This is a genomic window from Streptomyces sp. SAI-135 (genome assembly GCF_029893805.1).
Taxonomy (GTDB): domain Bacteria; phylum Actinomycetota; class Actinomycetes; order Streptomycetales; family Streptomycetaceae; genus Streptomyces.
The window spans coordinates 922747-979269 of the sequence record NZ_JARXYP010000001.1 but is presented as its reverse complement, the minus strand read 5'-3'; the positions used below and the strand labels follow the sequence as shown (position 1 = coordinate 979269).

The window sequence follows — 56523 nt, the reverse complement described above, 5'->3', positions numbered from 1 at the left end:
ACAGCGGGGGAGGCGTTGTGCCTGGCCGGTGGCATGATCCCGTCTGTGGTGATCATGGTCAATCGGGCAGTGCTGGCGCATCGGCTGTTCACCGGGATCTCGGGGCGTCATCTCGCGCTCCTGGTGGAGGAGTTGGCGGAGCCCTGGCAGGCCGGGGTTGAGGGTCGTCGCCATGCTGCACGCGGCGGGGTCCGGAAGCGGGCCGCGGGAGCTGGCGCCCGTCACCGGCTGGTCTTCGTCGACTGGCTGGTGGCCACGCGGATCCATCTGCGGCACGACCTGCCGCACTCGGTGCTGGGCCTGCTGTTCGGCGTCGACCGCTCCACTGTCACCCGTGCGATCGGTGAGGTACGCACGCTCCTGGCCGAGCGGGGGTGCGCGGTCCCCGACCGCCCCGGCCGGCGATTACGAACGCTGGCTGACGTGTTCGCCCATGCCCAGGCCGAGCGCATCGAACTGCGGCTGGGCGCCACCGAGATCCAGGTCCGCCGGCCACCGGCCGGCCGCGGCGGACGGCGCGCATTCGTCTCCGGGAAGAAGACAGAACACCATGAAGGCCACCGTCATCGCCGACTGGCGGGCTCGCACGTTATGGACCGACACCCTGCGGCCTGGTCGTATGCACTGACGCCACAGCCGCCCGCACCGAGGGCATCGCCATCTGCTTCCAGTACTTCCCCGACGTCGAGGTCCTCCTGGACGACGGCTACCTCGGCCTGAGCCGTGACCACCGCGGGCAAGCCATCACCCCGCCGAGAAAACCGCGGCCTGGAGCACCGCCCGACAGGGTCGAACAGTGGGAACGCGACCGCCACGGGCACTCCTCAGATCGCATCTGATGGAGTGGACGAAGGAGTGCATGGCCGCCCACGGCTGGTAACTGCAGGACGCCCCGCCTGACCAGCCCTGAGCCGGGCGGAGTGCCGCCGCGTCGTATGGGCAGCGCGGTCTCCGGGTCGAACCGCTGTTGGGGCCGTGGCGACCACGTACGACTTCCCCGGCCACCACATCGCAGCACGGCAGGAACTCAACCAGGTGCGGGCCGGCCTCACCGCCCTGTACAAGCGGCTGCCGTACTCCGTCGAACCGATGGAGGCCTGGCAGCGTTCCGAGGGCTACTGGCTTGCCACCTCCCGTGCCTACCCGGACCCGCTGGGCTGGTCGGAGCAGGAGCGCCAGCAGGTCCCGGGCGCCTGGCTGTACAAGGCGGCCGTCCCGGCCCGGCAGAACACGCCCTGGCCAGGTGGAGCCCGTCTTCCCGTACCCGGAGTCTCGTACGACGACGTCCCCGCGACCGGACTGCCGCAGCCGGCGACCGAGCAGCAGATGCTCGCGGAGCGCCGGCCGTCGGGCTGGGTCCTGCAGAAGCTGGACGGCGGCCGCGGTCCCGGCCGGGCGTCATCCACGCCGTCGACTTCGAGGAAGCACCCGCCGGCCGCGCCGCCGGATGACGCGCCGGAGGATCCGGAGAACGTCCTCGTCGCCTTCTCGGCGGCCAGGCACCGGCCCCACCACTTGGCCTCCGCGGCCCTGCCCTTCATGTCACCTCATGGGCAGAACGCTACCGGGCTTTGGGGCGCCGCCTGTCGGCCGGCAGCGATGATCTCGGCGGTCGCAGTACGCGTTTGCCCATGCCTGCGACGCATGAGTGGCGAGGGAGTCCCGGGAGCATCGCGAAGACTCGGACGGGTGAGCAGCATGGTGGGCGGTGAGGCGGCGCCGATGCCGCCCACCACGCCGGATCCCCGGGATCAGGCCGCGGCCTCCTCGAAGCGTGCGGCGATCTCCTTGGCGTGGGCCGCGGCGTCCTGGCGGCCCTTGGCGCGGAACTCCTTGGCCTGCGGGATCAGATCGACCAAACCCATGCGTTCGACGCCGGTGAGCTGGACCACGACGAAACGCACGTCAAGACCGAGGGCCTTGACCAGCAGTGTCTCCAGGTACGGCTGTACGTGGTCCCAACCCTCGTTCGGGGCGCCGGGGAAGTAGCCACCGCCATAGGTCAGCACCGCGGTCGCGGGGCGGCCGACGAGCGGCAGCGGGTCAAGGCCGAAGGTCTTGCCGGTCACCAGGACCTGGTCGACCCAGTCCTTGAATGACCCTGGCACCCCCCAGTTGTACATCGGCACCGCGAAAAGGAAGGCGTCCGCCTCGAGCACCTCGTTCATCAGCTCGTAGCGCTTCTCTGCCGCTTCCTTCTGCTCCGGGGTGCGGTTGTCGGCGGGTGTGAACTCGGCCAGCACCGCAGACCGGCTCACCGGAAGGACCGGGTTGGAGCCCAGGTCGCGGTGGACGACCTCGCCCCCCGGGTGCTCCTGGGTCCAGACATCGAGGAAGTTCTTGGCGATCTCCTTCGACACGGATTCCTCCGTGAACACCGAGGAATCGACGTACAGCAGACGCGCCATTGGTTGCTCCTTAGACAATCTGACTTACAACTCGTTGTGGATCAAGAATGTCTGCGAGTCAGACTATTGTCAAGCTCTCGTGTTGCGATAGGCTGAGGTCATGCCGGAATCAACAGCTCAAGGTGCGCCTGAGGACTTCGACGAACCCCTGACCTGGCTACTGGGCGAGAGCTTTCGGATCCATCTGAGCGTGATGCGCGAGGCCGTGGGCGATCTACCGCACGGGCCGCGCGGCTTCCAGGCGTTGTGTGAAGCGGCCGACCCGACGCCGCGCAATCAAGCGGAGTTGGCCAGGTGTCTTGGTCTCGACCGGACCGTGATGGTCTACCTGATCGACGACCTTGAGACTGCCGGTCTGGTCGAGCGGGTGCCGGATCCCAGCGACCGTCGCAGCAAGCTCATCCGAGCGACGCCTGCCGGTACTGCCCGGCTGCGCGAGTTGCGCAAAGCGACCGTGATCGCCGAAGCCGAACTATTGGCCGACTTTTCCCTCGCCGAGATGAAGTCGCTGCGCTCGCTACTGCAGCGGATCGCCGCGCGGGGCTCCCGGTACCAACAAGTAACATTGTGCGCTGACAACGGTTCATGACAGGCCGTCGCCGCTGCAGTCGGTATTACCTGGCGCACGGCATAAGCGGACGACCGGTGTCTGGTGGTGTCGGGCACCAAGGTCGACGCGGAGGTGCTCGAGGAAGAGGTCGCCCAGGTTCTCTCCTCGATGGGTCTGCGCCTGTCACCAGAGAAGATGTCGGTCACCTACATTGACGAGGGCCTTGTTTTCCTCGGCCGGCACACCCGGCGCCACCGCGAGCGAGGCGCCCGCAAGCACTGTGTCTGCATCTTCCCGTCACGCGAGGACCTCGCGGCTGTGATGGCCGAGGCGCAGTGCCGCAAGAGAGGCACTGCCACGTGCGTTGATATCCTCCTCATCCGTCTGAACTGGACGCTGCGAGGCCGGTACGCCTACGTCCGGCCAGGGTGTCCGGCGCCGCCCCCCGGCCGGGCTCGCGGGGCCGGCGAGGGCGCGGATGCGGTTCGTGTTGCGAGTGGATTCTCGACCAGGCGATTCCGGACCGGGTCTCGAAGGTCTCGTCTGCCGTCCGCAACGACCGTCGAGAGCACTTCGGCAGGAAGGTCCAAGGAAGGGGCCATGCGGCGGCAGCCGGGCACCGTTGTCCGTGGCCCGCAAACTCCTCCGGCGGACCACACCTTGTGTACGTTGGGTGACTAGGTGCTCGTCCCGGCCTGACGTACGCGACACCCGATGTGCTGCCTTCCCAGAGACTTCCTTGATGCTGCACGGCTCCCCAGCCGTGCAGCATCCGTGAGCCGACTGGGTCGTGCGAATACTGCGTTACGGGCGGACGCGAGCGAGGAACACGGCGAGGTCACCGGCTGCTTCGGGTTCGGCGGTGGCGAGCCGGGCCGTGAACGCCAGCTGCTCGACGTCGACGCCGGGGAGCAGGCGGCGAGTTCGGTGAGCAGCGCGGCGTGCGCGAGGACCGGCAGGGTGAGAAGGCCGGCGGCTTCCTCGCGGGCGGCCGGGTCGCGGTAGTGCCCGAGGTGCGCGGCGAGGGCGTGGCGAGCCAGGCGTCGACGTCGGCCTGGACGTACCCGCCGGCTCGCCGGGTGAGTTCGTCACGGACGGCTCCGTCCCCGTCGCGGCGCTCGGACTGCTCCAGGGTGCCGAGCTCGCGCAGCGCTTGGAGCTCATCGGCGCGGGCCGCGACCCGCGCGGCTTCACGGAGGCGATCTGCAGCACCGCTTCCAGCCCTCTGATGACATAGACCTTAAAGCTTCTATAACGGCCCAAATAGGCATTCGACGTCCGGACGGGCTACACGCTTCCTTCACAGAACCGGGGCCGGATCAGGTTGCTTATATAAGCAACCTGATCTAGGTTCCTTACATAAGCCTCAAGCCTTGGAGAAGAGGGAAGCGATGAGCAAACCGATCGCAGCCGGCAGCCTGCGCCCCACCCGCACCGAAACCGCCACCGTCCACGTGAGTTCCCTCGGCCCGGTGGACGTGACCGTCCAAGACCGCGACCGCACCCGCCCGTACCTGCTGCTCCACGGCGGGGGCGGCCCGGCGACCATGGCAGGATTCGCCGACCTGCTGGCCGAGCGCACTCATTCCCGCGTCTTCCTGCCCACGCACCCCGGCTTCGACGGCACCCCGAGGAACACCGCACTCACCAGCGTCACCGACCTCGCGAAGGCATACATCGCGATGCTCGACACACTCGACGTCAGCGACGTCACCGTGATCGGCAACTCCTTCGGCGGATGGCTGGCCGCGGAGATCGCCCTCCAGGGCAGCCCCCGCGTCAGCGGCGGAGTGATCATCAACGGAATCGGCATCGAAGTCGACGGCAGCCCGATGGCGGACCTCAGGGGCCTGACCCCCACCGAACTGCACACCCGCTCCTTCCACGACCCCCGCAGGGCACCCACCCCGACACACACCGGCGGCAAGGGACCAGGACCAGACGTCGCCGCGCTCGTCAGCTACACCGGCCTCACCATGTCCGACCCGACACTCGCCAAACGACTCGCCGACATACACATCCCCTTCCATGTCGTGTGGGGAGAAAGCGACCGAATCGTCACCACCGAATACGGCAGGGCATACGCGCGAGCACTCCCGATCGCGGCATTCACCCCACTGCCCCGCGCAGGCCACATGCCGCAAATCGAGACACCCGAAGAACTGCTCGGCGCACTGCTCGACATCGGCGACCGGTAACAACCACCCCCGCACACCCCTATGGGTTGTCCCGTAGCGCCTGGTCACAGGCGGGATGATCTTGGTTTGGCTGGTGTGATCACGGCCTCGGAGCCGTCCTGGACAGCCCCGTTCCCCGGGCCGAGCCCGCGCCGCTTCGGGAAGTTGATGACCGTGGTGCGGCGTGAGATCACGGACGAGCTGCGGCGCTGACGGCCGTGGAGCCTGCCGTTGGAGGACCGGGTACTGCTGGTCGCGGCGTACTGGCGCACGAACCTGACGCTGCGCCAGCTCGCCCCGCTCTTCGGCGTCTCGAAGTCGGCCGCCGACCGGATCATCGACCATCTCGGGCCGAAGCTCGCACTCCAGCCGCGCCAGCGGTTCGCGCAGGACACCGTGCTGATCGTGGACGGCACCCTGTTTCCCACCCGCGACCACGCGGTCGCCGAGCGGTCAAAGAACTACCGCTACTCCACGAACCACCAGGTCGGCACCGATGCCGACACCCGGCTCGTCGTGGTCGTCGGCCGGCCGCCGCCCGGTAACCGCAACGACTGCAAGGCGTGGGAGGAATCCGGCGCGAAGGATGCCGTCGGCAAGACGATGACCACCGCGGACGGCGGCTGTCCGGCACCGGCCTGCTGATGCCGCACCGACGCCGCAAAAGCGAAGAACTGACCGACTGGCAGGAGGCCCACAACACCTCCCACAAACAGGTCCGCGCCCGCGTCGAGCACGTCTTCGCCCGTATGAAGTGCTGGAAGACCCTGCGGGATTGCCGCCTCAAGGGCAACAGCGTCCATCACGCGATGCTCGGCATCGCCCGTCTGCACAACCTCAACCTCGCCGAATAGACGCCAGGCCCTCGCATCGGCCGGCCGCACCCTGACCACGCTGAAGATCATTCACGGACAACACTTAGGCAAGGAGACTCACATGAAGACCCCACTGAAGGTGACCCGCATCGATCACGCCTGCCAGCTGATCGAGTTCGGTGAGATCCGTGTACTGACCGACCCTTGGTTCACCCAGACCGCGACCTACTATCCCGGCGAACCGACCCATCTGGCCGTCGAGGAACTCGGCCGCATCGATGCCGTCGCCATCAGCCATGAGCACTACGACCACTGCGACCTGGACGCCCTCGTCGCCGGAGGCTTCGATCTCGACACACCTCTGATCGGGCCCGGTACGGTGACATCCATCGCACACAGTAAGGGCTTTCGCGACGTCCGGACCATCGAGGCGTGGGAATCAACCACCGTCAAGGACCTCTCCGTGACCGCAACGCCAGGCCAGCACGGCGTCCACGAGGTCACCTTCATCCTCCAGGCCGGCGGACGTACGGTCTTCTTCGGAGGCGACTCGCTCCGGGTACCGGAACTCGACACCATTCCGGAACGATTCGGCCACATCGACCTGGCCCTCCTGCCGATCAACGGCCTGTGCGTCAGGCCGCTGAACCACCAGCAAATGGTCATGAACGCCGAACAGGCCGCCAACCTGACGGCCGTTCTCAAGCCGACACTCGCCGTCCCCCAGCACTACGCCTTCCACAGCGGCCGACTCGGTGACCAGATCATCACCAAGACCGACCACGATCCCCGCCACTACGCCGACACCGTCGCCCGCATCGCACCGGAACTCGACGTGCGCATAGTCCTGCCCGGGATCGAAGTCACAGTTCCGTGAGACCCACGGGCGCAGCGGCACCCCTGCCAATACGCCCGCACCAGCAGACACGCCACAAAACGGTGACAACCCAGGACAGATAGCTGATCGACACCAACTGGCCATCGGCCAACGAATCAGCGGTCACACCGCCCACATCCGCCCACTCAATATGCCCGCCCGTCAACCACGCCCGTCAAAGCGAAGACATACCCACTGCCGCAGACCACGGGCAGCAAGTCGCCACCCCCACTGCCATCGGCGGTGACCGCAGCTCACAGAGGTGCCAAGTCACCGCTCCTCACAGGATGAGGACGTGTAGCTAAGGATACTGAGATTGAAGGGCATCACCATGACTGCCGTGACATTGCAGGACGTCGGACTGGCGGTCAAACGACTGCAATGGCACCACCATCGCGCGGCCAACACCGGTTTGGGCGAGCTCGGCCTGTCCCTGCCACAGCGGGATGTGCTGAGGCATCTGCACGCCCAACCGGACGCGTCCCTGCATGCGCTCGCGGTGCTGACGTTCCAGACGGACCAGTCGATCGGCACGCTGGCGGGCCGGATGATCGGCCGAGGGCTCATCGAGCGGGTCTCCGCGCCGGGCCGCGCCGTCCGACACCGCCTCACCGAGGAAGGAGAACGGCTACGACTCGAAGGGAGCAAGGTCGTCGAACGCGTCATGCAGCACACTCTCGGCGCACTGACGCCGGACGAACTGGCGACCTTGCACAGGCTGCTGCTCAAGGCGGACCCCGGGGACCCGGCATAAGCGGTTCGGTGGGATCGGAAGACAGGTGCCGGCGGTCGTTCCCGGTGACAGTCCGGGGCATCAGACCCCGGCACCTTCCACCGCATACGACCTGCGCCATCCGCTCAATGAGTGGGATCCGGTTCGAATGGGGACTCAATTGCGTGTAAGGATCAGGGGCATGGCACGTCCGCGCGGAGGTGCCATGCCCCTGGGGAGCTGCAGGGGTGTCGGACGCCGAAGAGTCCGTCTAACGGCATCTGATGGCCGTCAGCCAAGCCTCGGCCGCAGAGGTGGCCTCGCACACCGGCCTGAGCCCAGCCGAGGCCGCGGCGGCCCTGGCCGGGCTGAGCCCCAAGGGAATGGCGAGCCACACCGACATGCTGCCGCGGCACTTCCGCGCCACTCCCCCCGATGTGGCCCTGCTGCCCATTCCGCGGTCGGGTCGCCCCACGCGTCAGCCCGACCGCACGGGGCCTATCGGGGCAACTCCGCCCAGAACTCCTGCAGAGTCTTCGCCGCTCGCTCGGGTTCTTGCAGCATCCAATAGTGGCTCAGCCCGTCAAGCCGCGCCAGCTGAGCGCCGAACCTTCGCGCCAACTCCACGTTTTGGGCGACTACCAACTCCGCGTCCTGGGTGACGCCCTCCAGGTCGTCGCCCGTTGGCATCAAGACAAGTCCCGGCGTGTCGATCGGTCCGGTCACCGCCGTGCCCCAGTCAATGTGAAAATTCGGCCAGGCCGAGCGGTACAGCGCGAGTATGGCGGCGCTCATCGTCTCATCGTGTGCGGCGTCGACTTCGGCAGCGAAATCCGCCGTCATACCGCGCGTGCGCAGCACATCGCCGAAAGTGCCACCGCTACCCGGCACCGCCGCGCGGATCGCCGATAGAGATTCCTCGCCTTCCGGGCTCTTGTTCCACAATGTCGCTGCCGCGTGCCACTGGTAGTCGGGATGCCAGCCATACACGACGTCAGACACCCAACTGCGGACCGGCACGTCCGCGTAGGCCGACACGACACGCATGGCCAGGTGGCCTCCCCAGTCGTGGCCGACAAGATCAACCGGCTCTCCGATCGCCAGCAGTTCGCCGGCCAACCAGTCGGCGTAGCCGTCCTTGTCAGTCAGATGCGGCGGCCGGGCAGAGCCAAACCCCGGCAGGCGCAGTGCCACACTCTCCTGCGGAATAAGGCGGCGGACACTGTCCCAGAGGGCCGGCGTCTCCGGGACGCCATGAACGAACACCACAGTCATGGCAGGTAATCCTGCACGGGCCGTGTCTGTCGAGGTATCCAAATCCGGGCATGGGCCGCGATGCCGGATCGGCATGGCACACTGACGACATGGCAGAGGTCGACATACGCCAGCTGCACTATCTTGTGGCCGTCGCCGACGAAGGCGGCATCACTCGCGCCGCCGAACGCCTCACGATGACGCAGCCTGCGCTGTCGCGCGCCATCGCCACGCTGGAACGAGCCGTCGGGGTTGCCTTGCTCGTACGGCTGCCCCGTGGGAGCGCCCTGACCCCGGCGGGCGCAGTGCTGGCCGACCACGCTCGGGCCATCACCAGACACGTGTCGGACGCGGTAAGGCAGGCCCGCGAGGTCGGCGGTGACACACCCCCGCTGCGTATCAGCGCTCGCGGCTGCGACCTGGATGCCCTGGACCAAATGATCCGCGGCTACCACGCCGCAGACCCTCGGCTGCGTACGGAGGTGGTGATGGCGGACTGGCGGACCCAGCTGGAGAACCTGCGCTCCGGGGTGACCGACCTCGCCCTCGTCAGCGGCGACTTCGACGACCGCGGCCTGGACAGCGAGGTGCTTGCTGTCGACGAACGCGTCGCCCTGCTCCCCGCTGCGCACCGGCTCGCGGGCCGCGAGGTCGTCGACCGTGCCGATTTGCTGCCCGACGCCGTGATCAGCTTCTCCAGCAGCAGCGACACCGAACGCGCCTACTGGCTGGACGGCGCACCGATCGCCGCGCCCGAGGTCACCGATGTCCTGCAACTCCTCATTCAGGTACGCCTGGGCAACGGCATCGCGTTCCTGCCTCGGGAGATGCTGCGGTTCGGCCCGTTGCCGTCCGGGATCAGGGTGGTCCAGGTCAACGGGGTGACCCCGGCCCGTCTCCGGCTGGTTTGGGCCGAACAGCAAACCTCACCAGGGGTCGCTCGCTTCGTTCGGCACGCCACGGCAACATACACAAACAGGGCTTTGGCGCGTCTCCCGCTTGCGGACAGTGGAGCTGCTGCGGTTGGACTCGGGTTGTCGTAGGTGCTGACTGAGGTTCCCCCGCTGAACTGGACAGCCTGATACTGGGACGGTTGAGTCCCGGAGGAAGCAGCCCAGATAGTGAGGGGCAGGAGCAACATGAGTAAAAAAGCTCCTGTGACCGGCCTGACCGGGGGCGGTCCCGGCCTCGGGCGGGTTCAGAAGCCGGGCGGAGAACTGATGAACAGGAACCTGGCCGGGGCGTCGCTGTCGTTGAACCACTGGTGGGACTCCGTGGCGGCGTAATAGGCGGTGTCACCCGCATGCAGCAGGTGCGAGGTGCCGCCGATGACCAGGCGTATCGTCCCGTCGATGACGTAGACGAACTCCTCTCCTGCGTGAGTGGTGGCGGACTCTGCAGCGCTGCCAGGACTCGCCGTGACCTCGTTGCAGTCCATGAGGCGGTTGCCGCCGACGCAGAAGCGGACCATGGCACCGCGCCCGAGGGGGTACGAGCGCCCTTCGCCAGCGCGCACGACTCTCGCGGGAGCGCGGGTTCCCTCTTCGAGCAACTGGTGGGCCGTGGTACCCAGGACCTGCGCGATCCGGTGCAGGTTGATGATGCTGGGCGTCACGTTGCCGTTCTCGGCCTGGCTGAGGAAGGGCTGGGACACCCCGGCCTGCCCGGCCAGTTGCGTCAGCGTGAGCCCGGCCGCTTTGCGGGCCGCGCGGATGGATGCTCCGAGCGATCTCGCAAGGTCCTGCTGCTCATCGTCCATGGCCGGACGCTATCAAGGCGGACGGCCAGCCGAGTAACCCCGTAACCGCACGGACACACCATAACTGAGAAGAAGAAATAATTACTCTCAAGAATATTTGGCGATAGGGTTAGACGCTCCCCGCCTCCGCCCCGACCTGTCCCGTCCCTCCTCTTATCCGACCAGTTGGAGACACTCATGACAGAGCACACCGCCGAGACCCGCGCATTCTCAGTCCCGGTCGTCGACATCAGCGCCTACACCGCCGATGGCACCCGGGAGGAGAAGGCCGAGGTCGCCCGGCAGCTTGACGATGCCTGCACCACTGTCGGTTTCGTACAGATCCTCGGCCACCGGATCCCGCACGAGATCCTCGACGGCCTGACCCACGCCGTCGACTCCTTCTTCGCCCTGCCACTGGAAACGAAGAAGGAGTACCAGGTGCAAAGGGCCAACCGGGGCTACAGCCCGCCCAAGAGCGAGTCGCTCAGCCTGAGCCTGGGCGTCGAGCCGGCCACCCGCATGAACGACTTCTTCGAGGCGTTCAACATCGGCACAGAGGCCCGCTCCTTCCCGCACCTCGACCTCTCGGAGGAAGACTACGGCCTCAACCTCTGGCCCGACGCCGAAGCCTTTCGCCCCAAGGTCGAGGCGTACTTCACCGAGGCTGCCCGCGTCGCCCGCACCCTCACCACGGCCTTCGCAGACGCACTCGGGGTGCCCGGCGACTTCTTCGTCCGCCTCACCGACCACTCCGTGGACGTGCTGCGGCTGAACAACTACGCCCTGCCGGAAGGCCCCGTCTCCCTCGCCGGCGACCTGATCGGCATGGGCGAGCACACCGACTTCGGCATTGTGACCGTCCTGTGGGCGGACCAGGTCGCCGGACTGCAGGTCCTCGACAGCGACGGCCTGTGGCACGACGTCTCCCCCGCCGACGGGGCCCTCTTGGTCAACCTCGGCGACCTGACCGCCCGGCTGACCAACGACCGCTGGATGTCCACCCTGCACCGCGTGAAGCCCCCGGTCATCGACGGCACCATCCAGCGCCGCCGCTCCGTCGCGTTCTTCCACGACGGCAACATCGACGCCGTCATCTCCACCCTGCCCAGCCACCTCGACGCGGCCGACGGACTCGCCTACGAGCCCATCGTCGTCCGCGACCACATCAAGGCCAAACTCGCCGGCTCCCGCCAAGGCAAGATCAACACCAGCGCCGTACGCGAAGCCGCGCGTGTACTGTCCGCCGCAAAGAGCATCCAGCCGTAAGCAGCGTCCAGACGGTGCCCGACCGAGCATGCGGGCTGACCGTCAAAGCTTGAGAAAATCGGCCACGGCCAGGACGTGCCGACCCTCGCCGAACGGCACCGGTGCGACGCACGCCTTGCCCGCTTCGGCGTTAGGAGCGTTTTCAGCAGAACGACCGTGTCACCTGCCGCTTTTACGCCGGTCCTGTACACGACGAAGGCCTCAGCCTCCTTCAACACCACTTTGTTCAGGCCGTCTTGACGTTCTCCTCGTAGGAGACCTGAGTGAGCTTGAGGTCCGCGGCGTCCAACGCCTTCTCCGTGGCAACGTCGACGGCATCCCTTCTCGCACAGCACGGCCTTCAGGTCGGCGACTTCGGTCCCCCTCGAAGGCCCTGAACACTACGTTCGGGAGCTGCAGAAGTTCCTCGGCACCGGCCGCTGAGCAGGCGACAGGGCCCCGCCGAGCACCGTTCGCGACAGGAAGACACCGCGCCATGGTGCGCGATGTCCCAGTCGTGGATCATCTCGGCGAGCGTGATGCCGGGCGCGATGCCTTTGGCACGGATGCCTTCCGGCCGCCGGCCGCCGGCCACCGTCGCCGCCACCCGCTACACCTACGACCACGACGCCAGCGGAAACCAGGTCGCCACCATCCAGGCCGGAACGGTCACCAACCGCACCCAGTGGGGCCCCAACGCCCCGCTGCCGATCCTGGCCACCGAATAGGACGGCGACTGGGCGATCAAGCAGTCCTACCGCTACGACCCTCTCGGCCAACCGTCAAGCACCAAAACCGGCTCAGGCGCATCCATCCACTACCACCACGACACCCAGGGCTCCCCAGTCGACGTCACCAACAACACCGGCATCCTTTACCAGCGCTGGGCCTACGACCCCTTCGGCACTCGAACCTTGGACACGGTCACCGCTGGCGCCCCCGAGAGCACCCCGTCCTACATCGGCGCCCGCTACGAAACCACCACAGGCCGGCCGAGCAGTGCATTGCCGTACCGGCCCCCTGTTCTGATGTGGACTCACATCCGTATAAGTGCTGCGGCGATGGTCGGGACCACCTCCGCCGCTTCCGGCGCACGCCGACGGCGGACCGGTCATCACCGAGGTCGTGGTCAACAAGGGCAAGAACATCCTGGTCGGCCCCACCGCCGTCACCAAGTTCAGCGCCCAGGTCACGGCCACCGATCCGTCCGGCGTCACCGTGGCAGACGCCATGCTGTGGTTCGGCCCCTCCTACGACCACCGCACCGGCGGTCCGTCTTCGCGCCACCTGCGCGAGGGTTACGACGGTGCCGTGGGTAACCGCGGAGAGCAGATGCCGGCGCGTCGCGGGGAGACGGGCTGATCCCCTGAGTGCTTAGCCGTCGACAGCGATCGCGCGGGGCCGCCCGGACGCGGAGGGCGACGGCGACGGGGCGGGCTCGGTGGCGGTGCGGTGCCGGTCGGCCAGGTAGGGGCCCACCACCCGGTCCAGAGCGTCACCGTCAACAGCCCTCAGCACACGGCCGATCGTGGCAGGCGACAGAGTGCGCCGCCTTCTGAGCAGGTGGCGGCGGATCCCGATCACCGTCAGGAGTGTGTTCGAGGAACGCTGGCCCCACTCGGCGAGTTCGTCGATGCTCCTCGCTCCCGAGACGGCCCCGCAGGCACACACCAGCAGGATCGCGGTCAGCGAGTACCACCGGCCCCGCCGAGAGCGCGGGTCGGGCACCGAGTCGAAGGAGGGGCGCAGGTCAGCGACCCCGCATCCAGCGGGCCCAGCTTCACCAACACGGCGGGAATGGGAGAAGATACAGCGGCAGGCCCGGGCTACCTCGTGATCATCGGGCTTAGACACCACAATGATCACGAAGCCCGTGCCCGCCCTGTTATGCACCCCAACCGGTCACAACCCGACCAGCCGCACGCCCCCCGGAACTTGCAACCACCCTGCAGCGCACTCCGCGTGATGGCCACCTTCCGCAACCTCGCGATCGGCCTCGCCCACCTCGTCGGCCAGCGCAACCAGGCCGCCGCAGTCGATCACTACAGGTCACACCCCGACCACGCGTTCGACCTCATCACGCCCAACGGCTGAGAACGCCCACGCCTTGCATCTTTGGCGGCGAAGGCTCATTGCTTCGACTTCTTCGCCGCGAGGGCCGACGTTATTCTCGCTCCGCCTCGATGAGGTAGAGCACGTCCTTGAAGCACCGCGCGTCGCGCGCAGGCGTGAGGCTCTTTTCACCTCGCACCTGCACTTTCTGGCGGAGGGTCAGACGGTTTGTGCCAGGTAATGTCCCAGGTTTCGCTCGACTTCCTCGACGCCGATCTCGGCGAAGATGTTGGCGAAGACGGCGCCTCGGGCTCGGAAGCCGGGCCAGGTAGCAGAGGTGGTGAACGCGGCCCAGGAGTCGCGAATGTTGCCCTGCGGGGGGAGGCTGGCGCGGTTCACGATCGATTTGACGCCACGTACGGCATCGGCGTCGAACGCCGCGACGCGTGCGGCAGTCGATTCGACGAACCGATCGAGATCGGCATCCGGCAGAGCTCGGGTGACCCAGCCGAAACGCTCAGCGGTAGCCGCGTCGTAGTCGGCGCTGGTGAGCAGAATTTCGAGGGCGCGGTCGCGGCCGACAAGCGATGGCAACCGGTCGCCCGCGCCTCCGCCAGGGAGAAGACCGGTGCCGACCTCAGGCTGGGAGAAGATCGCTTGCTCGCGGCTGGCGTAGCGCAAGTCGAAAGCGAGGGTGAGGTCGTCACCTCCGCCGCGAGTACGGCCGCGAATCGAGGCGATGCTGACGAACGGCGCGGATGCCAGCCGTGTCGCTACGTCGATGAACAACGGGGTGCCGTCGGTCGTGTGCTGGGAGAGCAACTCGTCGAACTGGCTGAGGTCGGCGTGGTTGTAGAAGTACCCGGGGGTTGCGCTGTCAAAAATGACAACTTGGACCTGAGTATCGGTGCTGAGGACGTCGATGACGTCGGAAAGTTCGGCGATAGTGTCGGCGCCAACGACGTTCACGGGCCCGTTCGCAAAGGTGACTCGCCGGATCTTCGGGGATATGACTTGGATGTTGAACTGCATGGTTTGCTTCTTTCGGAATTGACGGGGCGCCCACCCAACTGTCGCGCGGTCGAGCCGGGCGACGAACGCGCACAGATGTCGGGGGTCCCCATTTCCATATGCCTGGGATCTGCCCTGCTGAAGCCGGGTCCGTTGGACGCGGCCCGGGTCGCTGACCTGCGTCCCTATTTCGGTTCGGTGCCCGATCCGCGTTCGCGGCGGGGCCGGCTGGAGGCCTCCGCGGATGGCGTCGATGGCGTCCTGCCCGACGGCGTATCGCAGCGGAGGACGGCGGGGACGGGGGAAGATAATGCGGCAGGCACGGGCCGCCTCATGATCAACGGGCTTGGGCACCACGATGATTACGAAGCCCGTGCCTGCTCTGCTATCCGCCCCAACCGGTCCTCCCCGACCGACCGCACGCCTCCGGAACTTGCATCAGCCCTGCACGACCGGTGGGAAACGAGATCGGTCCGGTCGTCCACGGCCTGCTGATCGCGCAGGATTCCGTCGTCCCCAAGGTGACCCCCACCCCGGCCTCGCCCCTGAAGTGACCGGGACCGCGAATCCGCCACCAGCGGCTGGTGGGGACTGCGGCCGTCCGCACCAGCGGCTGGGGGGACTGCGGCCGTCCGATGCGTGACGCGCGCGGTCAGGGCTTGATCAGGACCTTGAGAGCGGAGCGCTCGGCCATGTCGCGGTAACCGTCGGCGACACCGTCGAGGCCGACGGTCCGGTCGAAGACCTTGCCGGGCTGGATGACCCCGTCGAGGATGTCCGGCAGGAGTTCCTCCATGTACGCGCGAACGGGCGCGGCACCGCCGGTCAGACGGATGTTCCGGATGAAGAGGCTGCCCAGTCCGATGGGCGCCTCCTCGTACTGCGGGAGGCCGACGCGGCTGATGACGCCGCCCCCACGCACCACACCCACGGCCTGCTCATAGGCCGGCTTGTGGCCGACCGCTTCGATGACGACGTGGGTGCCCTGGCCGCCGGTGAGTTCACGTACCTCGGCGATTCCCTCCTCACCGCGCCCTGCCACGACGTCCGTGGCGCCGAATTCCCGGCCGAGGTCGGTACGCGCCTTGTGGCGGCCCATGAGGATGATCTGCTCGGCGCCGAGCCGCTTGGCGGCGAGGACGGCCATGAGACCGACCGCGCCGTCACCGATGACGGTGACCCGGGTGCGGGCGTCGACGCCGCCGGACACCGCCGCGTGATGCCCCGTGCCCAGGACGTCGGCGAGGGTCAGCAGGGACGGGATGAGCGCGGAGTCGGCGGCGACGGGCAGTTTGACGAGCATGCCGTCGGCGAAGGGCACGCGGATGGCCTCGGCCTGCGCGCCCTCGTCCGGCACCATGTCCCAGTAGGAAGCGTGCGCACAGGCGAGGTGCATGCCCTCCTGGCAGAACGCGCAGGTTCCGTCGGCGATGACCCAGGGCGAGACGACCAGGTCGCCCGCCTTCACGGAGGTCACCTCGGAGCCGGTGGCCTCGACGACACCGATGAATTCGTGGCCCATCCGGGCCGGACCGTACGCGGCGGGCATCCCGCCGTAGGCATGCAGGTCGCTCCCGCAGACGCCGGAAGCGGTGATACGGACCAGCGCGTCAGTGGGTTCCTTGATCCGGGAGTCCGGGACGTCCTCGATGCGGATGTCGCCGGCCGCATGCATGACGGTTGCTCGCACGATGTCTCCTGAAGTGGTGCGTGAGTCGGTCGGTTGGTGCCGCCCGGTGGGCACGGCGGGTGGCGGTGAATAAGGCCGCCCGCCGTGCCCACCCCGGACAGGGCAGGGCAGGTCCCGGTGAGAGGGTCGGACCGGCTCGTTCGAGCCGTGTCCCCTGCCGTGCGGGCTCCAGCACAACGCACTTGGCCGCGGACGGGGGAGACTGCGTTCATGGGGGGTATCAGCTCGACCCCCTACGATCGCGACCACGGCGTTAACGTGAGAGGCATGACCCACAGCCCCGACAATCGCGGCGACATCCGTGACTTCCTCATCAGCCGTCGCGCCCGGCTCACCCCAGAGCAGGTCGGACTGCCGGGCAGCGGCCGGCGCCGGGTCCCGGGCCTGCGTCGGGGCGAGGTCGCGGTGCTGGCCGGAGTGAGCACCGAGTGGTACACGCGCCTGGAGAAGGGCAACATCAGCGGTGTCTCCGAGGAGGTCCTCGACGCGGTCGCCCGCACCCTGCGGCTGACCGAGGACGAACGCACCTACCTCTTCGACCTGGCGGCCGCGGCGCGCCCCTCCAGGGGCACCCGTCGGCGCAGGGTCACCGAGGTGCCGCCCTCACTCCAGTGGTTGCTCGACACCATCACCCTGTCCGCGGCGGTAGCGACGGACGGCTGCCAGAACGTCGTCGCCACCAACGCGCTCAGCCGCGTCCTCTTCGCACCCATGCTCCGGAGCCACACCGTCACGGCGGACAACCGCCTGAACATCGCCCGCTACACCTTCCTCGACGAGGCGTCACAACGGTTCTACGCCGACTGGGACGCGGCGGCCACCACCACCGTCGCCCTGCTACGCGCCGAAGCCGCCCGCTCCCCCCACGACAGCGGGTTGCGTGCTCTGGTGGGTGAACTGTGTACCGTCAGCGCCGAGTTCCGCACTTTCTGGGCCGCCCATCACGTGCGGACCCATCACCACGGCGTCAAGAGCTTCCACCACCCGGACGTCGGCACCGTGGAACTCGTCCACCAGCACCTCGAACTGCCCGTGTCGACCCGGACCGGCCATGCGCTGACCGTCTACACCGCCCAACCGGGAACACCCTCCGAGGAGAAGATCAGACGCCTCGCGAACTGGGCGGCGCATCAGACCCGGACTCCGGCACGGACCACCGACGAGTGATCCAGGTAGCGACCACCCGCCCACTACCGCCCCTACCGCAGGGACATTCGAGAGGCCCTGTCCGGGGCCGGAGTCACGCTCGACGTAAGAGCTTCTTGGCAGCAGGCGCTGGCCGACCTCGGGTCGACAGGCAAGCTCACCCGCGCCCACCGGCCGCAGACCAACGGCAAGGTCGAACGCTGCAACCGCACCCTGCTCGACGAGTGGGCCTACCTGCGGCCCTACACCAGCAACACCGAACGCACCGAAGCGCCGGCGGACGTTCTGCACACCTACAACCACCACCGCTGCCACACAGCACTCGGCGGCCAGCCACCCATCAGCCGCGTGAACAACGTTGCGGCTCAATACAACCAGCGTGTGGGCGACAACTCTATATTCCGGCCTGTTTTCCACGTGCCCCGAGGAGCAGTCCCGGAACAGCTATGTGCGTCCGCCGAAGGGCGCGCGGCTTTCAAGGCTTCCCTCGATCATCCGGAAGATCCCGTCGAGTGTAGTCACCGGTTTGACCATTGCCGGCGATTCACGTTGGACTGCAGCGTTCGGGAGAGGGAGCGGTGGGCTCAACGTGGACCATTACGATTACCGCTTCACTGACGCAATTCTTTCTTGTAAAGAATAAAATCACAGGGCACCGCAAGGAGTGGAGCAAGATGCGGATACTTGTCCTCGAGGGAACCCCGACCGACAATTTTGTATCCGTCCCGCTCATTCCATGACGCCATGAAGTCCTTGGATTCGACCCTCAAATCCCTGGGAGTCAGCAACTCGATCTGGAGTGAAGAAATTCCATGCGATTTGAGGAAATCAAAAACAAACTGCCGAATCCGTCGGCCGATGCCTTGATTGCGCATCTCCGGGTGGGACACCAGCATGCCAGTCTCGGCCGTGTCCGCATCCAGGATGGCAAGATGTATGGACCCGACCACTCGCCCATCACACCGCGCTACGACAATCTGTCCCTTCCCGGTGTACTTGGCGATTTCCTCCACGGTCGTGCGCGGGGTACCGGGTAGCCAGATGCCGGCCTCCGCGCTGGCGTACACCCGGTTGACCAAGTCGGTGATCTCGGTCATCAAGGTTTCGTCTGAGTTCGCTTCGGGCGGAAGTACCTGAATGTCGAGAGGCGTCATACTCATGAATATGCTCCAAGACTCGGCCGTCGCACTGTGAAAGCAGCGTACCGATCACTCTGAGTCGACAGGTCAAGCAGCGGTAAGAAAACTTACCGTTTTCTTCGTGATTTGAAGCACGCTTCTACTGCCGCCGAGACGGACGGCGCCAGACCCCGACGGCCCTACGGCGAGTCGGCCCACCGCCCGGCTGCCAACCAGCCAAGTGCCCGGCCCGCAGCCGGGCGGACATCACATCCATCCGTCTGCCGGAGCCCGTCACCGCACCACGGTGGCGGGCTCCTCGCATCACCAGCCTCCGGAAACAACCCCGGACAGCCGCCTCTCCATGCTTTGCGGTGACCGCGGCGCATCCGGCACAGGCGCTGCTGCGAACGCCTTGCCGCCGACAGCGTCGTCTTGAGCGGGGTGCAGCCGCCGGGGATCACGGTGATCTGGGCGTGTGAAGGTCCGGATCGTTCAAGCCGGGGTGGCCCAGGATGCCCGTGTAGCGCTGAGCGGTGTCGATGGTCAGGCCGAACATCTCGCTGATGCGTTTGGCATCGCCGACGGCGAGGGCTTCTTGCAGGAGTCGGTCGGTGGCAGGTCGCGGGTGTGGAGGTGGGGGCCCAGGCGTGCGTAGACGAGGCGGGTCCGACCGGGTCGGTGCCGTTGGCGTAGAGCGGGTGGGTGAACAGGCAGGGGTTCGCGGTCGCCGGCCGGCGGGCGGTGCGGTGGTTGAGGTAGGCGGTCAGGCGTTCGCGGACCGGGGCGACGAACACGATGACGCGGTCGCCGACAATGAGGCGGGCGCCGTCGATGTCGGTCAGTTTCAGCAGGCGCAGTTGTCCTGAGCGCAGGCCGTGGAGGGCGCTCAGTGCGCACCGCAGGTCCTGCACGGGATCGGTGGAGTTCAGGGCCCGGCGCATGTCGTTCACGTTCAGCGGCATCGGAAGGATGGCGCCGGGTGCTTCGGCGAGGATCCGCGCGGCGGGGTTGGTGAAGATCGCCTTGCGGGCCCTGAGGAGGCCGAAGATGGACTTCAGGCCCCGGAGCATGCGGCAGCGGTTGGCACCCGAGGGCGGGAGCGCGGCGCGGACATCGTCGGGGACGATCGCGCTCAAGGTGGTTTTGCAACCAACTCCCCCACCAACTCACCACCCGCAGCATCCGGATGCGGACCCGACCCCACCACCCGCAACACCACACCCATCCCCGACAGCCGGCCACCACCACCCCTACCTGGATACCGGCCCACCCTCACAAAACCTGAAGATCTCTGCTCAACCCCACTGACCGAGCGAACCCCACATACCCCCAGCCCACAAGCTGCCCAGCACACTCACACCCCGCATGCGAACCCAACCCCCTTCGCACGGTTCTCCGCGAATGTGCAGGTCGTCATAGCGCGAGCACGCGGCTGTTGAGCGCGCCGGCAGGTCGGCGGCTACACGGCGATGCCAAAGGTCAGTGATTCTCCGGGCCGTGCCGGAGGCCGGTGATCAGCAGTGCGACCATGCGGCGGGTGTACTCGGTGTCCGAGGGGCCGGGCGTGCACAGGTGCGCGACCGCGCGAAGGATGTCCATCGCGCTTGCCCTGTCTCCTATGGCTCCCGCGTCCAGGGCCGCCCGCATGAGCGCGTCGAGCGCCGGCTCCAACTGTATGAGCAGTCGGTGGCCGAGTCCCGCGAAGGTTCCGTCGTCCGAGTGCAGCGCTGCCGCGAGTCCGTGCTTGGTGAGGACGAACGCGCAGTAGCGGTCGAGCCACAAGGTGAGGGCTTCGTCCGGGGCGTGCGCCGAGGCAAGCGCCCCGGCCGTCTCCACGCACTCGTCGACTTCGTGCTGCAGCACCGCGAGCACGAGATCCGTTCGCTTCGGAAAGTGCCGGTACAGGGTGGCGACCCCGACTCCGGCCTCCCGCGCTATGTCCTTGATGTGCGCGTCGATTCCGTCGCGGGCGAACACGGTGCGAGCACCCGCGACGAGCGCCTCGACGTTGCGGCGGGCGTCTGCCCGAAGGGGCGTCCGCGGTTCGCTTGCCGGGTTGTTGCTGTTCATAGGGCGTCTCTTGCCTAAGTGGAATCGGATTCCATATAGTAGCGAAGACATAAGTGGAATCCGATTCCACTTAGGCGATGAACGGACCTTCAGATGACTGACACCAACACGCGCGACGATCTCTGGGACGGCGCCGACGCGCTCCTCGGCCGCGCGAGGACCATCCCGGTCAACACCTCCACGCCCTTCCAGTCGGTGCGCCCGGTCGTGCTCCCGGCGCCCGGACGCCCGGTCCCGTTGGAGATCCGCGTTTCCGCACCCACCACGGGCGAGCGACTGCCGGTCGTCCTGCTCTCCCACGGTGGGGGGTACACGAACTACGTCTCCTCCAACCGAGGATTCGCTCCGCTGACGGACTTCTGGGCAGCCCACGGATTCGTGGTCGTGCAGCCCACCCACCTCAGCTCCAAGTCGCTGGGACTGCCGCGCACCGCACCGGACGCACGCGCGTTCTGGGAGTCGCGCGTCCAGGACCTCACCGCGGTCCTGGACCACTTCGACCTCATCGAGGCCGCCGTACCGGGACTCGCCGGCCGCGTCGACCGCGACCGGGTCGCCGTCGCCGGGCACTCGATGGGCGGCCAGACCGCGAGCATGCTCCTCGGCGCCAGCGTGGAGGAGGACGGCAAGACCGTCCGCGGGTTCGACGAACGGGTCAAGGCAGGCATCCTCCTGGCCGCAACGGGCGCTGGCGACGATCATCTCTCGGAGATGGCCAAGCAGTTCACCGCTCTGCGCACCGCCCGGTTCGACGAGATGACGACGCCCACGCTCGTCATCGTCGGCGACAAGGACGATTCCCCCGAACTGACCGACCGTGGACCGGACTACCACGCCGACGGCTACCACCAGGCGCCCGGCCCGAAGTCACTGCTCACCCTCTACGGGGCCGAGCACATGCTCGGCGGCATCACCGGCTACGACACCGTCGAGACCACCGACGAGGACCCCGAGCGCGTAGCCATCATCCAGCGGATGACCTGGGCTTTCTTGCACGACGCCGTCACCTCCGACGGCTCGGCCTGGGCGGCGGCGACGGCCGCGTTCGCCAAGCTCTCCACCATCGGCCAGCTGGAAAGCAAATGAGTCCCACGCCCGTCCCCGACTGGTTCACCGCGGCGCTGGACGCGCTGCGGCGCGCGGACACCGCCGCCTTCGTCGAGATGTACGCGGACGACGCCACCCACGAAATCGTGCTCGCACCCGAGGGGCGTCCCAGCGAACTGGTCGGCAAAGCGGCGATCGCCGAGTACACGGCGCAGTTGCCCAAGGTGGCTGAGTTCATCGCCTTCGATGACCTTCGCGCACATGTCAGCGGTGACGTGCTGATTGCCGAATTCACCGGGACCGGCACCCGTGTTGGCACCGGTGAACCGCTCCGGCTCGCGTACGTGTGGTTCATTACTCATGAGTGTGGCCGGGTCTCACGGATTCGTGACTACGCGATGTCCCGCCCGTAAAGGCGCTGACCCACACAGCGGCGTATCGGGCCGACGCCGATGTCGTCGGCCCGTGACGGACGCCAACTCCCATGTCATCCACAGCCGGTAGGGCACATGTGTCATCGCGTCATTTGGGCGGCTCCTTCGGGATGGGCCCGGATGAGGTGACGTAGTGCATGGCGGTCTGCTCGGTGATGCCGAACAAGTGCCGGCTTCCACACCGACGCCTGGGCGGGCACCCCCGAGCGCCGAGGAGCTGGAGGCCGTCGTGACACCGCTCATGGCCGCCGGCGTCGACGCCTTCCACACCTCCACCCGCCGCTACTGGCTCCCAGAAGTGACGGCTCCGAACTGAACCTCGCGGGCTGGACGAAGAAGCTGACCGGCATGCCCGCCGTCACCGTCGGGGCTCGGTCGACCTGGACGGTGATTTCGTGGCCGCTCTCGCTGGAGAGGACTTTGGGGTCCAGGGAATCGACGACGTCCTGGACCGGGGTTGGTGGAGAGCTGGGGAGACGGGGCCCCGCTCGCTCTGGCTGCTCCTTGTCGAGCTGAGACATCCACGGGGCGTCGACCGGTGAACTCGCACGATCGGGGAGTCGACGGATACGGCCCAGGCCAGGTCCTCATCGGCGTCGGCCTGTGCCATGAGCGTGTCACTCCTCGTCGTCGGGGTGGCAGGTTGCGCGCCAGGAAAGCCGCAGGCAGAAGAGCCGACCAGCCCATCCTTGCCAAGTTTGTTGAAGACTTCGATGATATGTTGAAGAATCTCGGACGCAACCCTCGGATCGGCAAGCACAGGAATTTGTCACGGTGAGGACTCCCATGGACCGCAGTGATCTCTTCATCAGCGGTGACTTCGTCACCGCCTACAGCGAGGACCGCACGCTGGAGAACCCGGCTGAGCTGAATTGCGATCGCGCACGGTGACTGGCCGGATGCGAGCCCTTCCCTCGCTGACTGAGATCCAGGCTGTGGGTCGGCTCATCGCAGGCCACGTACCCGAGTCGCCGCTCGTCGAGTGGCCTTCCTCTGCGGGGCAAGTCCGGCTGAAGCTCGAAAACCTGTTGCCCACTGGCTCGTTCAAGATCCGTGGCGCAACCGCAGTGCTGCTGTCGCTCACCGCCGAAGAGCGCGCCGCCGGACTCGTCACCCCCAGCGCCGGGAACATGGCTCGCGCCGTCGCACGGCTTGCCCACGAACACGGCATCCCCTGCACAGCGGTCGTCCCCGACCATGTCCCTGCGGCCAAGGTCGAAGCACTGGCGACCTGGGGCGCGAAGGTCGTCCGCCTTCCCGTCGCCGAGTGGTGGACGATCATGGAGAGCGGAACGACAGAGGCGTTTCCCGGTACGCTCGTGCATCCGTTCGCCGACCCACGGGTGGTGGCCGGCAACGGCACGATCGGACTGGAGTTGGCCAGAGATTTCCCCGACGTCGAGACGGTCCTCGTCCCGTTCGGCGGGGGCGGTCTGAGCCTCGGTATCGCGGCATCGGTCAAGGCGCTTATGCCAGGAGTCAGTGTGCTCGCGGTGGAGGTCTCAACCTCAGCACCACTCTCTGCCGCGTGGTCGGCAGGACATCCGGTCGACGCGCCCTACGCGGCGACCTGGGTCGACGGCATCGGCAGCCCACGCATTGCGAACGACATGTGGGACCTCGTACACATTCATCTGGACGGCGTGGTCACCGTCGAACCGGAAGAGGCAGCCGAGGCGGTACGCGAACTCGCCCTCACTGCCAAAGTCGTTGCGGAAGGTGCGGGCGCTGCCGCCGTCGCCGCCCTCCGCACCGGCAAGGCTGGCGATGGCAAAGTGGCGTGCGTGGTCTCGGGTGGGAACCTCGATGCCTCGTTGCTCGCTTCCACCCTCAGCGATGGCGGCAAGTAGCCTCAACCTTCGTCCGAAGCCCCTCGCCGCCATCCATAACGCCGTTGGAATCCCGCGAATCAGGATCACCGATCATGAAGGGAAAGCCACAATTCGTGGCAGCCGCACAGAAGTCAACGGTCTCCTTCACCGACGAGGAGACGGAATATGCACGGCTCGTCACCCGGGTCGTCTCCCAAATCGTCCCGGGCCTGGCCAGGGCACTCGCCCCGCGTACGGAGGTGGTGCTGCACGATCTGACGAAGTTCCCCAACTCCATTGTCGCGATCGAGAATACGATCACGGGCCGTTCTCTCGGCGGACCACCAACCGATCTCGGCATGAAAACACTCGGCAGTGAACCTCCGGACGACTTGATCGGCTACCGCACAGAACTGCCCTCAGGCCAAGTGCTGAAGTCGTCAAGTCTGTTCTTCCGCGCTCCGGTCACGGGGCGCACCGTCGCAGCGCTGTGCATCAACGCCGACATCGACCACATCATGCGTGCCCAGGAGGTCCTTGCGACACTCGGGTTCCCGCTGCACCAGCAGGGCGTTGGAGAACCAGAAGATGCGCCGCGGGAGACATTTCCCGAGTCCGTCGACGTTCTGGCGCGAAGTATCCTGCGGGACGCCATCGCAGCGAGCGGCGTCAGCGTCGATCTCATGAAGAAGTCCCACAAGATGAATGTTGTGCGCGAACTTGACGAGCGCGGCTTCTTCACTCTGCGGGAGTCGATCGATCTTGCCGCCAAGGGGCTCCGAGTGAGCCGTTACAGCATCTACAACTATCTTCGAGAGTTTCAGGAGTCCAAGTCCGGATCCTGACCGCGTCCGGCCCCCGCACCCGATGCACACGCGAGCTGGGACGACTGCGTTGACCGGCTACAGCACGCCGCGAACCGCCCTCTGAGGCCGATCAATCGGCCCTGCGGGCCGCTTGCATCAGCGGGACGATATTGGTGAGCGTGTGGTGGCGGTTCTCCGGGCTGGTCGCCGCGACGAGGTCCACCCGTGGGTCCCATGGGTGCTCGAGCATGCCGGCCACTGCCCGGGCCATGTCGGTGTTCTCCAGCCGGTCGATCAGGTGCAGTGCCATGTCGATGCCGGCGGTGATGCCCGCGCTGGTCACCACCGGGCCGGCGTCCACCCAGCGCCGGTCGCGGACGACCTCGACCTTCGGGTGCTGCCCGGCCAACTCGTCAAGCACGAGCCAGTGGGAGGTGGCGGCCCGGCCGTCGAGCAGCCCGGCGGCGGCGTAGACCGTCGCGCCGTTGCAGACCGAGGTCATGATCGTGCCGTGCTCGGCGAGGGCTCGCATTCGGGCCAGATGGGGCTGGTCGGCGTAGAGCGTGTCGATGCCCGCGCCGCCGGGGTGCACGATGAGGTCGGGCCGCGGCTCGTCGTCGATCCCGCCGTCCGGGGTGACCGTCAACCCCAGCGCGCAGCGTACGGGCGCCCCGTCAAGGCTGGCCGTACGCACGCTCACCGGACGGGTCGTCACCGTCTGCCAGATCCGGAGCGTCTCCCACGGGCCAGTGAAGTCCAGTTCCTCGACGCCGTCGAAAAGGAGCACGGTGATGCGGTAGGGCTGTGTGTCTGTCATGCCCTCAGTCTTCGCGCCCCGCCCCGCCGCGACGAGTAGCAGGAATGCCCCTGATCGATAAGATTCCGCCGTGACCAGTTCGTCTCAGCGGCGCCACCGCGTCGCGGTGCTCGCCCTCGACGGTGTGCAGCCGATGGAGGTCGGCATGCCGTTCCAGACCTTCGGCCTCCACGACCGCCGCTACGACGTCATCCTGTGCGGGCAGTCCGCCGGGCCGGTCGAGACCCTCAACGGCTGGTCGCTCACCGCGCCGTACGGCCTCGACGAGGTGATCACGGCGGACACGGTGATCGTGCCGGCCTATCGGGGCTCGGAGCGGGACACCCCACCGGATGCCACCCCGGACGTGCGGGACGCGCTCCGCGAGGCGCACTCCCGGGGCGCGCGGATCGCCACCATCTGCACGGGCGCGTTCGCCCTGGCCTCCACCGGCCTGCTCGACGGCAAGCGCGCGACCACCCACTGGCTGCTCACCGATGAGCTGGCCCGCCGGCATCCGCGCATCGAGGTGGACCCCAGCGTGCTCTACGTCGACAACGGCTCCCTGATCACCTCGGCCGGGGTGGCCAGCGGCATCGACCTCTGCCTGCACCTTCTGCGACGGGACTGTGGCGCGGCCACGGCTACGTCGATCGCCCGCGGAATTGTGGCCGCGCCACACCGCGAGGGCGGCCAGGCACAGTATGTGACCCGCCCGCCCGCGCCACCGAACCGCACCGAGCTGAGCGCGACCCTGGAGTGGGCCCTGCGCCGCCTCGACACCCCGCTGACGGTCGCCGAGTTGGCCGCGCACGCTGCGGTCGCCGAGCGCACATTCGCCCGGATGTTCACCGCGCAGCTCGGGGTCAGCCCGATCAAGTGGCTCACGGCCGCCCGGATCAGCCGCGCCCGCGAACTACTCGAGACGACCGACGCCGGCATAGACCACATCGGCCAGGCATGCGGTCTGGGAACCCCGGCGAATTTCCGCCACCACTTCCGGCGCGCGACAGGGACCACCCCGACCGACTACCGCCGCACCTTCTCGTCCGGGAGGGTCCAAAAGACGGCCCTGTCTCACATTCGGTGGTGAGGCAGCGTCGTGAGGCTGTTTGGCATCCGTGTGACGGATGCCAACGAGCCTGTGCAGACGGTGTTTTCGGGGCTGTTGCCGCTGGTCATCGAGGGACGTAGCCGATGAGGGCGAGCGGATCCTGGTGCGAGCACGGACACCGCAAGACACTGCGGTCTGCCCGGTGTGCGGGATCTCGTCCGGACGCGTGCACGGGTATCACTGGCGGACGGTGGCCGCTGTGCCGGTCGACGAGCGTCGGGTGGTAGTCCGTGTGCGGGAGCGGCGCCTGGTGTGCCCCGCGCACGGCTGTCGGCATACCTTCCGCGAGCAGGTGCCTGGCGTGCTGGACCGATACCAGCGGCGTACGACCCCTCTGACCAAGCAAGTCAAGGCTGTGGTCAAGGAGTTGGCAGGCCGGACCGAGGCACGCCTGCCGGCGATACTCGCGGTGAGTCTGTCGCGTCACACGGCTCTGCGCGCCCTGCTGCGGATTCCGCTGTCCGTCGGGCGGGTGCCCCGCGTGATCGGCGTCGACGACTTCGCGCTGCGCCGACGTCACCGCTACGCCATCGTGATCATCGACGCCCAGACCCACGAGCGGATCGACGTGCCGACTCAGCGACCTACGCCGAGGCCTTCCGCCACGCTCTGCCTGACGCTGTGCAGGTCGGCGATCGCTGCATGTGTGGAAGAACCTATGCGAAGCCGCCCTGAGCGAGGTGAAGGCACACAGCACCTGCTGGGGCACCGCACTCGACGCGCCGATCTACGACGGGCCCCGAGCCCGAACCAGCCTCGAACGCTGGCACCACGTGCATCACCTGCTTGACCAGGGGGCCATGCTCAAATGCGCCCGCCGCCTGCAGCTGGCCCTGAACACCGTCAACCGCTACGCGCGCGCCGACCGGCCCGAGCGGATGCTCCGCGTCCCCAAGTACCGTGCCAGCCTGGTCGCTTCCTACCGCGAGCACCTGCGCAAACGTCGGGTCGCGGATCCCGGCGTCCCTGTTCTCGGCTTCACGGGATGCCTGAACCTCCTGCACAAGTACATCAACCAAGGCCGTGCGGACGCCGGCCGTAGCCATATCTCCCCGCGCCGGCTCGCCCGGATGCTGCTGACCAGGCCCGACAACCTCAAGGCCGAGCAATACGAACTCTGTAATCGCCGGGCTCACGCTTCCGTACAGCAACAGTGAGCCAGGGCCGTTGAGTTGACACATCCCCTTGCCCAGGACGCTGGACTTTCCCGAGCCCCAGGAGCCGATCAGTGCGAGTAGACCGGTTTCGGTCTGGGCTCGTACCCGGTCCAGCAGGCTGAAAGAGCGTTTTCAATAACTTTCCTCGCGTTGCTCGGCGCGGTATCGCCCAGGTGTCACACCGTGGGAACGGGCGAAAGCCCTATGGAAGGCGGGTACCGATTGATAGCCGATCGCTGCGGCGATGGACTCGACCGGGTCTTGGGTCTTGCGTAGGCGAACTGCTGCCAGGTCCATACGCCACTGTGTCAGGTAGGTGGCCGGGCTCTGTCCGATGGCTGCGGAGAACCGGCGGGACAGGGTCGCCCGGGAGACGCCGAGAGCGGAAGCCAGCGTTGCGGTGGTCCATGGCTGTGCGGGCTCAGCGTGCAGGTGTTCCATCGCGCTGCGCACGAGGGGGTCTTCGAGTACTCCGAGCCAGGTGCCACGTTGTCCGGACTGGGTAGGCAACCAGGCGCGCATGAGTTGCACGAGCAGGACGTCGACCAGGCTGTTCAGCACCGCTCTCCCCGCTAGCAGTGGACGACTCAGTTCTCGCCCGATCATCCGGACGGTGTCGTCGAAACCGGCCTCGCCCTGGTTCCCGCGGATGTGCATCACCTCCGGGAGCGCGCCGAGGATCTGGGTCTGCACGGTGTGGTCGCAGTCGTAGCTGATGGTCAGGATGCGGGTGCGGGGGGGCTGTGACCCGAGGCGAATCACCTCACCCGTCTCGAGCGCCCGGGCCGCCATCACCGGATCGCCTATTGGAGTGCTTGTCCGTGGCGCGCTGCCAAGCGTGTGCGGCGGCCCGTCCGGCATGAGCACCACGTCGCCCACCGCCAGCTCCAGATACTGCGGTGACAAGTGTTCGAACCCGAGCCAGGCGCTGCCGGCGGTAATCACGTGCAGGACCGCCGGAGTGCACCCCGTAAACGGGATCGACCAGCTCCCGCCCGCCTCGATCCGTGCGCCGATCGTGCCCCGCACCCCGGATACCTCCAACACATCCGCAACGAGATCCATGAGTCCATATTAGATGACGCAAACGAGCAAGAAAGTGAGTAGTTCGAGCATCGACTGCTCACAAGATGCTCCATATGGTGAACCCATGACAACCGACACCATGCGGGCACTCGTCGCGACCGGCTACGGAGATCCCGAACACCTCACGATCGCCGAGCTCGCCGTCCCACGCCCCGGCCCCGGCCAGATCCTGGTGAAGATCGCCGCCTCGACGATCAACCCCACCGACATACGCGTCGTCACCGGCGCCTTTCGCGACCTGGTCGACCTGCAGTTCCCCTACACGCTCGGCAATGAGTTCGCGGGCACCGTCACCGAAGCCGGACCGGACGTCACCCGCTTCCGTGCGGGCGACGAGATCTTCGGCCTGGCCCTGCCCCGCCAGTTGAGCCTCGCCGCCGACCCTGTACGACCGTCGCTGAGCACCGGTGCCCTCGCCGACTACGCGGTCTTCGAGGCGGACACGCCTGCACTGGACCACCGCCCCGCAGCCCTCGGCGCCGAGCAGGCCGCGTCCCTGATGATCGCCGGCGGCACCACACTGACCATCATGGACACCGCGAAAGTCCGCCCCGGCGAGTCCGTCCTCGTCATCGGCGCCACCGGCGCGGTCGGTCTGACCCTGATCCCGCAACTGGCCGCAGCCGGCGCCGAGATCACGGCCACCGCCCGCACGGCCGAGGCCGCCGAACTGCTGCGCAGCCTCGGCGCCCGCCACACGGTCGGCTACGACGACTACCCCAGCGGCGTCGACGTCGTCCTCAACCTCGCGCTCTTTGCCGACGGCCTGCCTGCGGCGGCACACAGCCTGCGCCCGGGCGGCCGACTGATCTCGATCATCTTCCCCCCGCCGGAGCCCCGGCAACTGGAACGCGACGACGTGGAACTGGCCTTCGTGATGCAGACGGGCGATGAGACCAACGGCGCACGGGCCGTCGCCGAGGCCGCAACCGCAGGCCGACTCTCCACCCCGATCGCCCGCCGATACTCACTCGACGACGGCGTCGAAGCGGCAGTCGACTACGCCCGCAGGCACCCGCTCGGCAAGATCGTCGTAACTGTCTGAGCGAAGCCGGCCGCCACTGAGCACGGCGTAGGCAGTCGCGACTTCCCTGGCCTGGGAGGGGGACCGATTCGTCATGCCTTGACCGGCGTGACTTGTCCAGACACACGACACTGAGAGGCATACGCTGGATGCGAATTGATGAATACTCAGCCTCGACTGAGACGCATGCGCACCGTCATCCATTCCGGTATCGCGGGCGGCTGAAAGTTCCACTCGCGGTGGGTTCGGCCGCACTGCTTGCCATGTCGATGCTCAGCCAGCCGGCTTGGGCGATTTCGAGCGTGGTTGACGGTGGCGGCGATGGTGGCGGTGTGGTGGTGAGCGACGCCGCAGCCGCGTGTCCAGCGTTGTCTGGGGCCACGATTCCTGCGGCGAAGATCGGGCTGCCGACCCGGGGTGCCGTCGTTACCTCGGCCACGCTCAAGGCGGCCGACCCCGCATCGGGCGCTTCCGAATTCTGCCTCGTGAAGGGGCATGTCACCAGCGTTGATCCATCGGCACCGCCAGTGAACTTCGAAGTCAATCTCCCGACCGACTGGAACCGTCGAACGCTGCAGTTCGGCGGTGGCGGCTTCGACGGGACCGTGGTCACCGGGATGGGCATATTCGGATGGGGGACCGCCCCGGGGCAGGCCGCTCCTCTCGATCTTGGATACGTCACCTTCGGCAGCGACGGTGGCGCGTCGGTCGGGCCCAACCCGCCCAGCTCGTTCGCACTGAACCCAACCGCGTTTTCGAACTACTCCGGCGAGGCCGTCAAACGCACCCGCGACACAGCGGTCGCGATCACCGAGCAGTACTACCGCCATTCACCGAGGTACCAGTACTTCGCCGGCGGGTCCAAGGGCGGCCAGGAAGCCCTGACCGCCGCAGAGCGGTACAGCGACGACTACAACGGCATCATCGCCTATTTCCCGGCTTCCCAGCAGGCGCTTCTGTGGTCTGCGTATCATCTGCAGCAAGTGGCCTACGGCACGCCGGGCGCCTACCTTGATCCTGCTAAGCAGCAACTGTTCGGGAAAGCGCTCTTCGCCGCCTGCGACACGCTCGACAAAGCCGCCGATGGCGTCATTTCCAACGTGTCGGCATGTGAGAAGGCGTTCACGTTCACGGCACTGCGCTGCCCCGGTGGTCGAGACACCGGCGACACCTGTCTTTCCGACGTGCAGATCGCCACGCTCAAGTCCGGCCAGAAGCCGTACAAGTTCGACTTCCCGTTCCCGAACGGGACAACGACCCTCGGCGGTTACCCGATCCTGGCCGGCGGCAAGTTGAGCCCGTACTGGCTGGACACGACAGGCAAAGGCACGGAAACAATCTTCAACGGCTTGACCATGCCGGCATTCAACTACTGGTACCAGCAGCGGAAAACACCGCCACCTGCTCTGGACCTGTCTCTTGACTACAGGCAGTACAAGGACCGGATCCATTCAATCGGTACCGAGTACGACCGGAACAACCCCGACATGGACCAGTTCGTCACACACGGCGGCAAGCTGATCCTGGTTCAGGGCAATGCCGACATGCTCACCCCACCCAACGCCACCAATGCGTACTACAAATCGGTCGCCGCGCGTTATGGCAAGAAAACTCAGCAGTTCATGCGCTATTACACCGTACCGGGCTACGGCCACGGTGAAGGCGTCTTCAATCTGGCTTGGGACTCAGTCTCCGCACTCGACTCCTGGGTGACAAAGGGCACTGCCCCAAACCACCCGATCGCTTACAACGGCAACTCCACCACCGTCCAATCACGTCCACTGTGCCGGTACCCCAGCTGGCCGAAATACAACGGCCATGGTAATGCCAACGAGGCCAACAGCTTCAGCTGCGTCACGAGCCGTACCGAGAATCACCTCTGAAGCCACAAGGTGAGCGGGGGAATGGGAGGAGGCGCCGCGCGGCCGGCGCCTGGCCGTACCATTGGGTCTACGACCTGCCTGAGGAAGCTGCCGACGATCTTGCGGCCTTGGCTCGGAGGATGGATGAGAACGGCCTCCAGCGCGGCCACGAGGTGGGCGCGGGCGTACACCATCGTCGGCTCGTAGAGCTCGCCGAGAGGCCGGATGGACGGATGTGCACACAGGTGGCGGTCGTCGCGGATCCGCTCCCAGCTGCTGCGCTGGGTGAAGTCGATCAGCTCGAGCTTCTCCGACGTGTCGAGCAGAGTCTTCTCCGGGCGAGCATGATCGGAATTGCTTCGGACTCCGCACTGCCCTGCGCACTCTTCACATCGGCAACCAGGTCCTTCGCGTGGCTCTCGCCAACTTCACGGAGGATCTGGGCCTTGGCGATGAGGTCGGCGCGGACAGCTGTCCGGGTCAGGACGGCCGCGCCGCGGGCCGAGCCGGAGACGTAGCAACGGTACGCCTCGCTGACGAGGGGACGCGGGTCCGGATTGCACACGCGGTTCACGCGCTCTTCGAGGTCGATCATGTTGCCCCTCCGACGCGGCCGTCCCCCTTGCCCCCGGAATGATCTCGCCACCGCTCCGGGCCCGGACAGACGTTCCATTTGCTATGCGCTGGTACCGGCACATAGCTAGAGTGCTGGTATGGGAAAGCAGACGAACATCCGCCTGGATGAAGAGGTCAAAGCAGCCGCCGAGGAACGGGCCAAGCGCCGGGGCCTGAGCTTGCAGGGGTACGTGGCCGACCTGATCGAGGCGGACGTGAATCAGTCCCGCGCGGCCTTCATGGCCGGCGCCGCATCGTTCCTGGCCGCGTACACGGACGTGTTCGATGCGGAAGTCGGTGAGGACCGGTACCCCGGTCTCCCGGACGCCCCGACGGAGACGGCACCGAGGGACGCCGCGTGAACCTTCGGATCGACCTCGCGTGGATCCTGGCAGTGGCGCAGCAGATTCCGGGAGACCCCCAGGTCGTCGACTACGGCGTCCCCGTAGCGGCGGAAGCACGACACCGGGCGGAGATCCTTGACCACGAGGTCTACCCCGAACCTCATCACAAGGCTGCGGCGCTGCTGTGCGAGCTGGCGAGAAACCCGAGCCTGGAGATGCGGAATCTGCTGTTCGCGGCCACGGTGACCGCGGCTTACCTGTCGGCATGCGGGATGCCGGTGGGCCCTGGCCTGAACACTGTTCTCCCGCTGGCCTGCGCCGCCCGGGACGGTCTTCCGGTACGGGAGGTCGCCGCTCAGATCAAGACGTGGACGAGCTGATCGAGCAGGCTCTTCACGCGGTCCGTACCGAGTCAGGATTCCAGCTCATCAACGCGCGTCGGCCGGCCATCCGTAACGGTGAGGCGTGCCGTCAGACCCACCAGGGCCATCACGGCGATGGAGCCCAGCAAGGTGGCCAGCCACCCCACTGTCCACGAAGTGAGACGAAGGCGGATCACACGGGGCGTGAGGAGCAGCATGACGACGACCGCGCCCGACATGACGATCCGCGGAACCGTCTGCCCTTCGGCGCTGGGTTCTCCCTTACCAGCGGAGATCTCATTCCACGCGCTGGTGACGTCTCCATCAACATCGACAACAGCGGCTCCGCTCGCCTCCAGCTTCCACCAGTGCACCCGCGGCGCAATCGGCATGCTGACCTGGCGCCCTATGTCGTCGTCAATTCCCCGCCGAAGCCGGGCCGGTCATCGCCGAATGGTCCGTTACCTGCGCCAACCGCGACGGCGTTGAAACCCAGCACCGTGACGCTCCCACGGACCAGTGCGCAGCCCTGCTACCGAGTACTGCGTTCAGCCTGGTTGCCAGCCGGGCTGTTGCAAGCGGCGGCTGCGGAGTTGACCGGCGCTGTCGGCCGTTTTGCGGAACTGACGCCCGTTGCCCGAAGACGCGGGAGGAACGCCATAGGTCAACGGGCAATTGTCCTTCGGCGACAGGCGTGATGGCCCTCCTGCGCAGGAAGTCCCCGCGTTTCCCAGACCGATGAGACCGCCGGACACGGAGGAGAGGGGACTGGCGCTGCCGAGCGGGAATGCCCCGGAGGCATCGGCGCTCCTGGGGGCTCCGGGGATGGCCGCCCCCTTGAGGAGGCCGGTCATCAAAGTCGTCAGCATGTCCAGGTTGGCCCGGCCGGCCAGACCGCTCGCGCCACCGTCTGAGGCGACATCCGAGTTCAGCGGGTCTTCCATGGAGCGTGCAGGGCCCGGACCGGATGGTCCGGGCCCTCGCCTCTGCGAGGGCTAACCGCCTCGACAGCTTCGCCTCACCAGGTCCTGGTGAGGGCCTCGCAGAACCGAACAGGGGGAACAGTGATGCGAAGTGCCTCTACCGTGGTTGCGGCCCCGGAAGCCGCGCGAGCGGTGCCGAGGGGACGCCGACCGCGAGGCGACCACCCCACGCGGACGATGCCACGCAGGCGTCAGCGTCCCTTTTCGGCCCCACACTCGCAAGGAGAGAGCATGTCCGGGGACCCCCGTCCCACCAGCACGTCCGGGAGCACTCCCGGCATGCCAGCTCCCGCCGTCCGGGCCGGTACTCCACTCGATGCCAAGTCGATGGTGGAGGGATCGTCATGACGCCGCTCGGCCTTGCCCTCATCGCGGGCATCGCCGCCTACGCGGTCTCCCACAGTCTGGCGACCGCTCTCTCATCGGGCGGCAGCACGTTCCTCTCCGTCGCCTTCGGGCTGCCGCAGTTGGTGAATATGTGGTTCCACGGTTCCTGAGAGGTGTCTGCTCAACTCCACACCCGCCGCGGCGTTCATGCCCTGGCGGCTGAGCTGTGGGTCCTCCGACGGGCCGGGTCCGTCTCCTGCCGGGAGGCCGGGCGGCCCCGGCCCTGGCTCCGCGGCCGACTCGCAAGCACATCGAAACGATCACCGTGTGTCGGCGTACGCCTGAGCGTGCGCAACCCCGTACCAGGTGAAGGTGCTCAGTTGTTGATGCGCTGACCACGGGTTCTCGTCAGTCCGCAGTGGACGGTTGACAGCGTCAGACGGCCGGGCACATCTCATGCCACCTTGATGACAACCTTGCCCGAGGCGTGACCGTTCTCGACGGTGGCGAGGGCGGCCGGGGCGTCGGAGAGCGGATGGACCGCGGTGATCACGGGTGCGAGGAGTCCGTCGAGGGCCAGCCGGGCCGACCGCTCCAGGTTCTCGCGGTCGATGCGACGCTCGACGAAACGCCCACCGAGATCGGTCACAGACATGTCACCCACAGCGATGACGTTGCGGGGATCCTGGGCAAGCGGAGCGACCGTCCGCAGCGAGGTGCCTCCGGCCAGGTCGACGATCCCGTCGAAACCGTCCGGAGCCAGCTCGCGTGCCGCGGCGGCGACGTCCTCGGCGGTGTAGTCGATGAACCGCACCCCCATGGCCTCGGCGTGCTCGCGTTTGGCGGTACTCCCGGTGCCGATCACACGCAGCTCGCGCCCGATAGCCAGCCGGGCGACGGCGAGGCCGACGCCGCCCCCGACTCCGTTCACCAGGACAGTGGCACCGGCCGGGAGGCTGAGCTGGTCGAGCACGTCCACCGCGGTCGTCCCGGCTACTGGCAGCGTTGCCGCCACGGTCGCGGACAGCCCCTCCGGGATGCGCGCGGTGTTCGGCGCGGACAGCACCGTCGTCTCGGCGTAGGTGCCGCCACCTGTGAGTGCGAAGCCGAAGACCGCGTCACCCACCTCGAGCCCGTGGACGTCCTCGCCCCGGGCGAGAACGGTTCCGGCTGCCTCCATGCCCAGCACGCGGGGAAGCGGACGCCCGCTGTCGAGCCTGTCAATTGGACCCGAGCGCAGAAGGTGGTCGAGGGGATTCACCCCGGCGACGTCGACCTGGATCAGCACCTCGCCGCGACGGGGGACAGGGTCGGGACGATCGAAGAACTCCTGGACCTCGGGCCCGCCATACCTGCCGAAACCCCACGCCTGCCCCATCTTCCGCCACCTCTCGTGTGACCGACCCGGTGATTCCGGGCGTTGTCGCCATCCTCACCTCTGACATTGACGTGAGGGGCAACCGGCTGAGATGCAGATCACAGCATCAGGCCGACTGCGCCACCGGTTTCGGGGCCGTGGACAGCTCCGCCCGGTGTCGGCTGTTGGCCCAGATCAGCACTGCCCTGGGAACCGGACCAGGTCAACGTCTTCCTCTTCCATCCAGGCCGCTCTGCTATCAGGGAAGACCGTCCAAGGCTGCAGTTCCGGATGACCTCGCCGTCTCCAGTGACGACCCGGCAGACCAAGCTGAACGGCTTGCTGAGCAACTCGTCGCAGCTGACCCGCGCCAAGCCTCCGCGGTTTGCGGTGGCTCACCGGAGTTCGCCAGGCAACTCGGTTACCCCTGGCCGCAGCGTCGCAGAGCCTGAGCGCAGGGAATACCGCACGCCAGGAATAAATGATCTCCGCCAGTACGAAGCAGGCCCAAGCGCTCCTCTCCCGAACAGACGTATTTGGCGATCGCCACCTTCGACGACCGGGCCAGGGCCTGGCGCAGCAGCTTGTACGGCTTCGCCGCCACTTGCCCTTCCGGCATGAGGTAGTAGCCCGCCGCGTCGCGGAGGGGATCATGGACTTAGAACTCCTGACGAAAAGCCTTTTCGGTGGTTTGTGGTTCCCCGTCTCTCGGTCCGGCGGCATAGGCCAGTGGGGGTGCGATGGCCTGGACATCGGCCCCCTCGCCGATCCAGAGCCCGATGAAGAGTGCCGCGGTCGCTTCCAGGAGTCCGGCTCGTTCAAGAGAGCCGCCGGCCACGGGTTCGCAGCCGACATGCCGCACCAACTCGTGTACGAGGGCGAGAGCCGTTTCGTCGTCTCCACAGACCGGAACGGCCAGTCGGCGCCCGTCGAAGATGGGCGGCGACATACGCCACACGTCCTCGTGGCAGAGATTGAACGCCTTGACCACATGGGTTCCTGGTGCCGCCGCGGCCAGTTGCTGTGCGGCCGACAGGCCGCTCTGTGTCAGCAGCCGGAAGCCCGGCCCGACCGGATTGCAACAGTCGATCAGCACCTTGCCGTCCATGACCGCTCGTAGTTCCCGCACCACGCTCGTACCCGCGCCGAAGGGCAGCGCAGACAGCACCACCTGACCGAATTCGGCCGCCGCATGCAGGCTGACAGGCTTCGCGCTGCCCCCGAGGCGCGTCGCGAGCCGCTCCGCCTTGTGCATGTCCCGTCCTCCGACGGCCACGTCGTGCCCGGCCCGGACCCAGTGGGTGGCGAGCGCGTCCGCCATGTTGCCCGTGCCAAGTACGCCGATTCTCATCACGCATTTCCTCCCACGACCTGCTTGGACCATTCGCAACGACGCTAGAGGGCCTGTCGGGCACCATTTGGTACGTGACGACCGACGCTTTCCTCGCCGACTGCCGTGCTCGCCTGGCCTTCGACCTCCTGTCCAACACCTGGAACGCCGTGGTCCTCTGGGCCTTGCGCGACGGTCCCAGACGTCCGGTCGAACTACGCGAGCGGATCGGAGGGATCAGCTCCAAGGTCCTCACTGAGACTCTGCGGCGCTTGCAGTCCAACGGACTGGTGGAGCGGCGGGCACACCCCGGAGCGCCACCGCGCGTTGACTACCAACTCACCGCCCTGGGCCGGACTTTGTTGGCGCCCATCGACGCAGTCGGAGCGTGGGCCTTCGAGCATGGCGATGAGGTCATGGCAGCCCAGGAAGCCGAATGTACCGCCGCCCAGTGCCCCTCAGAGTGACCGCAGCCGTCGCCGGCAGGTGAGTGCGCAGCCGAGGGTGAGGAAGGCTTCGTGGATGTCGTCGCGGATCTCCCAGCGGATCCGCAGGCGGCGGAACCAGTGCAGATGGGCGAACGCGCGCTCCACGACCCATCGTTGGGTGCCCAGACCAGAGCCGTGCTCGGTGCCGCGGCAGGCGATCAGCGGCTTCACGCCCAGGTCCCAGACCAGGCGGCGGTACTTGTCGTGGTCGTAGCCGCGGTCGGCCAGCACCACGTCCAGGCGGCGTGGTCAAGTCCTGGTGACCGCTCGCACTGCACGCGCCTGTCCCTCCTCAGCACACCGACCGTCCGATCTCTTACGCACCGTCATGCGTCCATGGACGCCGTGGGCGACAGCTCGCGGACAGCCGCGAGCAACGCCGAGGCCAGCGCGTGAGCGGGAATACGCAGCCTGTCGGCTCCTGTCACCGCCAGGTAGAAGGCTGGTCCGGTCAAAACCGCAATTGCCGCATCGAGGGGAGTCGTCGAGGAAATGTCACCTCGGCTGATTCCGCGACTCAGAACTGCACGAGCCGGTCCATCGAACAGAGCAGCCGAGCCCACGAGTTGCGCGACAGCAGAGTCGTGCTGCGCTTCGCCCAAGAGTGCGCGATATGCGGCGCCCGCGGGTGAAGTCGTCAAGAAGCTCTCGACGGCTTCGAGATAGGTAATCACGTCTTCGAGTGTGGTCGGCTGAGGTTGTTTGATGAGTTCTTTGATCGCGTCAGTGATGGCTGCCTCGAACAAGATCTCCGCTTTGGTCGACCACCAGCGGTAGACAGTCTGGCGACCGACACCTGCCCGTTCGGCGATGCCTTTCATCGTCAATGCCGCGTAGCCGACCTCGACCAGCAGGTCGTCGACTGCGTGCAGGACCGCTGTTCTCGCTTGCTCGCTGCGCGGTCGCCCGGTCCGTGGTCTCTGGTCACTCACACCCACATCGTACCGAGACATGATGGATTGAATTTCGATATTGGGGCCTCCATCAGTGTGCTGGTGAGCGGACCAGTGACCGGACAACGTGGCGGAAACATGTCCTGGAAATCGGCAGAGGGTGGCCAGCCCGTCAATTCGGCGACCGGGCTTCAGCAGGAGTACCCGCCACGGATGCCCGGGTTCGTCTCGGGCGTTATCTGTTGGCGCCGCCTGGCGGCCCGGACCGGAGCTGGCGTCTGGAACCAGCTGTTGCTGCACAAGCTGCGCTCGGAAACCAGTTGGGCCGATCGTGGGCGGTGCAACTCCTCCCACGTTCGGACGGCACGTCGGGCCCATAAAAGCGGACCCAGCCCATTCGACCGCGCATGCCTGGACAGCACACACCGCCGCGTCACCTTCGCCCAGGGGCAACACGCTCGCAGTGTCACCGACCGTCGGCAAGCATGGGCAACACCACCCGAACCGCTGCCCTTGCTCGACAAGGTCCCGTAGCCGGAGTCGTCTCGGCCGACCACACCTACTCGCTCATACCACTGCCCCACCTTCGACCGCACCTGGGCCGTAGTCCGCTTCCGGTTATACGCCAAATGAGCCTGCCGCACCGCCGCGTGAACCCAGCGCGGCCACGCGGAAAGCGTTCGGGTCCAGCGTGAACCGGTACGCCAACACCACCAACGGGCTACGGCTGCAACCTCCTCATTCGGCGGCCTGTCCGGTCGCCACGGCCGCCGAGCCGGGGGCCTAATTCTTCGCCGCTCGCGACCGTGCAGGCGTGCGCGCTCCGAAGTGCACCTTCCCGCCGCGTCGATTAACTGGACACCGTGTCTCGAAACTGCTACCTTTCGAGACACGGTGAACCGAAATGGTTGACGCTGTCGTCACGAAGGAAGAACCCGGTGCAAGAGTCGAACCACAAGACCGCCCTCGTCATCGGCGCCTCCCGGACCTTGGGGCTCGCGCTGGCCACCGAACTCGCGCGACGCGGCTGGGACGTCATCGGCACGGTGCGAGGCGACCGACGCACGGGCCTGCACGACCTGGTCGACTCCTCGGACGGCCGGGTGACCGTGGAGCACGTGGACACCACCAAACCGGAGCAGATCTCCGCCCTGCGCGACCGGCTGTCGGGACGCGACCTGGACCTGCTGTTCGTCAACGCGGGCATCGCCCACGCGAACATCCCCGTCAGCGAGGTCACCATCGAGTCGTTTACGGAGGTCATGGTCACCAACGCGCTCAGCCCCATGCGGGTGATCGAGACGCTCGGCCCGCTGGTCATAGAGACCGGAATGATCGCCGTCATGTCCTCTCGCCAGGGCAGCCTGACCATGAACACCAACGGCGGCAACGAGGTCTACCGCGCCAGCAAGTCCGCCCTCAACCAGCTCATGCGCAGCTACGCCGCCCGCAACGCCGACGACCCGCGCACCCTACTGCTGGTAAACCCCGGCTGGGTGCGCACCGGGCTCGGCGGCCCCGGAGCCCTGCTGGAGATCGACGAGAGCATCCCCGGCGTCGTGAACACCCTGGAGGCGCGCGCCGGCGAGAGGGGGCTGCACTTCGTCGACTACGAGAACCAGGTCCTGCCCTGGTGATCTCCCCTCGCTCTGCGTGGTGCCGGACCGCGTGGGAATGGCGGCCCGGCACCACGCAGGGACCGTGGTGCGGCGGTGACCCCGCCACGGGGTCGGATCAGCGCCGGACGCGATGGCGATCAGTTCATGTCCGGTGTCACGGACTCATCGCGCGATGACGGCGTTGCAGTCGATCAATGGCCAGGCCGACGTCAGGCAGACGGTGAGACGTGGCCAGATCCACCCGGTGCCCGCTCGTGACCGGCCTGCGGGGTGAGGCGGATCGTCCGCCGTTCCTCGTTGGCCACCTGCACACCGTCCCGGCGGCCGCGCCACCCGCACACCGCCCGCTGACCTGCAGGAGGGCCAACAGGCGGTGCGTCGCTGAGCACCACAGCGCATGCCCTACTGGGCTTCAGGTTCGGATCTGCCACTCCAAGCAGCGGTGGCCTGACGAGTCTTCGAAAGGTGTGGGCCAGTAGTGGAGGAACGGACCGTCAGATTCCAACGCGTCGGCCAAGGTGCTGAACAGCTGCGTCAGACTGGTTGCCCATAGGGTCCCGTCCAGGTCTCCGGACCCGATGCCCATCTCATGCACGTGACCATATGAGGGGCCGGGCCGGTGGTCGACAAAGGCAACCCCGCCGTCGTTGGGAAGCGCGAACGGCACGCAGCGATGCAGATTTACGGCCAGTGCATCGTCCTCCCACAGGTCAGCATCGATGTTGTCTTCGCCAACGTCCACGATCATGTCGTACATCGACGCGATGTCGTCCACGCCGCTGAGCCGGTGCCCCAGCGGAAGAAATGCACCAGCGGGAAGGGGCCTGCGGGGGCCAGGAACGGCAACAGGTCCAGCGGCTCCATCATGGTGCTGCAGCAGTGCCCTGAGCTCCGGATGCAGATCGAAGCCGAGCCGCGACTCCAGCTCGATGAGCCGCTCGGGGACCGCTGGCCTTCGCAACATGGCGTGATCAGCGGGCGAGTTCACCTGGAGCCAGGACTCAAAGCGAGTCCACTCACGCTCGAACGCAGAAAGATCCATCTGTGTCATGAGCTGAACATAGACGGCCGTACTGACAGTTCGGTTCCCGGCAAGGCTGCCCGATCTGACTGACAGGAGTTCAGAAACAACTACAAGGGATGGAAAGCAGTTTGGAAGGATTCGCGCCGGACTGCTTCGCGTGTGGCTATGGTCCTGGGCTGCGGCAGGATGCGCACCCCGCGACTCTGTGTCCGGTACCCCGAATTGGTCCTGCATCAGGGGAAGGACACCGGAACCGACTCGGTTCCAGGGACGGTCCCGCACCATTTCGTCCATGCCCGCGCGTCTGCGGGGTTGCGGGGGCCCTGGAGCGGAGATCGATCCTTATGACCAAGTCCGGTGCGAGCGGCCCCAAGGCCCGTGCCCGCAAGGCGCAGCATGCGGCTGGTGTGCTACAGGCAGGTCCGCGGCACGGCGTCTTCCCCGCGCGGCGGGCGGGCGGTGCAGTTCCTGCTGGAGGACCGGCCTGAACTGGGCACGCTCGCCGTTCAGGTCGCGGTCGCGTGGGCACGGCAGGGGCTGCGGGTACTGCTGGTGCACGAGTACAAGCCGTACAGGACCGACATGGCACTGACTCCCGTCGTGCACGGGAGCGCAAAGCCGCCGAACAGCGCCGGCGGGCCTGGCCTGGGCCCCTCAGCACCCTGCTGTGGACGGCCTGTGCCGGCAGATCAGCGGGTGGGCTGCTGGCCAATCAGCACACTGCTTGGTCGACTGCGCCCGCCGACTTCAGGCACCTCACGAGCGACGACGCTCCCCTTGCTCGACGCATTGCAGTGGGGTCGCCGTCACTTCGACTCCGTCGTGCTCGCTGGCCGCCCGACCTGGCCGCACCGTGAGTTCATCGACTGCTTCGTCGTACTGGCGGCCGGCAACAGGGTACCTGTCGCAGACACTCTCACCCACGGCGCCATGCCGGAAGACCGTCACGAGCGCCCGCTCACCGCTGAACTGAGCGGCGCGCTGCTGCGCGAGCGCCACCCCACCTTCCACTACCACCGTCCCCGGCATTTCTCGGCATGATCGCTGGAAGCCGCCAACGGCCGGCTCCGGGCCCGAACCTGGTTTCGTCCGCGCAATCGAAGCAAACATGGCGGCCGCCGGCACCCCGCTCGTGGGCCACTTCCACGTCGGCGAACACGACCTGGCCACCCACGCGCGCCGCACAGAGCGGGCTGGTTGCCGCCTCCCCACTCGACCCTGGTGTCGAACAGGCCGCGAAGAACATCACAGACTGCTCGTAGCCGCCCAGCCCTGCGGCAACCGAGCGGTCACTCATCCATCCGGTCTGTTGAGGGCGCAGAACCATTGCCATCTGTCGTGTGTGGCCTGAAGACATAGACGACAGAGAGCCGACTCGCTCTCTGTGGGGCGTGGGCGCGGGAGTGTCTGCCCCGGCACGCCGTCTTCACGGCGTGCCGTCGTTGTCGAACCAGGAAAGGCCAAGGTCAGGCGGCGAAGCCCACGTTGGTGACGTACTCGTACTGGCCCCACTGCGATCCGAGGTCGACAACCAGGTCGACCCACGCGTCATCGAGCTCCTGGTCGTCGCCGGCCGCCCACGCGGCGACGATCCGGTCCCAGCGGCGCACGTTCATCGCCCGGAACTCCACCGGCCGCTGACGCGGCCGCGACACCTGGGACTGGTTGAGGGGATGGATCTCCACACGGGTGCCGCGCCCGTCACGGTTGAGGCGGGCGGTCAGATAGCGGGCGACGTTCTCCCGCCGCACAGTGCGGTACGCCTGCTCGATGCGCTCAAGATTACGTCGAGACGGCGTACGGACGCCGCCGAGCCAGGCACGCAGAGTGCGATCGGTGACAGTCAGACCGGCCACCCGGGCAGCCGCCCGGGCGTGAGGTGTGCGAGTGAGGTAATGCAGACGGGCCAGAAGACCACGCCGGGCGGTGACGGGAGTCGCGATGTACCCGGCCAGCGCGTCCAACTGGCGGGCAACAGCCTCGTAGCCCTTGATGCCGCGGGCACCGTACTTACCGAACTCGATGTTCCGCTCAGGCATGTGGCCGTCCTCCCTTCCTCTCCGTGCAACGGCAATCTACCGGTACGCGCAGTGCTCGGTGCGCCCTCTCGGCTGGGCTCCCCGCACGGCCAACCGACGGCATTCACGCATCTGCTGAAAAGCGGCGGTCGGGACAATGGGCCTCCCGTGAAGGGGCGCAAAGACCCGGTGCGTTCTCAGGACCCGGGGGTTTTGGCCTTTAGGTCATCGATCGCTGTCCTCCAGGTACTTTCCCACCACGACCTCGACCCGCTCCCCGACTCAGGCACTTGCGCCGAGACCACCTGAGCCTCCGCGTCGCATCCGTCTGAGCCTGCGGCCCACGGGAGCGATGGGCGCCCTCGGCCTACTCCTGCCGCCGACGCATGCAAGTCCAAGCGCTCAGGCGGACGTGTTACAGCTTCTGAGCGCCGGGATTGGCATGTCCAGGTAATCGGCTAGCCTCTCGGTGATCAGCGGAGCGGAAACGGCTCCGCATGTCCAGCGGCGGGCCTGCCGCCGGAGGGGGAAACGATGAACAGACAGCTGCGCGCGGGGCCGACCTGGTCGGGACTGCTTCGGTCCTTGCTGGCTTCCGCGCTCCTGACCCTCGGTCTGGCGCTCGTGCCGGCGACACCCGCACACGCCGCAGGCGACTGTAGGGCGTATGGAGAGACCAGCGTTCAGGGGGCGCTCGCTGTGAAGGCCGCCTGCGACGAGGTGGCGGCCGGCACCATGTACTCCTGGGGAGGCGGCCACGGCCCTGTGCCCGGCAAGACGCATGGCACCCCGGACGGCGGCGGCGCCGAGGCGTGGAACGACGGTAATGTCGTCGGCTTCGACTGCTCGGGGCTGACCCGCTGGGCATGGTCGGTGGCCACCGGCCGGGACATCCTCGGGCCCGGAACGACGTCCGACGTCTTCGACCGCTACTGGCCGGTCCGCTTCGCGGGCAGCGACGGAACGGCCCATCTCAAGCCCGGGGACGTGCTGTTCTGGCAGCGCACCCGGTTCTATTGGCAGAGCACCACGCACACTGCGATCTATCTCGGCGACGGGAAGATCGTGGAGGCGGCGGAGTCCCAGCACCCCCTCCAGGTCGCCGACTTCAGCTCGCATTCCAGCAGCATTTACGTCGGGGCCATCCGGCCGAGCGAGGGATCGGACTCGGCTTCACCGGACAACTCCGGCCTTCCCGGCCAGCTCTTCAGTACGTGGGGCGAGTGGGTCCGGGTGGGGAACGAACCGCGCCGCGGATCAACGGTGCAGCACACCTTCCCGGGACCCACCCAGGTGAAGATCTCCTGCCAGACGCGCGGCGAGTCGATCACTGCCGAGGGGATCACCAACGACTTGTGGTCGTACCTGCCCGGATACGACGCCTGGATCACCAACATCTACGTGCGCGGGCCTGCCGCGTTGCCGGGAGTGCCAGACTGCCTCAGCGGCGGCCCCGTCGCCGGGGCCGATCCCAGCGGGCGGTTCACCACCTGGGGCGACGGGGTGAACGTACGCTCGCAGCCCACGCTCACCGCCGCCGTCCGGCAGACGATCGGCGGCGAGACGTCGGTGCGCGTCTCGTGCCAGCAGCACGGCGACGTCGTCAACGCGGAGGGCTTCGTCAACACGGTCTGGTCCTATCTACCCGACTACGACGGCTGGATCACCAACATCTATCTCAAGGGTCCCGCCGTGCTGCCGGGGGTTCCCGACTGCGCCGGCGGCGCGCTGGGCGGTGGCACCTCGACGGCGGGCTGCACCGACGGCGGAGCCCCGAACGGAGCGGGCGCCCGCTCGCCGCGCTCGGTGTCGATCGCGGGTCGACTGATCGAACTGCGCTACAGCGACACCACCGAGTGCGCCTGGGGGCGGGTCACCGGCGGAGCACCCGGCGACGAGGTGTGGGTCGACCGCAGCATCACCGGCGGGCAGTCATGGGACCAGCTCGGCTTCACCAGGATCACCGGCGGCTCGGACGTGTTCACTCCCGAGTGGAACGACCACGACGTGGTGATGCGGGCCTGCGGCAGCCCTGGCGACAGCGACACGGTCGTCTGCACCGACTGGTTCTGACAGCGGACAACGGTGGCGGACCGCCGGCGCGGGGCCCGACAACAGGCCGCCGGCGGTCCGCCACCGCTCGTACGACGTATCGGCCGGGCGACTCGGGATCACCCTGCCGCGGGAGGTGTTCGCGCTGGCGCGGGCGGTGGTGGGAGGGGGACGCGTTTCGGGCCCGGATGTGGGGTGGGGGCCGCGGCTGGAGCAGGTGAGGGTGGCTGGGGCCGTTGCCAGCACGCAGCGGCCGAGTATGCGCATCCTCTACGTGCAGACCGCCGCCCCGGTCCACGTGGTCCGTCGCTTCGGCATCGCGGGAGCGCGACGCGCGGCCCGGCGGTGTCCTCACGCGTCAGGCCGCGTGGCAGAAGGAACAGCGGGACAGCTCGTGACGAGTTGCAGGCGCACGTATGGCTGCCCGCCGACACAAGCCGCCGGCTGCGCGCCATCGCCGCCCGCACCGGACTTCAGCCTGAGCAGGTCCTCGCCCGACTCGCCGAACACGTCCGGCTGAACGAGGACGGCACCCTGGCCGTCGACGCCTTCACACCGCACGACGCTGACAGCTCGGCCCGGAGCGGGTGGAAGACCCAGAGTCACCGCGTCCACGACGCTCGGCCCGGCCGGCCTCGGCACGGAGGCCGACCTCCATTCCCGGGCGGGCCCTGCCTCGGCCCGGGAGCGGGCAGGCCCCGGCATGGAGGCCGGCCCTACACGGGGTCACTCCCCGACGATCCTGCGCAGCCACTGCAGGCGGGCTGCGCGGGCCGTCTGGGAGAGGGCTGCCTGTGGGGCGAGGCCGTCGAAGCCGTGGAAGCCGCCCGGCCAGACGTGCAGTTCGGCCACCCCGCCGGCCTGCCAGATCCGGGAGGCGTAGGTGACGACCTCGTCGCGGAAGCTCTCCGCGGAGCCGACATCGAGGAAGGCCGGGGGCAGCCCGGACAGGTCCTCGGCACGGGCCGGTGCGGCGTACGCGGGCACGTCCGGGCCGCCGCGCTGCTCGCCGAGCAGTGCGGTCCAGCCGGTCTCGTTGGCCGTGCGGTCCCAATTGCCGATGCCAACCATCTGGTGCACGGACGGGGTGTCGTTGCGGTCGTCCAGCATCGGGCATATGAGGACCTGCGCGATCGGCTGCGGCCCCTTGCGGTCCCGAGTGAGCAGCGCCAGCGCGGCGGTCAGACCGCCGCCCGCGCTGGCGCCCGCGATGATGATCCGCTCCGGGTCGCCGCCGATCTCCTTGGCGTGCTCCGCGGTCCACACCAGACCGGCGTAGACGTCCTCGACGGGGGCCGGGTGCGGGTTCTCCGGTGCCAGCCGGTACTCCACCGACACCACGACCGCGTCCAGTTCCTTGGCCCACTCCAGGACCATGTCGACGCCGAACCGGTTGTTGCCGAGGACCATGCCGCCACCGTGGATGTGGTAGACGACGGGCCGCGGTGCGGCGGGGGCGACCGGACGGCAGATCAGCAGCGAGATGTCGGGCGCGCCCGCCGGCCCCGGTACGGACCGGTCCTCGATCTCGAAGGCCCCGCCTCCCGTCAGCACCTCGTCGGACGGGAGCAGGGGTCCGAGGCCCGCACGTGCGTCGGCAAGGCCGTCGAGGGTGAGGCTGGGGCTGAGCATTTCTTTCATCGCTTCGAGAGCGGCGGCGAGTTCGGGGTCGAACGGCGGCGGAACCGGGGACATTTTTCTCCTCACGCTGGGGGCGCGGCGACTCGTGCGCTCATGATCGCAGTACCGGCCCCCCGCCTCGCAGCCGCCGTACGGCGGGAGTTGCCCGCCGTTCGGCGGGTGGCCCCGTTCCGCCCGTACCGCACGCGAGCTGCACTCTAAGCCGCATCATGACCGGCTGTTCACCCCTTGGGAGGAGCGGCCTATGGAGGACAACAACGCTGACATCGCCCACATCTGTGCAAGAAGCGCCAGTGAACGTCTCCCCCACCGTCTGATTGGTGACCGTGGCCGCGCTTCTACCTGAGCCGAAAGCGCGTTGACCGGCGCACCGAGTACACCGTCGACCGCGACAAGCCCTTGCGGCACCGGGCAGCGACTGGCTGTCCGTCGGTGACCTGCTGCGCTTCTCCACCGGCCTGGCCCACGAAGACATGGACACCGAAGCGGCGCAGTGACGGCCCAAGGACCTGACCCGCCCTCAGGCCGGGCCACCGCACATCGAGCTGGTCTGCGACGTCCCTTGGCCTGCTCGCCAGGCCGGCGAGGCCAAGGGACGTCTGCCATGGCCCCGGCCCGACAGCAGGAAGCAAACCGGGGACCCTCAGGACGACGGTGCACCCGTCCTGCCCGGCTCAACGCTCCCGGGGCGGACAAGGTCACCCTGGCGTCAACCGGCCGCGTCACCAGCTTGATCAAAATCGGCACTGGGCACCGCACGCCGCAGCGGCCCCAGATCCCCGTACAACGCGGCCTGGAAGGCGGCGGCGAGCTCGCGGGCGCGCGTCTCACTCGGCACTCCGTGCAGCATGAAATAGACCGGTCCCGCAAAGGCGTCCGTGCCCGCCTCCCGCTCGCGGACCAGGCGGACGACGGCGGCCCGCAGGGCGGCGTTCACAGCCTCGTCGACGACGTGACCCGACCCCGCGGTCAGCGCATCCGTCTTCACGGTCCACCGCTCACCCTCGCGCTCAATGCCCACGAACACAGCACCCTGCGCCTTGGCCGCCCGATAGGCAGCATCGAACCGGTCGGTGGCGTCAGGAATCAGATGGCTAGGACAGGGAACGGGCAACTTCTGCATAACGCGCATAGTGCCAGGAATCGGACATATTTGTCACAAGTGCCCCAAAGTGCGGGGACGAGGTGGCCACCGATGCTCTGCCATCACGCTCCACTGCACCCCGAGTGATCGCCATGTCGCCTTCAGGATCAGGCGAGAGAGGTCAGCTCTCGTGGGCTGTGTTGTCGTTGGCTCTCAGCCGCCGGCCCTCTTGGCCCGGGCGGCTGGGGCGTCACACAGGATGCTGTCGGGTGTTCGTGCCATGCGTCCTGCGGGACAGCGGGTCGCTTGCCCTGCGCACACCCCTGGAGCATGGCGGGCCGTGGTCCGACGCGCCTACGGTCGCCCGGCGGCTGACCGAGCTGGCACGTGCCTGCCCGTCGGCCGGGTGGGTCGCCGGCACCTGTGCCACGTCCAAGACCATGACGGCCCTGAACCACAGCGCGTCCGCCCGCAAGGAGTTCTTCGCCGACCCGGACGTGCTCGTCTGCGGCTCCGGGCTCCCCTCGGCCCAAGGTGTGCGGCGGCACCGAGTCCGACGCGGCCGCGTCCGCCCGCTCAGAAGACGCGGTCGCGGTGGATGTGGTGCGGGATGAGGTCGAGGAAGGCGTGCAGCGCGCGTGTCGGCGGTCGGGTCGCCGACACGACCACGCCGAGCGTCCAGGAGAGCCGGGCGTCCGCGAGAGGGACGGTACGCACCGCGTCCCCGGCCGTCTCCGCGAAGTCCGGGGGCAGCAACGCCACACCCAGGCCGTGCGCCACGTAGTCGGCGATCGTCGTGATGTCCGAGACCTCGATCAGTACGCTCCGGGACAGCTCCGCCCTCGTGAACGCGTCGTCCACAATCTGCCGTTGCCCGAAGCCCGGGGGCATGTCGACGAACGGTTCCCCCGTGACGTCCCTCAGTCGCACGCTTTTCCGGCCGGACAGCCGGTGGCCGGCCGGAACGAGCAAGTGGACGTCGAACCGCTTGATGGTCCTCGTCCTGAGGTGGTCGTCCTTGATGTCGGCCCCCACGAAGGCAACGTCGACGTGACTCTCCTTGATCCGTTCGATCAGTCCGGAGGTGCCCCGCTGGGAGGTCTCGGTACGCAGCCGGACCTCGGGATGGCGCCGGTGGAACTCTCCCGCCAGGGCGGGCACGTCGATCACGGTCAGCCCGCTGAGAACGCCCACGGTGAGGCTGCCGCGCAGGCCCGCGGAGAGCGGTTCCACGGCGGCCCTGGCCCGGTCGAGCGCCTCGGTCGCGTTGCGCGCCTCGGGTAGGAACGCCGAACCGGCCTCCGTCAGCCTGACCGACCGCGTGGAACGGATGAGCAGTTCCGCTCTCAGCTCGTGCTCCAGGGCCTTGATGCCGGCCGACAGCGTGGACTGCGTGACGTGCAGCCGCTGGGCTGCCCGCGTGAAGTTCAGCTCCTCGGCGACCGTGAGGAAGTACTCCAGCCGTCTCTGGTCCACGCCTAGCCCTCATTCATCGATGTTTCCGATTACACCTTCGAAAGTGTTCGTTGGACACGATAGCCAGACGGAGCGACTGTGGTGTGCGGGCCACCGACCCGACCGTCACGAAAACGTCAGCGAAAGAGGATGACCATGCGTGTACTGCTTACCGGCGGCACCGGCTACATCGGAGCTGCGGTGCTCGGCCGGCTCATCTCCGGCGGACACCAGGTGACCGCCGTGGTCCGCTCCGCCGAGAAGGCCGAGCTGGTGCGGGCCAAGGGCGCGGAGCCGGCGATCGCCGACCTGTCCGACGGCACCGCCCTCGAAGAACTCGCGGCCTCGCGGGACGGCGTGATCCACGTGGCCTCGCCGGGTGACGAGACCAGTGCGACCGTCGACGAGATAGCTGTCACGAGCTTCCTGCGCGCGCTGCGGAACACGGACCGGCCGTTCGTGCACACCACCGGCGTCTGGGTGCACGGGAGCGGTTCGGCAATCAGCGAGTCGACCGCCATGAACGCCCCGCGGCTCACCGCCTGGCGTGTGCCGCTCGCCGAACTCGTCCTCGGTGTCCAGGACGTCCGGACTTCGGTGATCGCACCGGCGGTGGTGTACGGCCACGGCCACGGCCTGCTGAACCTCGTCGCCGCCGGCCCGCGGACCGGCGGCGACACCCCGGCGCTCACCATGGTCGGGCCTGGTGACCAGCACTGGAGCACGGTGCACGTGGACGACCTGGCCGAGCTGTACGTGCTCGCGCTGGAGAAGGCGCCGGCCGGTTCGTACTTCCTCGGCGCCAGCGGTGTGAACCCGACCGTGCGGGAGATCAGCGAAGCGGTGAGCCGTGCCGTCGGTCTGGCCGGACGGGTCAAGTCCGAGCCGGTCGTGCAGACGCTGGACCGGCTGGGTCTGCTCGGCGAGGCGCTGCTGCTCGACCAGCGGGCCTCGGGCGACAACGCCCGACGGGTGCTCGGCTGGTCGCCCCAGGCTCCGTCGATCCTCGACGACATCGCGCGCACGGACTTCTGACCGAGCCCCGCGTCCCTTCCCGAAGGAACCGACATGAGCACTCCCACGGCACCGGCTGGACCGGGTCGCCCCCGTACCGGGTCCGGTGTGCCGTCCTCGGGCCCCGCGCGTCCGTCAGCGCCGCGCGGCGGCTCCCTGGCCGTCGCGGCGGCCATCGCCGCCGGCATGGTGGTACCGGTACAGGCCCGTCTGAACGGCGAGCTGAGTCATCGTCTCGATGACGGCATCGCCGCGGCGGCCATCAGCTTCTCCGGCGGACTCGTCCTGTTGTCCCTCCTCGCACTCTTCTCACCAGGACTGCGCGGCGCGCTGGGCCGCCTGGCCGGAGCCGCCCGCGACGGCCGCCTCCCCCGCCGCTACCTGCTGGCCGGTGTACTCGGCGGCACGTTTGCCCTGGCGCAGTCCACCGCCGCGCTGGTCACCGGTATCGCCGTGTTCACCGTGTCGGCCATCGCCGGCCAGACCTTCGGCGGTCTCATCGTGGACGCCCGGGGCATCGGCGGTGGCCTGCGGCAACGCCCCGGCGCGACGCGGATCACGGGAGCGGCCGTCATCCTGGTCGCCGCCGTCGTGTCCGCCCTTCCCCAGTTCACCGACGCCCCGGCACCCGCCGAGATCATCCTGCCGGCCCTCGCCGCAATAGCCGCCGGGTTCCTGCTGGGCGTGCAGCAGTCCCTGAACGGGGCATCGACCGCCGCGTCGGGCTCGCCACTCGCGGCGACCTGGCTCAACTTCTTCGTGGGAGCGGCCTTCCTCGTCGTCGCCTGGGGTGCGAAGACCTTGGTCCGGGGAGTGTCGGGGCATGCGCTGCCCACCAGTTGGTGGGTCTACCTCGGTGGTCTGTGCGGGGTGGTGTTCATCGGCGCCTCGGCGTTTCTCGTGCGCCGCATCGGTGTCCTGCTGCTGAGCATGGCCTCGATCGCGGGGCAGCTGGCCGGTTCGATCGCGCTGGACTTCCTGGTCCCCTCCGGTGGTCGGTCGCCTTCCGTTCTGACCGTTCTCGGTGCGCTGCTCACCTTCGCCGCCGTCTGGATCGCCTCCCGGCGCCCCCGCCTGCGAGGCTGACGTAGATCGGCCGTGTTCCACTGCCCGGGGCGGCGACGAACAGGCGCGTCCGGTCTCGACAGCCACCGGTATCGGCTCGTCCGCGGTATCGCCGTGCTCGGCGAGCAGGTTCAGCAGCAGCTGGTAGGCGGATGCGTCATCGGTGATGCGCCGCTTGCCGGCAGCTGTCCGGCGTCGTCGCCCGGCGCCACGTCGTGATGGTCCTCGGCCCAGTCGATCCCGCAGCACAGGGTCATACAGTTCTCCCATCGCTTGCTGTTCGCGCGGGTGGTGAGCCTGTGCGGGCCACGCGGCGACCTGATTCCAGGGCCCTTCGGTCCGCCATCTCACTAGCCGTTCGCGGCACCAGCGCACCGCAGGGGCCTCCGTCTTGGGCAGAGCTCAGTGGCTCGGAGGTGGCTCTGCGGCGGGCTCACACCGCATCGATCTGCGTGTGGGGGGGGCGGGCTGGGTTCCGTGGCAACCCGAAAGCGCCGGGCACCATCGTTCTTTCCGAAGGCCTCGACGCTCCGGGAACCAACAGAAGTCTGCCCGGCGCCCACGCGGCCACCACGAACCCAATCCTCAACAGTCCAGCGACTCATCCACGAGCCACCTGCAACCGCCTACTCACGAACCAGGAACCACAGATGCCCCACAACCAGCCGCAGAACAAGGAACGCATCCTGATCAAGGGTGCGTACCTGATGACGCAGGACGACAAGCTCGGCGCCTTCGTGGGTGACGTCCTCGTCGCCGACGGCAGGATCATCGAGATCGGCCGGGACCTGTCCGACGACCGGGCCCGGGTCATCGACGGCACGGGCAATGCCGTGCTGCCCGGTTTCATCGACACCCACCGCCACAACTGGCAGGGGGCGCTGCGCAACCTCGGCCCCGCCTGGACCTACCAGGAGTACCGCAGCCAGGTGCAGATCGGCCTCGGCCAGTATTTCGATCCCCGCGACGTGCACATCGGTAACCTGGCGGCGGACCTGATGTCCCTCGACTCCGGGGTGACGACCGTGCGGGACGAGTCCCACATCAGCAACAGCCCCGAGCACTCGGACGCGGCGATCGCGGCGCACTGGGAGTCGGGCATCCGTGCCGTCTTCGACCACGGCTGGCCGTCGACGGAGGCCGAGCAGTGGCAGTTCGGCAGTGACCGTTCGCACCCCGACGACATCCGGCGTATCCGCGACGAGGTGCTGTCCGACGACTCGGCCCGGGTCACGCTGAACGCGATGCTCCGTGGACCGGAGCTGTCCACACCAGAGGTTTCCGAGCGGGACATCCGGCTCGCCCGCGAGCTGGGCCTGCGCATCAGCATGCACGTGGGACTGGGTGAGTGGGGGGCGAAGCAGCAGGCCATCCGGCAGCTCGCCGAGACGGGCCTGCTGGCCTCCGACATGACGTTCATCCACTGCTGCACCTCGACCGACGAGGAGCTGAGGATGCTCGCCGGGTACGGCGCCACTGCGTCCGTGGCCGGCGCCCTGGAGGTCTTCATGCCGGGCCTGGGCCAGCCGGCCACCAACCGGCTGCTGGCCGCCGGCGTCCGTCCGAGTCTCAGTGTGGACACCGAGACGATCGTCAGCGGTGACATGTTCGGCGTCATGCGGGCGACGCTCGCCTACCAGCAGTTGATCCTCGCCGGTGCCGCCGGCCCTATGGACCGCAGCCCCGGCCTGCCGACCTTCGACGCCGCCGACCTGCTCTCCTTCGCGACCATCGAGGGCGCGCGGGCTGCGGGCATCGACGACCGCACCGGCAGCCTGACCCCGGGCAAGGAGGCCGACCTCATCATGATCCGTCTCGACCATGCCAACATGCTGCCCGCCACGGACGTCGCGGCCACGATCGTCGCGGGCGGCCACGCCGGCAACGTCGACCTGGTCGTGGTGGCGGGTGACGTCCTCAAGGAGAACGGTGTGCTGAGGGGTGGCGACGCCGTCTTCGAGAAGGCCGCGGCCTCCCGTGACCGGCTGTTCCACGCCGCCGGCCTGCCGCTCCCCGCCTGAACCTGAGCTGGCGGCCGACCGCGCGTGCGGCCGCTCTCCTCGTCCGCGAGAACGACCCGGGGTCTTGCAGGGCACACCGTACTCGCCCACCCAGCCGCGAACTTCCGGTCCGCGGCCGCCCGATCGTTCCACCAATCGTGCGCCACCTGCTGGCCGACGCAGTACCCCGTCGGGTGGAAACGGCGGAACCAGGGGTCACCTCGTCCATGCGGCGGCCCCGGCGCCGCGCTTCGCGCCCCCGGATCAGGCCCGGCACAGCCCGCCTCCTCACCGAGGCTCTGGAAGGCGGTCAACGTGCAAGGACGACGGTGACGGGTAGATCCGCGCAGTCACGGCCTTCGTGGTGCGGTGGTTCGTCGACCGCGGCCTGCTGGTCGACCCGAGCGGGAACTCGGACGGGACGCTGCACCAAGGTCAGGTCACGGAGGTCTGCCGACTTCGAGGACCTGGCGGACATGGTCGCCACCGCCCCCCCCCCCGCTCGGACCCGAGCAGGCTGCCCACCCGTCTTCGGGTCCGCCGAGCCGACTTCGACCACATGGTCCTGCTCGGATGGGGCCGCTCCCCGCAGTCAATCGAGGTCCGCCGCGGTGCCCGCCGAACACCCCGAGGTCGACTGGAAGCTGTTCACGCCAGGAGGCGTGCCAAACAAAGCGGTTGAGGAGGCCGAATCAGCCCGGCACACTCGCCCGATGCGCCACAGCACAGCCCCGGGCAGGTGGGACAGACCCTGGTACCAGGTCTACACGGATCAGTTCGAGGCCGCGTTCTTGCCGCATGCGAGGACTTGGAACCCGTGGACAATGTCGACGCCTTCGTGGACCTGAAGGCCGGCACCCGGTGGAGCGCGACCGTCATCACCCTCGCCCAGGTCGAGATCCTCACGAGGCGATGGGCTGCCAGTGGGGAACCCCTCGCAGGCCGCTACTTCTGGTGCTCGGACGGGCTCATCGCCCGCGATGCCGACATCACCAACGTGACCCAGGTCCTCGCCGGGATGATCCAGAACGGCGACTTCACACGGATCCTTCAACGCCTCGAAGACTGACAACTGCCCGGCCTCCACGTCTCATTCTGAAACGATCAGTAAGGCGGGCTGGCAGCGCATCGTTCAAGATCGGCCTGCCCATGCTGTTTCCTCGGGCGCCGCTTGTCCTGATGGTCGCACCGTACAACCGGACCGAAGTGCTTATGGCTGCGGGACAGGAGCCTCTCATCCCGCAGCCATACGAATCAGCCCCGCCCCGGGGGACTTCATGATTCAGAGCGTCTTGAGGGTGCCACCGTCGACGATGTAGTCGGCCCCAGTGATGTTGCCCGCGACGTCGGAGAGAAGGAACGCGATCAAGGCCGCCACTTCCTCGGGTTCGGTAATGCGACCGGTAGTGATGTTGAGAGCCTCCGGGAGCTGCTGAAGGTACGCGGCATGCTCCGCCCCGGCTTCGGCCGCCACCTTGCTACCGAATCCCTCAGGGTCCTCCCATAGGGAAGTGCGGACCACTCCGGGAGAGACGGTGTTCACGCGCACGCCCTGAGGTCCGAACTCCTCAGCCAGGGACTTGCCGAGTGCAGCTAGGGCGGCCTTGGCCGCGCTGTAGGCGACCGGGCCGGCGGCGGGCAGCCGTGAGTTGATGGACGAGACGTTGACGATCGACCCACGGCGCTCGATCAGGCTCGGGAGAGCCGCGCGGGCGGCACGGACGGCACTGAGCAGGTTGAGGTCGAGGATGCGGGTCCACTGGGTGTCGTCGGTGTCGAGGAAGCCGACGGGGTTCACGTCGTCCCCGGCTCCGACGTTGTTCACCAACAGGTCGATGCCGCCCAGCTCGGTGAGGGCGCTGTCGATGAGAGTGGTGACGCCTTCGGCGGTGCTCAGGTCGGCCGACACCGCGTAGGCGCCGGTTTCCTTCAACTCGGGCGTAATGGTGCGGGCGGCGCCGACGACGCGAACGCCTTCGGCTGTGAGAGTACGAACGGTGGCGAGCCCGATGCCCCGGCTGGCACCGGTGACGACGGCCGTCTTGGCGGTGAGATTGAGGTGCACGACACTCCAGTTCTTGACCTTGAAGTACAAAATAAGAGAGCAGTCACTCCAGAGCGAGTGCTGCGGTTCGGGTTAGAGAGAGTCGACCGTCGCGTCGATCACTCGGACAAGCCGATCAGGACTTTCGGTAACACGTGCCATGATCCGCAGGCCTACGAGTGTGTTCAGCAGCAGGCTTCCCAGGGCCGCGGGATCACGTTCCGGTGCGATCTCTCCCGAGCGTTGCCCCTCTTCGATCAGCGCGCGGAAAACGTCCTCGGTCCGGGCGAACATGCCCTGGACGAGCTCGGTTGCCACCTGGTCCGTACCGGCGAGCTCTGCCGCCGTGTTCACGGCCATGCAGCCCCGACGGTCCGGGTCGGCGAGGTCCATCTCGGCAAGGAACCCAAGTGTCTTGCGCAGACGCGCCTTGACCGGACCGGACTCCTCCAACATCTCCATCAGAACAAGGGCCTGACCGTCGCGATAGCGGCGAAGTGCCTGCTCGAACAAGGCGCGTTTACTGCCGAAGGTGTTGTAGAGGCTGCCCTTGCCGATGCCGATCGCGTCGACGAGGTCCTGCGGCGTGGTCCCGGCATACCCCTTCCGCCAGAACACGTCCATGGCGTGGTCAACGGCGGCATCGGGATCGAACTGCTTGGGTCTTCCCACGATCAGAACTCTAGCATCATTCTTGACCTGGAAGTAAAGAACTGAGGTTCCGCAGTTGCTGCACTGTTGCGGCAACGCGTGACGGGTTGGGTGGCGGGAACGGCTCGGGCGGCCTCGCCGAGCCGTCGGA

The 56523-nt window shown here is 67.6% G+C and carries 51 protein-coding genes and 9 pseudogenes; 34 read left to right on the top strand and 26 right to left on the bottom strand.

What is annotated here, in order from left to right:
* Positions 1-54 precede the first annotated feature (54 nt).
* Together M2163_RS04295 and M2163_RS46560 are read left to right on the top strand one after the other, a co-directional pair.
* Positions 55-836: pseudogene (locus tag M2163_RS04295) on the top strand (transposase family protein); the annotation flags it as partial.
* A gap of 139 nt (positions 837-975) precedes the next feature.
* Positions 976-1185: pseudogene (locus M2163_RS46560) on the top strand (nucleic acid-binding protein); the annotation flags it as partial.
* 566 nt (positions 1186-1751) lie between these two features.
* Here M2163_RS46560 and M2163_RS04290 read toward each other — a convergent pair.
* Positions 1752-2408, bottom strand: a complete 657-nt coding sequence (locus tag M2163_RS04290; RefSeq protein WP_280854413.1) for an NAD(P)H-dependent oxidoreductase — start codon at positions 2406-2408, stop codon at positions 1752-1754.
* A gap of 100 nt (positions 2409-2508) precedes the next feature.
* Between M2163_RS04290 and M2163_RS04285 the strand changes: the two genes are divergently transcribed.
* The 5 genes and pseudogenes from M2163_RS04285 (at position 2509) to M2163_RS04265 (ending at position 7581) form a co-directional block, all read left to right on the top strand.
* Positions 2509-2997, top strand: a complete 489-nt coding sequence (locus M2163_RS04285; RefSeq protein ID WP_280854414.1) for a MarR family transcriptional regulator — start codon at positions 2509-2511, stop codon at positions 2995-2997.
* A gap of 1352 nt (positions 2998-4349) precedes the next feature.
* Positions 4350-5156 (top strand): alpha/beta hydrolase, encoded by an 807-nt coding sequence (locus M2163_RS04280; protein ID WP_280854415.1) that lies wholly within the window; start codon positions 4350-4352, stop codon positions 5154-5156.
* A gap of 66 nt (positions 5157-5222) precedes the next feature.
* Positions 5223-5989 (top strand): annotated as a pseudogene (locus M2163_RS04275) (transposase).
* 82 nt (positions 5990-6071) lie between these two features.
* The gene (locus M2163_RS04270) at positions 6072-6827 is read left to right on the top strand and encodes an MBL fold metallo-hydrolase (protein ID WP_280854416.1); all 756 of its coding nucleotides are present in this window, start codon (positions 6072-6074) and stop codon (positions 6825-6827) included.
* Positions 6828-7158: 331 nt separating this feature from the next.
* On the top strand, positions 7159-7581 hold the full coding sequence (locus M2163_RS04265; RefSeq protein WP_280854417.1) for a MarR family winged helix-turn-helix transcriptional regulator: 423 nt from the start codon (positions 7159-7161) through the stop codon (positions 7579-7581).
* Positions 7582-8037: 456 nt separating this feature from the next.
* Here M2163_RS04265 and M2163_RS04260 read toward each other — a convergent pair whose 3' ends face one another.
* Complete coding sequence (locus M2163_RS04260; RefSeq protein ID WP_280854418.1) at positions 8038-8814, bottom strand: alpha/beta hydrolase; 777 nt, start codon at positions 8812-8814, stop codon at positions 8038-8040.
* A gap of 50 nt (positions 8815-8864) precedes the next feature.
* Here M2163_RS04260 and M2163_RS04255 point away from each other — a divergent pair, with 50 nt between their 5' ends.
* Positions 8865-9836 carry a LysR family transcriptional regulator gene (locus M2163_RS04255; protein ID WP_280893100.1) on the top strand — a complete coding sequence of 324 codons (972 nt, stop codon included), beginning with the start codon at positions 8865-8867 and terminating at the stop codon, positions 9834-9836.
* 155 nt (positions 9837-9991) lie between these two features.
* Here M2163_RS04255 and M2163_RS04250 read toward each other — a convergent pair whose 3' ends face one another.
* Complete coding sequence (locus M2163_RS04250) at positions 9992-10552, bottom strand: XRE family transcriptional regulator (protein ID WP_280854420.1); 561 nt, start codon at positions 10550-10552, stop codon at positions 9992-9994.
* 177 nt (positions 10553-10729) lie between these two features.
* Between M2163_RS04250 and M2163_RS04245 the strand changes: the two genes are divergently transcribed.
* Complete coding sequence (locus tag M2163_RS04245; RefSeq protein ID WP_280854421.1) at positions 10730-11800, top strand: 2-oxoglutarate and iron-dependent oxygenase domain-containing protein; 1071 nt, start codon at positions 10730-10732, stop codon at positions 11798-11800.
* A 42-nt stretch (positions 11801-11842) separates the two neighbouring features.
* Here M2163_RS04245 and M2163_RS04240 read toward each other — a convergent pair.
* Positions 11843-12147 (bottom strand): annotated as a pseudogene (locus M2163_RS04240) (molybdate-binding protein); the annotation flags it as partial.
* Between the two features lie 138 nt (positions 12148-12285).
* On the opposite strand from M2163_RS04240, the gene M2163_RS04235 reads away from it, so the two are divergent.
* Together M2163_RS04235 and M2163_RS04230 are read left to right on the top strand one after the other, a co-directional pair.
* Positions 12286-12507, top strand: a complete 222-nt coding sequence (locus tag M2163_RS04235; protein ID WP_280854422.1) for a hypothetical protein — start codon at positions 12286-12288, stop codon at positions 12505-12507.
* A 322-nt stretch (positions 12508-12829) separates the two neighbouring features.
* Positions 12830-13141 carry a hypothetical protein gene (locus M2163_RS04230; protein ID WP_280854423.1) on the top strand — a complete coding sequence of 104 codons (312 nt, stop codon included), beginning with the start codon at positions 12830-12832 and terminating at the stop codon, positions 13139-13141.
* Between the two features lie 12 nt (positions 13142-13153).
* On the opposite strand, the gene M2163_RS04225 is transcribed toward M2163_RS04230, so the two are convergent.
* Positions 13154-13507 (bottom strand): transposase family protein, encoded by a 354-nt coding sequence (locus tag M2163_RS04225; RefSeq protein WP_280854424.1) that lies wholly within the window; start codon positions 13505-13507, stop codon positions 13154-13156.
* Between the two features lie 237 nt (positions 13508-13744).
* Here M2163_RS04225 and M2163_RS04220 point away from each other — a divergent pair, with 237 nt between their 5' ends.
* Positions 13745-13873, top strand: a complete 129-nt coding sequence (locus M2163_RS04220; protein WP_280854425.1) for a hypothetical protein — start codon at positions 13745-13747, stop codon at positions 13871-13873.
* A 177-nt stretch (positions 13874-14050) separates the two neighbouring features.
* Here M2163_RS04220 and M2163_RS04215 read toward each other — a convergent pair whose 3' ends face one another.
* Both M2163_RS04215 and M2163_RS04210 read right to left on the bottom strand, forming a co-directional pair.
* The gene (locus M2163_RS04215; RefSeq protein ID WP_280854426.1) at positions 14051-14863 is read right to left on the bottom strand and encodes an enoyl-CoA hydratase/isomerase family protein; all 813 of its coding nucleotides are present in this window, start codon (positions 14861-14863) and stop codon (positions 14051-14053) included.
* Positions 14864-15494: 631 nt separating this feature from the next.
* Positions 15495-16532: an alcohol dehydrogenase catalytic domain-containing protein gene (locus tag M2163_RS04210; RefSeq protein WP_280854427.1), complete on the bottom strand. Its 1038-nt coding sequence runs from the start codon at positions 16530-16532 to the stop codon at positions 15495-15497.
* Between the two features lie 267 nt (positions 16533-16799).
* On the opposite strand from M2163_RS04210, the gene M2163_RS04205 reads away from it, so the two are divergent.
* The gene (locus M2163_RS04205) at positions 16800-17699 is read left to right on the top strand and encodes a helix-turn-helix transcriptional regulator (RefSeq protein WP_280854428.1); all 900 of its coding nucleotides are present in this window, start codon (positions 16800-16802) and stop codon (positions 17697-17699) included.
* 132 nt (positions 17700-17831) lie between these two features.
* Positions 17832-18053 (top strand): annotated as a pseudogene (locus tag M2163_RS04200) (integrase core domain-containing protein); the annotation flags it as partial.
* A gap of 236 nt (positions 18054-18289) precedes the next feature.
* Here the strand turns inward: M2163_RS04200 and M2163_RS04195 are convergent.
* From M2163_RS04195 to M2163_RS04185, 3 genes are all read right to left on the bottom strand, one after another.
* Positions 18290-18832, bottom strand: coding sequence for a GNAT family N-acetyltransferase (locus M2163_RS04195; protein ID WP_280854429.1), 543 nt, complete (start codon positions 18830-18832; stop codon positions 18290-18292).
* Between the two features lie 164 nt (positions 18833-18996).
* A complete protein-coding gene (locus M2163_RS04190; protein ID WP_280854430.1) occupies positions 18997-19935 on the bottom strand; it encodes a hypothetical protein in 939 nt (312 codons plus the stop codon).
* Between the two features lie 343 nt (positions 19936-20278).
* Positions 20279-20869 carry a TetR/AcrR family transcriptional regulator gene (locus M2163_RS04185; RefSeq protein WP_280854431.1) on the bottom strand — a complete coding sequence of 197 codons (591 nt, stop codon included), beginning with the start codon at positions 20867-20869 and terminating at the stop codon, positions 20279-20281.
* Positions 20870-20962: 93 nt separating this feature from the next.
* Here M2163_RS04185 and M2163_RS04180 point away from each other — a divergent pair, with 93 nt between their 5' ends.
* From M2163_RS04180 to M2163_RS04160, 5 genes and pseudogenes are all read left to right on the top strand, one after another.
* Positions 20963-21955 (top strand): alpha/beta fold hydrolase, encoded by a 993-nt coding sequence (locus M2163_RS04180; RefSeq protein ID WP_280893099.1) that lies wholly within the window; start codon positions 20963-20965, stop codon positions 21953-21955.
* Complete coding sequence (locus M2163_RS04175) at positions 21952-22329, top strand: nuclear transport factor 2 family protein (protein WP_280893098.1); 378 nt, start codon at positions 21952-21954, stop codon at positions 22327-22329. Before M2163_RS04180 ends, M2163_RS04175 begins: the two co-directional genes overlap by 4 nt.
* Positions 22330-22555: 226 nt before the next feature.
* Positions 22556-22805: pseudogene (locus M2163_RS04170) on the top strand (12-oxophytodienoate reductase); the annotation flags it as partial.
* Positions 22806-23285: 480 nt separating this feature from the next.
* Positions 23286-24200, top strand: a complete 915-nt coding sequence (locus M2163_RS04165) for a pyridoxal-phosphate dependent enzyme (RefSeq protein WP_280854434.1) — start codon at positions 23286-23288, stop codon at positions 24198-24200.
* Between the two features lie 74 nt (positions 24201-24274).
* Positions 24275-25006, top strand: a complete 732-nt coding sequence (locus tag M2163_RS04160) for a PAS domain-containing protein (protein ID WP_280854435.1) — start codon at positions 24275-24277, stop codon at positions 25004-25006.
* Positions 25007-25097: 91 nt separating this feature from the next.
* On the opposite strand, the gene M2163_RS04155 is transcribed toward M2163_RS04160, so the two are convergent.
* Positions 25098-25784, bottom strand: a complete 687-nt coding sequence (locus M2163_RS04155) for a DJ-1/PfpI family protein (RefSeq protein WP_280854436.1) — start codon at positions 25782-25784, stop codon at positions 25098-25100.
* Between the two features lie 70 nt (positions 25785-25854).
* Here M2163_RS04155 and M2163_RS04150 point away from each other — a divergent pair, with 70 nt between their 5' ends.
* Both M2163_RS04150 and M2163_RS04145 read left to right on the top strand, forming a co-directional pair.
* Positions 25855-26856: a DJ-1/PfpI family protein gene (locus tag M2163_RS04150; protein WP_280854437.1), complete on the top strand. Its 1002-nt coding sequence runs from the start codon at positions 25855-25857 to the stop codon at positions 26854-26856.
* Positions 26857-26880: 24 nt separating this feature from the next.
* Positions 26881-27980, top strand: a pseudogene (locus tag M2163_RS04145) (transposase family protein); the annotation flags it as partial.
* 186 nt (positions 27981-28166) lie between these two features.
* Here M2163_RS04145 and M2163_RS04140 read toward each other — a convergent pair.
* On the bottom strand, positions 28167-29099 hold the full coding sequence (locus M2163_RS04140) for an AraC family transcriptional regulator (RefSeq protein WP_280854438.1): 933 nt from the start codon (positions 29097-29099) through the stop codon (positions 28167-28169).
* A gap of 85 nt (positions 29100-29184) precedes the next feature.
* Here M2163_RS04140 and M2163_RS04135 point away from each other — a divergent pair, with 85 nt between their 5' ends.
* Together M2163_RS04135 and M2163_RS04130 are read left to right on the top strand one after the other, a co-directional pair.
* On the top strand, positions 29185-30165 hold the full coding sequence (locus M2163_RS04135; RefSeq protein ID WP_280854439.1) for an NADP-dependent oxidoreductase: 981 nt from the start codon (positions 29185-29187) through the stop codon (positions 30163-30165).
* A 242-nt stretch (positions 30166-30407) separates the two neighbouring features.
* Positions 30408-32027, top strand: a complete 1620-nt coding sequence (locus tag M2163_RS04130) for a tannase/feruloyl esterase family alpha/beta hydrolase (protein WP_280854440.1) — start codon at positions 30408-30410, stop codon at positions 32025-32027.
* Between the two features lie 274 nt (positions 32028-32301).
* Here M2163_RS04130 and M2163_RS04125 read toward each other — a convergent pair whose 3' ends face one another.
* Positions 32302-32601: a hypothetical protein gene (locus M2163_RS04125; RefSeq protein ID WP_280854441.1), complete on the bottom strand. Its 300-nt coding sequence runs from the start codon at positions 32599-32601 to the stop codon at positions 32302-32304.
* Positions 32602-32719: 118 nt separating this feature from the next.
* Between M2163_RS04125 and M2163_RS04120 the strand changes: the two genes are divergently transcribed.
* Both M2163_RS04120 and M2163_RS04115 read left to right on the top strand, forming a co-directional pair.
* Positions 32720-32983, top strand: coding sequence for a hypothetical protein (locus M2163_RS04120; protein ID WP_280854442.1), 264 nt, complete (start codon positions 32720-32722; stop codon positions 32981-32983).
* Entirely contained in the window at positions 32980-33345 is a 366-nt protein-coding gene (locus tag M2163_RS04115; protein ID WP_280854443.1) for a hypothetical protein, read from the top strand. Before M2163_RS04120 ends, M2163_RS04115 begins: the two co-directional genes overlap by 4 nt.
* A 32-nt stretch (positions 33346-33377) precedes the next feature.
* On the opposite strand, the gene M2163_RS04110 is transcribed toward M2163_RS04115, so the two are convergent.
* Positions 33378-33719 carry a hypothetical protein gene (locus M2163_RS04110; protein ID WP_280854445.1) on the bottom strand — a complete coding sequence of 114 codons (342 nt, stop codon included), beginning with the start codon at positions 33717-33719 and terminating at the stop codon, positions 33378-33380.
* Between the two features lie 935 nt (positions 33720-34654).
* Between M2163_RS04110 and M2163_RS04105 the strand changes: the two genes are divergently transcribed.
* The gene (locus M2163_RS04105; RefSeq protein WP_280854446.1) at positions 34655-34807 is read left to right on the top strand and encodes a hypothetical protein; all 153 of its coding nucleotides are present in this window, start codon (positions 34655-34657) and stop codon (positions 34805-34807) included.
* A gap of 284 nt (positions 34808-35091) precedes the next feature.
* Here M2163_RS04105 and M2163_RS04100 read toward each other — a convergent pair whose 3' ends face one another.
* The 3 genes and pseudogenes from M2163_RS04100 to M2163_RS04090 form a co-directional block, all read right to left on the bottom strand.
* A complete protein-coding gene (locus M2163_RS04100) occupies positions 35092-36015 on the bottom strand; it encodes an NADP-dependent oxidoreductase (protein WP_280854447.1) in 924 nt (307 codons plus the stop codon).
* A 400-nt stretch (positions 36016-36415) separates the two neighbouring features.
* Positions 36416-36646, bottom strand: a pseudogene (locus tag M2163_RS04095) (Ku protein); the annotation flags it as partial.
* Between the two features lie 6 nt (positions 36647-36652).
* The gene (locus tag M2163_RS04090; RefSeq protein ID WP_280854448.1) at positions 36653-37345 is read right to left on the bottom strand and encodes an NAD(P)-binding domain-containing protein; all 693 of its coding nucleotides are present in this window, start codon (positions 37343-37345) and stop codon (positions 36653-36655) included.
* 74 nt (positions 37346-37419) lie between these two features.
* Between M2163_RS04090 and M2163_RS04085 the strand changes: the two genes are divergently transcribed.
* On the top strand, positions 37420-37791 hold the full coding sequence (locus M2163_RS04085) for a helix-turn-helix domain-containing protein (RefSeq protein ID WP_280854449.1): 372 nt from the start codon (positions 37420-37422) through the stop codon (positions 37789-37791).
* Here the strand turns inward: M2163_RS04085 and M2163_RS04080 are convergent.
* A pseudogene (locus M2163_RS04080) lies at positions 37783-38046 on the bottom strand (transposase); the annotation flags it as partial. The gene M2163_RS04085 and the pseudogene M2163_RS04080 sit on opposite strands and share 9 nt — an antisense overlap.
* Before the next feature lie 92 nt (positions 38047-38138).
* Positions 38139-38744 carry a TetR/AcrR family transcriptional regulator gene (locus tag M2163_RS04075; protein ID WP_280854450.1) on the bottom strand — a complete coding sequence of 202 codons (606 nt, stop codon included), beginning with the start codon at positions 38742-38744 and terminating at the stop codon, positions 38139-38141.
* Between the two features lie 899 nt (positions 38745-39643).
* Here M2163_RS04075 and M2163_RS04070 point away from each other — a divergent pair.
* Positions 39644-40342: an SDR family NAD(P)-dependent oxidoreductase gene (locus tag M2163_RS04070; protein WP_280854451.1), complete on the top strand. Its 699-nt coding sequence runs from the start codon at positions 39644-39646 to the stop codon at positions 40340-40342.
* A gap of 394 nt (positions 40343-40736) precedes the next feature.
* Here M2163_RS04070 and M2163_RS04065 read toward each other — a convergent pair whose 3' ends face one another.
* Positions 40737-41375 carry an SMI1/KNR4 family protein gene (locus M2163_RS04065; protein ID WP_280854452.1) on the bottom strand — a complete coding sequence of 213 codons (639 nt, stop codon included), beginning with the start codon at positions 41373-41375 and terminating at the stop codon, positions 40737-40739.
* A gap of 432 nt (positions 41376-41807) precedes the next feature.
* On the opposite strand from M2163_RS04065, the gene M2163_RS04060 reads away from it, so the two are divergent.
* Positions 41808-42389 carry a hypothetical protein gene (locus M2163_RS04060; protein WP_280854453.1) on the top strand — a complete coding sequence of 194 codons (582 nt, stop codon included), beginning with the start codon at positions 41808-41810 and terminating at the stop codon, positions 42387-42389.
* A 425-nt stretch (positions 42390-42814) separates the two neighbouring features.
* On the opposite strand, the gene M2163_RS04055 is transcribed toward M2163_RS04060, so the two are convergent.
* A complete protein-coding gene (locus M2163_RS04055) occupies positions 42815-43387 on the bottom strand; it encodes a transcriptional regulator (RefSeq protein ID WP_280854454.1) in 573 nt (190 codons plus the stop codon).
* A 513-nt stretch (positions 43388-43900) separates the two neighbouring features.
* Between M2163_RS04055 and M2163_RS04050 the strand changes: the two genes are divergently transcribed.
* The gene (locus M2163_RS04050) at positions 43901-45439 is read left to right on the top strand and encodes an NlpC/P60 family protein (RefSeq protein ID WP_280854455.1); all 1539 of its coding nucleotides are present in this window, start codon (positions 43901-43903) and stop codon (positions 45437-45439) included.
* A 705-nt stretch (positions 45440-46144) separates the two neighbouring features.
* Here the strand turns inward: M2163_RS04050 and M2163_RS04045 are convergent.
* The 3 genes from M2163_RS04045 to M2163_RS04035 all read right to left on the bottom strand — a co-directional run bounded on the left by M2163_RS04045 (position 46145) and on the right by M2163_RS04035 (position 49619).
* Positions 46145-47113, bottom strand: coding sequence for an alpha/beta hydrolase (locus tag M2163_RS04045; protein ID WP_280854456.1), 969 nt, complete (start codon positions 47111-47113; stop codon positions 46145-46147).
* A 655-nt stretch (positions 47114-47768) separates the two neighbouring features.
* Positions 47769-48182, bottom strand: a complete 414-nt coding sequence (locus M2163_RS04040) for a hypothetical protein (protein ID WP_280854457.1) — start codon at positions 48180-48182, stop codon at positions 47769-47771.
* Positions 48183-48719: 537 nt separating this feature from the next.
* Positions 48720-49619, bottom strand: a complete 900-nt coding sequence (locus M2163_RS04035) for a LysR family transcriptional regulator (RefSeq protein ID WP_280854458.1) — start codon at positions 49617-49619, stop codon at positions 48720-48722.
* A gap of 135 nt (positions 49620-49754) precedes the next feature.
* On the opposite strand from M2163_RS04035, the gene M2163_RS04030 reads away from it, so the two are divergent.
* The 4 genes from M2163_RS04030 to M2163_RS04015 all read left to right on the top strand — a co-directional run bounded on the left by M2163_RS04030 (position 49755) and on the right by M2163_RS04015 (position 54746).
* Entirely contained in the window at positions 49755-50633 is an 879-nt protein-coding gene (locus M2163_RS04030; protein ID WP_280854459.1) for an NAD-dependent epimerase/dehydratase family protein, read from the top strand.
* Between the two features lie 33 nt (positions 50634-50666).
* Positions 50667-51698: a DMT family transporter gene (locus M2163_RS04025; RefSeq protein WP_280854460.1), complete on the top strand. Its 1032-nt coding sequence runs from the start codon at positions 50667-50669 to the stop codon at positions 51696-51698.
* A gap of 629 nt (positions 51699-52327) precedes the next feature.
* Entirely contained in the window at positions 52328-53698 is a 1371-nt protein-coding gene (locus M2163_RS04020; protein WP_280854461.1) for an amidohydrolase family protein, read from the top strand.
* Between the two features lie 796 nt (positions 53699-54494).
* A complete protein-coding gene (locus M2163_RS04015) occupies positions 54495-54746 on the top strand; it encodes a hypothetical protein (RefSeq protein WP_348540996.1) in 252 nt (83 codons plus the stop codon).
* A gap of 213 nt (positions 54747-54959) precedes the next feature.
* Here the strand turns inward: M2163_RS04015 and M2163_RS04010 are convergent, their stop codons facing one another.
* Positions 54960-55742: an oxidoreductase gene (locus M2163_RS04010; RefSeq protein ID WP_280855122.1), complete on the bottom strand. Its 783-nt coding sequence runs from the start codon at positions 55740-55742 to the stop codon at positions 54960-54962.
* Between the two features lie 72 nt (positions 55743-55814).
* The gene (locus M2163_RS04005) at positions 55815-56393 is read right to left on the bottom strand and encodes a TetR/AcrR family transcriptional regulator (protein ID WP_280854462.1); all 579 of its coding nucleotides are present in this window, start codon (positions 56391-56393) and stop codon (positions 55815-55817) included.
* Between the last annotated feature and the right edge of the window lie 130 nt (positions 56394-56523).

Bases quoted from the DNA above. Each gene is read 5' to 3' on its own strand.
- M2163_RS04290 (WP_280854413.1), bottom strand. From the start codon at position 2,408: ATGGCGCGTCTGCTGTACGTCGATTCCTCGGTGTTCACGGAGGAATCC.
- M2163_RS04285 (WP_280854414.1), top strand. From the start codon at position 2,509: ATGCCGGAATCAACAGCTCAAGGTGCGCCTGAGGACTTCGACGAACCC.
- M2163_RS04280 (WP_280854415.1), top strand. From the start codon at position 4,350: ATGAGCAAACCGATCGCAGCCGGCAGCCTGCGCCCCACCCGCACCGAA.
- M2163_RS04270 (WP_280854416.1), top strand. From the start codon at position 6,072: ATGAAGACCCCACTGAAGGTGACCCGCATCGATCACGCCTGCCAGCTG.
- M2163_RS04265 (WP_280854417.1), top strand. From the start codon at position 7,159: ATGACTGCCGTGACATTGCAGGACGTCGGACTGGCGGTCAAACGACTG.
- M2163_RS04260 (WP_280854418.1), bottom strand. From the start codon at position 8,814: ATGACTGTGGTGTTCGTTCATGGCGTCCCGGAGACGCCGGCCCTCTGG.
- M2163_RS04255 (WP_280893100.1), top strand. From the start codon at position 8,865: ATGGGCCGCGATGCCGGATCGGCATGGCACACTGACGACATGGCAGAG.
- M2163_RS04250 (WP_280854420.1), bottom strand. From the start codon at position 10,552: ATGGACGATGAGCAGCAGGACCTTGCGAGATCGCTCGGAGCATCCATC.
- M2163_RS04245 (WP_280854421.1), top strand. From the start codon at position 10,730: ATGACAGAGCACACCGCCGAGACCCGCGCATTCTCAGTCCCGGTCGTC.
- M2163_RS04235 (WP_280854422.1), top strand. From the start codon at position 12,286: ATGTCCCAGTCGTGGATCATCTCGGCGAGCGTGATGCCGGGCGCGATG.
- M2163_RS04220 (WP_280854425.1), top strand. From the start codon at position 13,745: ATGGCCACCTTCCGCAACCTCGCGATCGGCCTCGCCCACCTCGTCGGC.
- M2163_RS04215 (WP_280854426.1), bottom strand. From the start codon at position 14,863: ATGCAGTTCAACATCCAAGTCATATCCCCGAAGATCCGGCGAGTCACC.
- M2163_RS04205 (WP_280854428.1), top strand. From the start codon at position 16,800: ATGACCCACAGCCCCGACAATCGCGGCGACATCCGTGACTTCCTCATC.
- M2163_RS04195 (WP_280854429.1), bottom strand. From the start codon at position 18,832: ATGACGCCTCTCGACATTCAGGTACTTCCGCCCGAAGCGAACTCAGAC.
- M2163_RS04185 (WP_280854431.1), bottom strand. From the start codon at position 20,869: ATGAACAGCAACAACCCGGCAAGCGAACCGCGGACGCCCCTTCGGGCA.
- M2163_RS04180 (WP_280893099.1), top strand. From the start codon at position 20,963: ATGACTGACACCAACACGCGCGACGATCTCTGGGACGGCGCCGACGCG.
- M2163_RS04175 (WP_280893098.1), top strand. From the start codon at position 21,952: ATGAGTCCCACGCCCGTCCCCGACTGGTTCACCGCGGCGCTGGACGCG.
- M2163_RS04160 (WP_280854435.1), top strand. From the start codon at position 24,275: ATGAAGGGAAAGCCACAATTCGTGGCAGCCGCACAGAAGTCAACGGTC.
- M2163_RS04155 (WP_280854436.1), bottom strand. From the start codon at position 25,784: ATGACAGACACACAGCCCTACCGCATCACCGTGCTCCTTTTCGACGGC.
- M2163_RS04140 (WP_280854438.1), bottom strand. From the start codon at position 29,099: ATGGATCTCGTTGCGGATGTGTTGGAGGTATCCGGGGTGCGGGGCACG.
- M2163_RS04135 (WP_280854439.1), top strand. From the start codon at position 29,185: ATGACAACCGACACCATGCGGGCACTCGTCGCGACCGGCTACGGAGAT.
- M2163_RS04130 (WP_280854440.1), top strand. From the start codon at position 30,408: ATGTCGATGCTCAGCCAGCCGGCTTGGGCGATTTCGAGCGTGGTTGAC.
- M2163_RS04125 (WP_280854441.1), bottom strand. From the start codon at position 32,601: ATGATCGACCTCGAAGAGCGCGTGAACCGCGTGTGCAATCCGGACCCG.
- M2163_RS04120 (WP_280854442.1), top strand. From the start codon at position 32,720: ATGGGAAAGCAGACGAACATCCGCCTGGATGAAGAGGTCAAAGCAGCC.
- M2163_RS04110 (WP_280854445.1), bottom strand. From the start codon at position 33,719: ATGCCGATTGCGCCGCGGGTGCACTGGTGGAAGCTGGAGGCGAGCGGA.
- M2163_RS04105 (WP_280854446.1), top strand. From the start codon at position 34,655: ATGACGCCGCTCGGCCTTGCCCTCATCGCGGGCATCGCCGCCTACGCG.
- M2163_RS04100 (WP_280854447.1), bottom strand. From the start codon at position 36,015: ATGGGGCAGGCGTGGGGTTTCGGCAGGTATGGCGGGCCCGAGGTCCAG.
- M2163_RS04090 (WP_280854448.1), bottom strand. From the start codon at position 37,345: ATGAGAATCGGCGTACTTGGCACGGGCAACATGGCGGACGCGCTCGCC.
- M2163_RS04065 (WP_280854452.1), bottom strand. From the start codon at position 41,375: ATGACACAGATGGATCTTTCTGCGTTCGAGCGTGAGTGGACTCGCTTT.
- M2163_RS04055 (WP_280854454.1), bottom strand. From the start codon at position 43,387: ATGCCTGAGCGGAACATCGAGTTCGGTAAGTACGGTGCCCGCGGCATC.
- M2163_RS04050 (WP_280854455.1), top strand. From the start codon at position 43,901: ATGAACAGACAGCTGCGCGCGGGGCCGACCTGGTCGGGACTGCTTCGG.
- M2163_RS04045 (WP_280854456.1), bottom strand. From the start codon at position 47,113: ATGTCCCCGGTTCCGCCGCCGTTCGACCCCGAACTCGCCGCCGCTCTC.
- M2163_RS04040 (WP_280854457.1), bottom strand. From the start codon at position 48,182: ATGCAGAAGTTGCCCGTTCCCTGTCCTAGCCATCTGATTCCTGACGCC.
- M2163_RS04030 (WP_280854459.1), top strand. From the start codon at position 49,755: ATGCGTGTACTGCTTACCGGCGGCACCGGCTACATCGGAGCTGCGGTG.
- M2163_RS04025 (WP_280854460.1), top strand. From the start codon at position 50,667: ATGAGCACTCCCACGGCACCGGCTGGACCGGGTCGCCCCCGTACCGGG.
- M2163_RS04020 (WP_280854461.1), top strand. From the start codon at position 52,328: ATGCCCCACAACCAGCCGCAGAACAAGGAACGCATCCTGATCAAGGGT.